Source organism: Botrimarina hoheduenensis, assembly GCF_007859815.1.
In the GTDB taxonomy this organism is placed as follows: domain Bacteria; phylum Planctomycetota; class Planctomycetia; order Pirellulales; family Lacipirellulaceae; genus Botrimarina; species Botrimarina hoheduenensis.
The window spans coordinates 56361-114031 of sequence record NZ_SJPH01000008.1; the positions used below are offsets into that span (position 1 = coordinate 56361).

The 57671-nt window shown below is 63.8% G+C and carries 51 protein-coding genes (2 of these 51 cut by a window edge); 26 read left to right on the forward strand and 25 right to left on the reverse strand.

Annotated elements, in window-relative coordinates; all coding sequences use genetic code 11:
• Positions 1 to 186, reverse strand: the 5' portion of a protein-coding gene (locus Pla111_RS14425) for a carbon-nitrogen hydrolase family protein (RefSeq protein ID WP_146575153.1). The gene continues 1377 nt to the left of window position 1, outside the view; only the first 186 of its 1563 coding nucleotides appear in the window; the start codon lies at positions 184 to 186; the stop codon falls past the left edge of the window.
• A gap of 326 nt (positions 187 to 512) precedes the next feature.
• Between Pla111_RS14425 and Pla111_RS14430 the strand changes: the two genes are divergently transcribed.
• Entirely contained in the window at positions 513 to 1145 is a 633-nt protein-coding gene (locus Pla111_RS14430) for a hypothetical protein (protein ID WP_146575154.1), read from the forward strand.
• Positions 1146 to 1190: 45 nt separating this feature from the next.
• Here the strand turns inward: Pla111_RS14430 and Pla111_RS14435 are convergent, their stop codons facing one another.
• The 4 genes from Pla111_RS14435 to Pla111_RS14450 all read right to left on the reverse strand — a co-directional run bounded on the left by Pla111_RS14435 (position 1191) and on the right by Pla111_RS14450 (position 6034).
• A complete protein-coding gene (locus Pla111_RS14435; RefSeq protein WP_146575155.1) occupies positions 1191 to 2159 on the reverse strand; it encodes an HTTM domain-containing protein in 969 nt (322 codons plus the stop codon).
• Positions 2156 to 2845, reverse strand: a complete 690-nt coding sequence (locus Pla111_RS14440; RefSeq protein ID WP_146575156.1) for a hypothetical protein — start codon at positions 2843 to 2845, stop codon at positions 2156 to 2158. Before Pla111_RS14440 ends, Pla111_RS14435 begins: the two co-directional genes overlap by 4 nt.
• Positions 2846 to 3212: 367 nt before the next feature.
• A complete protein-coding gene (locus tag Pla111_RS14445) occupies positions 3213 to 4376 on the reverse strand; it encodes a TIGR03000 domain-containing protein (protein WP_197525050.1) in 1164 nt (387 codons plus the stop codon).
• A gap of 404 nt (positions 4377 to 4780) precedes the next feature.
• Entirely contained in the window at positions 4781 to 6034 is a 1254-nt protein-coding gene (locus Pla111_RS14450; RefSeq protein ID WP_197525051.1) for a protein-L-isoaspartate(D-aspartate) O-methyltransferase, read from the reverse strand.
• Between the two features lie 585 nt (positions 6035 to 6619).
• Here Pla111_RS14450 and Pla111_RS14455 point away from each other — a divergent pair.
• Together Pla111_RS14455 and coaD are read left to right on the forward strand one after the other, a co-directional pair.
• Positions 6620 to 7780 carry an aminotransferase class V-fold PLP-dependent enzyme gene (locus Pla111_RS14455; RefSeq protein WP_197525052.1) on the forward strand — a complete coding sequence of 387 codons (1161 nt, stop codon included), beginning with the start codon at positions 6620 to 6622 and terminating at the stop codon, positions 7778 to 7780.
• Positions 7780 to 8274, forward strand: a complete 495-nt coding sequence (coaD, locus tag Pla111_RS14460; RefSeq protein ID WP_146575160.1) for a pantetheine-phosphate adenylyltransferase — start codon at positions 7780 to 7782, stop codon at positions 8272 to 8274. The genes Pla111_RS14455 and coaD overlap by 1 nt, the downstream gene beginning before the upstream one ends.
• Before the next feature lie 29 nt (positions 8275 to 8303).
• On the opposite strand, the gene Pla111_RS14465 is transcribed toward coaD, so the two are convergent.
• The 3 genes from Pla111_RS14465 to cobA all read right to left on the reverse strand — a co-directional run bounded on the left by Pla111_RS14465 (position 8304) and on the right by cobA (position 11656).
• On the reverse strand, positions 8304 to 9566 hold the full coding sequence (locus Pla111_RS14465; protein WP_197525053.1) for a S1 family peptidase: 1263 nt from the start codon (positions 9564 to 9566) through the stop codon (positions 8304 to 8306).
• Positions 9567 to 9595: 29 nt separating this feature from the next.
• Positions 9596 to 9802 carry a hypothetical protein gene (locus Pla111_RS14470; protein WP_146575162.1) on the reverse strand — a complete coding sequence of 69 codons (207 nt, stop codon included), beginning with the start codon at positions 9800 to 9802 and terminating at the stop codon, positions 9596 to 9598.
• Between the two features lie 285 nt (positions 9803 to 10087).
• Positions 10088 to 11656: a uroporphyrinogen-III C-methyltransferase gene (cobA, locus tag Pla111_RS14475; protein ID WP_197525054.1), complete on the reverse strand. Its 1569-nt coding sequence runs from the start codon at positions 11654 to 11656 to the stop codon at positions 10088 to 10090.
• A gap of 272 nt (positions 11657 to 11928) precedes the next feature.
• Here cobA and Pla111_RS14480 point away from each other — a divergent pair, with 272 nt between their 5' ends.
• Positions 11929 to 13479, forward strand: coding sequence for a tetratricopeptide repeat protein (locus Pla111_RS14480; RefSeq protein WP_146575164.1), 1551 nt, complete (start codon positions 11929 to 11931; stop codon positions 13477 to 13479).
• Between the two features lie 92 nt (positions 13480 to 13571).
• Positions 13572 to 13844, forward strand: coding sequence for a 30S ribosomal protein S20 (gene rpsT, locus Pla111_RS14485; protein WP_146575165.1), 273 nt, complete (start codon positions 13572 to 13574; stop codon positions 13842 to 13844).
• Positions 13845 to 13988: 144 nt separating this feature from the next.
• Here rpsT and Pla111_RS14490 read toward each other — a convergent pair whose 3' ends face one another.
• The 4 genes from Pla111_RS14490 to Pla111_RS14505 all read right to left on the reverse strand — a co-directional run bounded on the left by Pla111_RS14490 (position 13989) and on the right by Pla111_RS14505 (position 18085).
• A complete protein-coding gene (locus Pla111_RS14490) occupies positions 13989 to 14942 on the reverse strand; it encodes a dihydroorotate dehydrogenase electron transfer subunit (protein ID WP_231931068.1) in 954 nt (317 codons plus the stop codon).
• Positions 14939 to 16429, reverse strand: coding sequence for a pseudouridine synthase (locus Pla111_RS14495; RefSeq protein ID WP_146575166.1), 1491 nt, complete (start codon positions 16427 to 16429; stop codon positions 14939 to 14941). The genes Pla111_RS14490 and Pla111_RS14495 overlap by 4 nt, the downstream gene beginning before the upstream one ends.
• A gap of 143 nt (positions 16430 to 16572) precedes the next feature.
• Positions 16573 to 16842 carry a membrane or secreted protein gene (locus tag Pla111_RS14500; RefSeq protein WP_146575167.1) on the reverse strand — a complete coding sequence of 90 codons (270 nt, stop codon included), beginning with the start codon at positions 16840 to 16842 and terminating at the stop codon, positions 16573 to 16575.
• A gap of 256 nt (positions 16843 to 17098) precedes the next feature.
• Complete coding sequence (locus tag Pla111_RS14505; protein WP_146575168.1) at positions 17099 to 18085, reverse strand: type I phosphomannose isomerase catalytic subunit; 987 nt, start codon at positions 18083 to 18085, stop codon at positions 17099 to 17101.
• A gap of 308 nt (positions 18086 to 18393) precedes the next feature.
• Here Pla111_RS14505 and tatC point away from each other — a divergent pair, with 308 nt between their 5' ends.
• Positions 18394 to 19395, forward strand: coding sequence for a twin-arginine translocase subunit TatC (gene tatC, locus Pla111_RS14510; RefSeq protein ID WP_146575169.1), 1002 nt, complete (start codon positions 18394 to 18396; stop codon positions 19393 to 19395).
• Between the two features lie 32 nt (positions 19396 to 19427).
• Here tatC and Pla111_RS14515 read toward each other — a convergent pair whose 3' ends face one another.
• A complete protein-coding gene (locus tag Pla111_RS14515; protein ID WP_146575170.1) occupies positions 19428 to 20372 on the reverse strand; it encodes an alpha/beta fold hydrolase in 945 nt (314 codons plus the stop codon).
• A gap of 117 nt (positions 20373 to 20489) precedes the next feature.
• On the opposite strand from Pla111_RS14515, the gene Pla111_RS14520 reads away from it, so the two are divergent.
• Positions 20490 to 22481, forward strand: a complete 1992-nt coding sequence (locus Pla111_RS14520) for a vWA domain-containing protein (RefSeq protein WP_146575171.1) — start codon at positions 20490 to 20492, stop codon at positions 22479 to 22481.
• A 30-nt stretch (positions 22482 to 22511) separates the two neighbouring features.
• On the opposite strand, the gene Pla111_RS14525 is transcribed toward Pla111_RS14520, so the two are convergent.
• The 3 genes from Pla111_RS14525 to rny form a co-directional block, all read right to left on the reverse strand.
• On the reverse strand, positions 22512 to 23186 hold the full coding sequence (locus Pla111_RS14525; RefSeq protein WP_146575172.1) for a hypothetical protein: 675 nt from the start codon (positions 23184 to 23186) through the stop codon (positions 22512 to 22514).
• A 211-nt stretch (positions 23187 to 23397) separates the two neighbouring features.
• Positions 23398 to 24213, reverse strand: coding sequence for a TIGR00282 family metallophosphoesterase (locus Pla111_RS14530; protein ID WP_146575173.1), 816 nt, complete (start codon positions 24211 to 24213; stop codon positions 23398 to 23400).
• A 127-nt stretch (positions 24214 to 24340) separates the two neighbouring features.
• A complete protein-coding gene (gene rny, locus Pla111_RS14535) occupies positions 24341 to 25888 on the reverse strand; it encodes a ribonuclease Y (protein ID WP_146575174.1) in 1548 nt (515 codons plus the stop codon).
• A 344-nt stretch (positions 25889 to 26232) separates the two neighbouring features.
• Between rny and tilS the strand changes: the two genes are divergently transcribed.
• The 11 genes from tilS to Pla111_RS14590 all read left to right on the forward strand — a co-directional run bounded on the left by tilS (position 26233) and on the right by Pla111_RS14590 (position 39660).
• Positions 26233 to 27339: a tRNA lysidine(34) synthetase TilS gene (gene tilS / locus Pla111_RS14540; RefSeq protein ID WP_197525055.1), complete on the forward strand. Its 1107-nt coding sequence runs from the start codon at positions 26233 to 26235 to the stop codon at positions 27337 to 27339.
• Positions 27340 to 27416: 77 nt separating this feature from the next.
• The gene (locus Pla111_RS14545) at positions 27417 to 30686 is read left to right on the forward strand and encodes an AsmA-like C-terminal region-containing protein (protein ID WP_146575176.1); all 3270 of its coding nucleotides are present in this window, start codon (positions 27417 to 27419) and stop codon (positions 30684 to 30686) included.
• 43 nt (positions 30687 to 30729) lie between these two features.
• A complete protein-coding gene (locus tag Pla111_RS14550) occupies positions 30730 to 31086 on the forward strand; it encodes a hypothetical protein (protein ID WP_146575177.1) in 357 nt (118 codons plus the stop codon).
• A gap of 69 nt (positions 31087 to 31155) precedes the next feature.
• Entirely contained in the window at positions 31156 to 32031 is an 876-nt protein-coding gene (gene dapF, locus Pla111_RS14555; protein ID WP_146575178.1) for a diaminopimelate epimerase, read from the forward strand.
• Between the two features lie 220 nt (positions 32032 to 32251).
• On the forward strand, positions 32252 to 33529 hold the full coding sequence (gene xseA / locus Pla111_RS14560; RefSeq protein ID WP_146575179.1) for an exodeoxyribonuclease VII large subunit: 1278 nt from the start codon (positions 32252 to 32254) through the stop codon (positions 33527 to 33529).
• Between the two features lie 3 nt (positions 33530 to 33532).
• Positions 33533 to 33910 (forward strand): exodeoxyribonuclease VII small subunit, encoded by a 378-nt coding sequence (xseB, locus tag Pla111_RS14565; RefSeq protein WP_146575180.1) that lies wholly within the window; start codon positions 33533 to 33535, stop codon positions 33908 to 33910.
• A 152-nt stretch (positions 33911 to 34062) separates the two neighbouring features.
• Positions 34063 to 35049, forward strand: coding sequence for a polyprenyl synthetase family protein (locus tag Pla111_RS14570; RefSeq protein ID WP_231931069.1), 987 nt, complete (start codon positions 34063 to 34065; stop codon positions 35047 to 35049).
• Between the two features lie 36 nt (positions 35050 to 35085).
• A complete protein-coding gene (gene dxs, locus Pla111_RS14575; RefSeq protein ID WP_146575181.1) occupies positions 35086 to 36996 on the forward strand; it encodes a 1-deoxy-D-xylulose-5-phosphate synthase in 1911 nt (636 codons plus the stop codon).
• Positions 36997 to 37084: 88 nt separating this feature from the next.
• The gene (locus Pla111_RS14580; protein ID WP_197525056.1) at positions 37085 to 37924 is read left to right on the forward strand and encodes an NAD(+)/NADH kinase; all 840 of its coding nucleotides are present in this window, start codon (positions 37085 to 37087) and stop codon (positions 37922 to 37924) included.
• Between the two features lie 42 nt (positions 37925 to 37966).
• Entirely contained in the window at positions 37967 to 38836 is an 870-nt protein-coding gene (locus tag Pla111_RS14585; protein WP_146575183.1) for a hypothetical protein, read from the forward strand.
• Positions 38837 to 39009: 173 nt separating this feature from the next.
• Entirely contained in the window at positions 39010 to 39660 is a 651-nt protein-coding gene (locus tag Pla111_RS14590; RefSeq protein WP_146575184.1) for a glycine zipper domain-containing protein, read from the forward strand.
• Positions 39661 to 39711: 51 nt separating this feature from the next.
• On the opposite strand, the gene pyk is transcribed toward Pla111_RS14590, so the two are convergent.
• Positions 39712 to 41289, reverse strand: coding sequence for a pyruvate kinase (pyk, locus tag Pla111_RS14595; protein ID WP_231931070.1), 1578 nt, complete (start codon positions 41287 to 41289; stop codon positions 39712 to 39714).
• 258 nt (positions 41290 to 41547) lie between these two features.
• On the opposite strand from pyk, the gene Pla111_RS14600 reads away from it, so the two are divergent.
• The gene (locus tag Pla111_RS14600; protein WP_146575185.1) at positions 41548 to 42417 is read left to right on the forward strand and encodes an SDR family NAD(P)-dependent oxidoreductase; all 870 of its coding nucleotides are present in this window, start codon (positions 41548 to 41550) and stop codon (positions 42415 to 42417) included.
• A gap of 54 nt (positions 42418 to 42471) precedes the next feature.
• Here the strand turns inward: Pla111_RS14600 and Pla111_RS14605 are convergent, their stop codons facing one another.
• Positions 42472 to 42933 carry a hypothetical protein gene (locus tag Pla111_RS14605; RefSeq protein ID WP_146575186.1) on the reverse strand — a complete coding sequence of 154 codons (462 nt, stop codon included), beginning with the start codon at positions 42931 to 42933 and terminating at the stop codon, positions 42472 to 42474.
• A gap of 199 nt (positions 42934 to 43132) precedes the next feature.
• Here Pla111_RS14605 and Pla111_RS14610 point away from each other — a divergent pair, with 199 nt between their 5' ends.
• The 5 genes from Pla111_RS14610 to Pla111_RS14630 all read left to right on the forward strand — a co-directional run bounded on the left by Pla111_RS14610 (position 43133) and on the right by Pla111_RS14630 (position 49814).
• Complete coding sequence (locus Pla111_RS14610) at positions 43133 to 44050, forward strand: tetratricopeptide repeat protein (RefSeq protein WP_146575187.1); 918 nt, start codon at positions 43133 to 43135, stop codon at positions 44048 to 44050.
• Positions 44051 to 44258: 208 nt separating this feature from the next.
• Positions 44259 to 45350 carry a 3-isopropylmalate dehydrogenase gene (locus Pla111_RS14615; protein ID WP_146575188.1) on the forward strand — a complete coding sequence of 364 codons (1092 nt, stop codon included), beginning with the start codon at positions 44259 to 44261 and terminating at the stop codon, positions 45348 to 45350.
• A 138-nt stretch (positions 45351 to 45488) separates the two neighbouring features.
• A complete protein-coding gene (locus Pla111_RS14620; RefSeq protein ID WP_146575189.1) occupies positions 45489 to 47378 on the forward strand; it encodes an ABC transporter permease subunit in 1890 nt (629 codons plus the stop codon).
• An 82-nt stretch (positions 47379 to 47460) separates the two neighbouring features.
• Positions 47461 to 48852, forward strand: a complete 1392-nt coding sequence (locus Pla111_RS14625) for a CNNM domain-containing protein (protein ID WP_197525057.1) — start codon at positions 47461 to 47463, stop codon at positions 48850 to 48852.
• Positions 48849 to 49814 carry a CNNM domain-containing protein gene (locus Pla111_RS14630; protein WP_197525058.1) on the forward strand — a complete coding sequence of 322 codons (966 nt, stop codon included), beginning with the start codon at positions 48849 to 48851 and terminating at the stop codon, positions 49812 to 49814. The genes Pla111_RS14625 and Pla111_RS14630 overlap by 4 nt, the downstream gene beginning before the upstream one ends.
• Positions 49815 to 49868: 54 nt before the next feature.
• Here Pla111_RS14630 and Pla111_RS14635 read toward each other — a convergent pair whose 3' ends face one another.
• From Pla111_RS14635 to Pla111_RS14660, 6 genes are all read right to left on the reverse strand, one after another.
• Positions 49869 to 50132: a hypothetical protein gene (locus Pla111_RS14635; RefSeq protein WP_146575192.1), complete on the reverse strand. Its 264-nt coding sequence runs from the start codon at positions 50130 to 50132 to the stop codon at positions 49869 to 49871.
• A 159-nt stretch (positions 50133 to 50291) separates the two neighbouring features.
• On the reverse strand, positions 50292 to 50672 hold the full coding sequence (locus tag Pla111_RS14640; RefSeq protein ID WP_231931071.1) for a Rieske (2Fe-2S) protein: 381 nt from the start codon (positions 50670 to 50672) through the stop codon (positions 50292 to 50294).
• Positions 50669 to 51637 (reverse strand): DUF6263 family protein, encoded by a 969-nt coding sequence (locus Pla111_RS14645; protein WP_146575193.1) that lies wholly within the window; start codon positions 51635 to 51637, stop codon positions 50669 to 50671. The genes Pla111_RS14640 and Pla111_RS14645 overlap by 4 nt, the downstream gene beginning before the upstream one ends.
• Before the next feature lie 135 nt (positions 51638 to 51772).
• Positions 51773 to 52462: a metal-dependent hydrolase gene (locus Pla111_RS14650; protein WP_146575194.1), complete on the reverse strand. Its 690-nt coding sequence runs from the start codon at positions 52460 to 52462 to the stop codon at positions 51773 to 51775.
• Between the two features lie 49 nt (positions 52463 to 52511).
• A complete protein-coding gene (locus Pla111_RS14655) occupies positions 52512 to 53891 on the reverse strand; it encodes a glucose-6-phosphate isomerase (RefSeq protein ID WP_146575195.1) in 1380 nt (459 codons plus the stop codon).
• Between the two features lie 72 nt (positions 53892 to 53963).
• A complete protein-coding gene (locus Pla111_RS14660) occupies positions 53964 to 54467 on the reverse strand; it encodes a shikimate kinase (protein WP_146575196.1) in 504 nt (167 codons plus the stop codon).
• 151 nt (positions 54468 to 54618) lie between these two features.
• Between Pla111_RS14660 and Pla111_RS14665 the strand changes: the two genes are divergently transcribed.
• The gene (locus Pla111_RS14665) at positions 54619 to 55827 is read left to right on the forward strand and encodes a 2,3-bisphosphoglycerate-independent phosphoglycerate mutase (protein WP_146575197.1); all 1209 of its coding nucleotides are present in this window, start codon (positions 54619 to 54621) and stop codon (positions 55825 to 55827) included.
• 157 nt (positions 55828 to 55984) lie between these two features.
• Positions 55985 to 57466 (forward strand): hypothetical protein, encoded by a 1482-nt coding sequence (locus tag Pla111_RS14670; protein WP_146575198.1) that lies wholly within the window; start codon positions 55985 to 55987, stop codon positions 57464 to 57466.
• Between the two features lie 18 nt (positions 57467 to 57484).
• Here the strand turns inward: Pla111_RS14670 and Pla111_RS14675 are convergent, their stop codons facing one another.
• Positions 57485 to 57671: the end of a nitroreductase family protein gene (locus Pla111_RS14675; protein ID WP_146575199.1), read on the reverse strand. 425 nt of this gene lie beyond the right edge of the window; the window shows 187 of its 612 coding nt (coding positions 426-612); its start codon lies beyond the right edge, outside the window; its stop codon occupies positions 57485 to 57487.

Consider the following 57671-nt stretch of genomic DNA (forward strand, 5'->3'; position numbering starts at 1 on the left):
GATTTCGATTCCCAGTTGCCCCTCAGGGAAGTGCTTAAGCTGGCTCTCGATCTGCTCGAGGCTCCATTGCTCCATTCCCGGGAAGCACAAACTCTGCATCTCGTTGATTGCGGGAAAATCCTCCAGCGTGAGCTGCCTGAGGACGATGTTTTGCTCAAATTCGCTGAGATCTATCGGTTGGGTCATAAAAATCGCGGGTAGCAAGATGTCGCAGCGAACGCTTAACAGGCATGAATGGCGTTAACGACATGCTGTTGCGATGCCAATAACAAACCCGACCTGTTCACGGCAGTCTGTCAGCTGCCCTAAAAACTCTCAATAGGCAGATCACTGAGTCGCTGCCCTTCAGCGGCCATCCGCAGGATCTAGCTAAAGAGCGGCTGACGCATAGTTTTTTCTTTGCATATGCCGGCCAGCTCACTTACGCTGCTACCCAACTGACCTTTTCATGGTAGTTTCCGCAGGAACCTGCCGAGGGCATTGACCAACCGGATCTAACTGGGGGAGCTGTCATGCAAGGACATCGTTACCGCCTTTGGCTGGTGAGCACCTTACTGGTGTTGGCCACATCATCGGGCTCGGCTGAGCGTATCACCGTTATCGATACGGGGGCGGCCAACGCGGGAGGTGCCAGCACCACCAACGCCCAAGGGTTCACGCTTAGCGAATCTCAATCCGACGTCGAGATTTCGATCGGACTCCGGGCGTTCGGGGCCACAATTGGTGCGGAAGTCTATCTGTCGACACAGGTCGGGCCGGGCACCAACAGCTCGCACGTTGTTGCGCAGTTTCAACTGCCTCCCACACCAACCGGTGTCCTGATCCCGCTGGCCGATGTCTTGGTGTTTCAGGGATTGATGCTCGAACCCGGGCAGTATTTTGTTTCGCTTGGTCTCAACTCGGGCTACACCTGGGGCCTTTCACCAGCCCCCGGCAGTGTGCCTACGGGCATCGTGACGGGGCGTGCTGCCGCTTTTGGATCGGCTGCGAGCCCGGCGTTTGCGCCAGCTAGTAGCTACACCTTCTATCAAGACTTTACCCATCGGCTGCTCGTTACCTCCTCGGGAGTACCCGAGCCGAGCGGGCTGATGCTAGCAGCACTGCTAACGGTTGGTCTGAGAAGCTCGCGTTGCAAGCGGTCTTGAGCCGCTCCGTTGCCCGATGGCTTCCGTCTCGTTTTGGGCGTGCGCTTAGGTGGAACCGCCCCCGCCGAGCAGGCCCGCCACTCGGTTAGCAACCGGATCCAACAGGCCTCGCACCAACTCGGGCGAGAGGAACGCCGCGTTTGCCACGAGCATCGCGAGCGCGAACTCGGGCATGCCCATCCCCAGGCCGATAAAGCCGTGCATGCCAACCGCGGTCAGCAGCACCCAGGGGCGGGCCAGACGTGGCCAGACGATCACGCAGTAGAACAGCTCCCAGAAGACCGTCGCGTGGGTCAGCAGATCGACGAGCCACAGATGATTGGCCAGCCACGTGAAGTCGAGCGAGCGGTACTCGGTGTTGGCGACCGCAAACCACGTGGCGGTGCCGTCCCACCAACGGACTCCCTGCAGCTTGCCAAGCCCGGAGAACAAATAAACAACGCACAGGTGGAGCTGCAGCAAACGCAACGCGATGTTCGCCGAAACGCTTGCCGGCGGATCGGCGTTCTCGCCACGCCGCCGCCGCAGCAGCCGATCCAGCGAGTACCGTGCTCCGCACGGACCGAGCAGGGTGTACATGGCGAGCAGGCAGTTGATCTTGTCCAGCCCGAAGAAGGCCCCCGGCGTGACGTGGGTGGCGTACATCACCGCCAGCACAAACGCCAGCACCGCCACCACACGGCTCGCCCAGCCGATCATCAGCAGGAAGAAGACGATCAGGCTGAACGCGTGAAACAGGCCGAGCAGCCACCCCCCCCCCAGCCACGGGAAAATGTCGATCGTCATCCGACCCACGTGGGTCGCGGCGGCGATCTCAGGAGCGACCCACCCTTCGGGCCCGAAGAAAGCGCCCAGGTCGAGCGTCCAAATCAAGTGGGTCCAAAGCAGCAGCGCACCGGTCACAACCCGGATCGCGCTGAGCACCGCCGGATCGACCGGCGTGAACCAGAAGCTGTCCCAAGCGGCGATTAAATCGGTGAGGTAGCCGCGGAACGCGGCAAACAGATTCTTCACGGCGACCCTCCCTGCGGCAGGCCGCCACCGAATGGAAGGCTTTCTCCCCCGCCCTGCCCTCTCACGGGGCCGACAAGGGGCGTGGACAGGTCGCGAGCCCGCTCGATGACGGAATCGACTGGCAGAAAGGTCTCGGCGGCGTTGGGGTCAACGCCGCGCAGCACCTCTTGGGGGTCGAGCAGCGCGTGCCGTACGCAGTTCACCCGCGCTTCGGCGCCGTCGTGCTTCCGCAGCAGGTGGCGCGCGTAGGAACGCAGGGAAAGTCGCACGGCTTCTTCGATCGATTGCCCGGGTGCCAAGTCGGCCTGGTCTGCGAGCATCATGTGCCGATGGTAGTACAGGCGTGGCCATTGTTCGGACTTGTTGGGGAACTCCCCCGTCGCGAGCTCCGCACCGTTCTCGTCGTAAACCGCGTACCGCATCAATTGATTGATTGGCGGCTCGGGGCCGAAGAAGTGGTACCCGTGATTCAGATAAAGCGGATCGGTGTACCACCTGATCCACGGGCCTTGCGCCAGCCGTTCGGCAAGCTCCGAGCTGGGCCGAACAGAAAACGGCGAGATAAAAACACACAGCAGGTGCCAGCTCACCGCGACCCCGATCGCCACCCGTAGGGTGGTGCTCGGTCCGTTCGCTGAGCCGTCGTCGGCGGTGTTCTTTTCGGAATTTTTGCGGCTCTTTGCCACAGCGCGCTCGGCGATTCGTGGATCTGTCGGACCCGGTGATTAGCCATCCAATGAGGTAGGCCTTCATGTACAGCATGCCCCCAGCGCCGCCAACGGCTATCACAACGAGCGTGCTGCTAGCAGCAGGAGTCGCCTGCAGAAAACCGCGTGGCCGCCTGTTTTCTGGCAGCTTGGCCCCGGGATCTTGGCCCGTTGCTTTTCCTGGTGGCTAGCAAGGGGGAAGCAGCGCACGGGGAAAGGGCATGCCGGTCGCCCCCCCAGGTATGAATCGCGTCTGTCCGACTTCCCCCAAAGCCACAGCCCCCGCACGAGCCAAGCTGATGCGGGGGCTGGGGTGTTTAGCGGATTGTCGGCCGCGAAGCCGGTGTCAGTTGGCCGAGGCAACGAGCTGAGGCTCGTCGAAGTCGAACACCAAGTGCTGGCTCTCGCCACCACGGAGGGTGATGACACGCTGCTGAGTCTCGGCGTCGGCACCTTCGCCGACGGTGACCATCACAACGTAATCGTCCCACGCCTCACCAGCGGCCAGACGGCTGGTTTTGTAAGTCCGCTCGGCACCGACCTGGGCGGTTTCCGAGCCGGCCAGCGTCACCTGTGCGTCAGCGGGCAGTGTCAGCGTTAGCTTGGTTTCTGCTCCCGAGGCGATCATCGGCGTCGCGGTCTTGCCACCGAATGCCAACGAGGTTTCGCTACCGGCAGTCAGCGTGGCGGACTTGTTCTCGACCACCTGCTCGCCATCGCGGGTGTACTCGACCCGTACCGCGTAGGTGTAAGACTTACCCGACACCAACCCGTTCGAAACGTAGCTGCGAAGCTCACCCGTGCTGGTCGTCGGGCGATCGTTGACAAAGACCTTGGCGTCGGCGGGAACGCTGACCATCAACTGCCCGCTGGAGACGCTCGCCTCGGCAACGATGACCGAGCTGCTCGTGATCGACGAGTATCCGCCGTGGCTGCCAACGCTACCGGTGCTCTCGTAGTAGCTGCCGTGCGAACCGGTGCTGCCGTTGGAGATGGTAACGCCGCCATAGCTGCCCATCGATCCGTGTGACGAAGAGGAAACGTAGCCGTGCGAACCGGCCGATCCGTAGCCGCCCGTTGATCCGTAGCTGCCGTGTGAGCCACGCGCAGCGCGCTTCTCACGCAGGTGCATCGCCAAGCGACGCAGCGGTCCAACGTGGCCGTGCGAGCCATGGCTGCCAGCCGAAGCGTGCGAGCTTCCGCCGGCGGAGCCGTAAGAGCCCGTGCTGCTGTAGCTCACCGAGTAGCGAACCCCGCCGTAGCTGCCGTGCGAAGCACTGCCGATTGAAGCTCCTCCGACCGAGCCATAGCTGCCACCTGAGCCATAGCTGCCGCCCGAGCCGTAAGAGCCGGCCGAACCGACCGATACCCCGCCATAGCTGCCGCGCGATCCCCGGCTGCCGAAGCCGCCGTGGCTCGCCCAGAAGGCGTCGCTGATCTCGGCCGTGCCGAGGATCGCGATGCCTGCCAACAACGCCGCGAAGCGGCTCCAATCCTTAACTGATGTCATCCTGATGAATCTCCTCGGTGGGGTCGGGTACGAACGCCGCAGGGCTCGGCGGCGGGCAAAAGCTGGCTCGGCAATCAACGAGATCCCTCGGGTGAGAGCCTCGATAGGGAGGGGCATGGCGGGCGTTTGGGCCCGGCGCACCTTCCCTGATTGCTATCAACGTTAGAATAACGCGACCCCATGTCAAATCAAGGAGTTTGGGTTGCGGTCGCGGGAAAGGATGATTCTGTGGAATAGGAGGTCTGGAAGTCTTCTTCCGGACAGGGGCGGATAGGCTCTCGCCCGCTAAGGTGGCGGGCTGGCCGGTTGGGGTTTTGGGCGTTCGGGCCGCAAAGGGATTGCCCTTGACTCTCCAGCGACGGGTCCGGCAGAGGCCCGTGACAGGTCCGGCAGAGACCTCACGATCAGTCTTTGGCAGCCGCCACGCCGACGTTGTCGATCCACATGCGGCCGGTCGCCCCCAAGAGTCCCAGCCGAACGATTGCCTCGCGGGCCTTGATCGGCACGGGCAGGGCGCGTTCAAAGGTTTCCCACTCGAAAGTTCCCCGTAGCGGGCCAATGACCTCGCTGGCCAGCGTCGCGCGGCGATGATCGTAAAAGGTGATGACCAGATAAGGCCACTCGGCATTGGAGCGTCCGCGCCGGATCCCCTCGCCGCGGGCGTCGAAACGCACCGCTAGCCGTGCCACCTCGCGCCCATCCACGGCGAACCCCTGCAGGGCTTGGCTGCCCAGCCCCGGCTCTTCGTTCGCGAAACGCAGGCAGCGGTTGCCCGGTCCGCCGCGTCCCCCTTCCGTGACGAGCCCTGCCTGCCGCACATAGTGCCATGCTGCCGGACGATTCTCGGTGGCGTCCGCAGCGGCTTGCGTGAAGTCGCCGTTCACTATCTGGGGCTTCGCCGGATCGGGTTGTCGTTCGCGGCGGTCTTCGGCCGTACCCGTCATTGGCACGAAGAGTGTCGCACGCAGCGTCTGGCGTTCGAGCGTGTTGTTGCGCTTCGTTAGTCGAACCAGGTTTTGCTGATAGCGTTCGCCTACCGGCACGATCATCTGGCCTCCCTCCACGAGCTGCTCAACCAGCGGCTTGGGCGGCTCCTCGGGCGAACAGGTAACAATGATCTTGTCGAACGGCGCTGCTTCGGCCCAGCCGGCGTAACCATCTCCAATCCGGCAGTGAACGTTCTTGTAGTCGAGTCGTTCGAGTGTGCGCGCCGCTCGTTTTCCAAGCTCCGGAACAATCTCGATCGAGTAAACGTCTTTCACCAGCGGAGCGAGCACGGCCGCCTGATAGCCGGAGCCCGTGCCGATCTCCAGAACACGATCCGTGGGTTGCGGATCAATCTGCTCGGTCATGTAGGCCACGACGAACGGTGGCGAAATGGTCTGCTGCTCGCCGATTGGCAACGCCATGTCTTGATAAGCGAGCCGCCTTTGTGAGAGCGGCACGAACTCGTGACGCGGCGTAGCCCGCATTGCTTCGAGGACGCGCTCGTTGGTGATCCCCGCCGATTGCACCTCTTGGAACACCATCTGCTCGCGCAGCTGGTCCCACTTGGACGAGGCCGATTGTGCCGTTGCGAGCCCCGTCAGGTGCGCGCCGGCGAAGACTACCGCTACGATAGGCAGGCACCGGAGCAGTGAAGTGTTGGCAGCTGTCATGCGCGTGCTGTTGGCGAAACAGTTACAAATTGTAATGACTTTTGGCCCTATAATATCGCTGCAGGCGGTGGGGGGGGTCGTTAGGAAGCGCCGAATTGATAGGCTAAAAAAACTTAGCATCCCCCGGCTGTGGGGAAGATTCGCCGGCCATAGGGTGAAGAAACAAGCCGGTTAACAAGCCGGTTAATTGGAGCCAACGCAAGCCATTTACCGCAAATGCCGCTCCAGATAATTCTACCCAAATAAGCCCCCATCGACTGTCGCGCAGATAGTCAGCCATAACTAGTGCTTTACACAAGCTGCTGCTTGCGGTTGTGGCTGCCGAAAATGAGCGGGGATTATGTCGGATAGGCTTCCTTGAGAGTGTCTATTTGAAATTGATTGGTGAGGCGTTTTTTTCGTAAGCCGCGGATCTCTGACCGGTGTTACAAGGCACTCGGATTGCTACCGAAGGGCTGTTGCTGGTGAAGGGGTCATTATCGTGAGCGAGCCCCAAGCCTACGCCGATCGTTGCCTTCATTTACTTCACCAGCTGGTACGCTTTTTATAATGCTTTCTATCGGAGCACGCCACGATGGGGGCCTAGTGCAGTCAGATCTGCGCGCGGCGATGCCGATCACCGAAGCCTGGGCCTATTTTGACCACGCGGCCGTGGCACCCCTTTGTCAGCCTGCCGCTGAAGCGATCCAGCTGTATGCCACCCAGGCGAGCCACGCTGGCGACACCGTTTGGTTGACCTGGAAGAACGGCGTTGAACACACCCGCCGCCGGGCGGCAAAGCTGTTGGGTGCCAAAGCGGATGAGATCACGCTCACGACCAACACGACTCACGGCATCAATCTGGTAGCGGAAGGGCTCGATTGGTTGCCGGGCGATAACGTGGTGGTGCTCTGCGACGAGTTTCCCTCGAACCTCTACCCGTGGATGCATCTGAAAAGCCGGGGCGTCGAGACCCGGCTGGTCTCGACCGATGCGGGCCGTGTTGATCCCGACAAGCTCCGTGAGGCCTGCGACCGCCGGACCCGACTCGTTACATTTAGCTGGATCGCGTACGGGGCTGGAGAACGGCGTGATATCGACTCGTTTATCGAGGTGGCGCAGGAGTGCGGTGCCAACGGCGGCCGCGGAGCGTGGGTCCTGCTAGACGCGATCCAGGGGCTGGGCGTCTTTCCCCTCGACGTTTCGCAAACGCCGATCGACTTCCTGTCGGCGGATGGGCATAAGTGGCTGCTCGGCCCCGAGGGGGCGGGCATTGCCTACCTGCGTGAAGAACGGCTTGAAGAAATCCGGCCAACAGGAGTCGGCTGGAACAGCGTCGTCGGCTGCCAAGAATTCGGCAAGATCGAACTCGAATTCAAGCCCAGTGCCGCGCGGTTCGAGGGGGGATCAATCAACATGGCGGGGCAGCTGGCCCTTGGAGCAAGTCTGGGGCTGCTGCTCGGACACGATCGCGACGAGGTGGCCGCCGCGGTTCTCGAAATCACCGATTACCTATGTCAACAATTGCGACGGCACGGGGCGTCGATCCACTCGCACCGCTCCTGCTACAACAACGGGCACGACCCGCGGTCGGGGATCGTCTCGGTGTCTTTGCCAGGCCATGATCCCGGGGAGATCCGCACCCGCTGTGCGGCGGAGCGAATCGCGATTAGCGTTAGAGAGGGCCGATTACGTTTGAGTCCCCATGCCTATACGACGAAGGATGAGGTGGACCACCTCGTCAGCACCCTTCCCCCCGCACCGTAATGACCCGCCGCGCTGTCTACACCGGTTCGTTCGATCCGATCACGCTTGGTCACCTCAACGTCATCCAGCGGGCGAGTCTAGTTGCTGACGAGCTGGTGGTCGGGGTTGGCCTGAACGCTCATAAGACGCCGCTCTTCTCGTCCGAAGAACGTGTTGAGCTTGTCCAAAAAGTGGTCGATCACGCCGGCTTCCGCCACGTAACAGTGAAGCCCTTTTCAGGTCTTGCCGTCCGTTTCGTCAAGGAATGCGGCGCGCGGCTGATCGTGCGGGGGGTTCGTTCGGTGACCGACATGGAGTCGGAGTTCACCATGATCCTCGCCAATCGTAAGCTCGATCCCGATATCGAGACGGTTTTCTTTATGGCGGGCGACGAGTACTCGCACGTTTCGAGCACCCTGATCAAGCAGATCACGGTCCTGGCGAGCGACGACGAGCTGGCGAGGTTCGTGCCCCGCGAGATTATCCCCGCGTTGCGCAGCAAGCTCGAGACCTGAGAGATCACGATCGGTCTCGGGACCGCTTTTCACGCGAACGCCCGACCGATGAGCACAACCACTGCCGCGGCTCCAACGATCACGCCCAGCGTTGTTCGCTCGGTGTCCCAGTCGAGAGCGCCCTCAAGAGAAGTTTGGGCGAGCGAGCTGCCGGCCAAGTCCCTAGAGTCACCGGCGGGAGCGATCGCCGATCGATTGGCGTTCCTCTCAAGTTGGGGAGTAGCGCTGAGCACGGCCATTGCTCGGTAGTCCGAGCTCGAGCGCTGGTTGGCAATCGGTGTCGATGCGGGGGGAAAAGGCATCGCCGCCCCAGGGGGCGACTGTTTGGCGGCTACTTCCCAAGCGTCGTAGGGAACGCTCCGCCAGTCGTGGCGGTCTGGGCGCGAGGTGGCGTATTGGCCCGGTTGGGCGATCGGGTTGGGCCACGCCGAGTTCGGGCGAATACCGTCTCCGAGCGTTGTCGCTGGGGCCCGGGGGCCGCTCTGTTCTGCCTGCTGAAACGGATCAATGGCGGAGCCGCTGGGCTTGGTGGCCACCGCGGGGGCTTGGCGGCCCCCCCCCGCCGCGAGGCCTGCTGAGGCGAACGTGGCAACCGAGGGCGTCGCGCTTTGTGACGGGTTATTGGTTGGAGAGAAAGTTGAGGGCGTGCCTAAGGCGACCGCCGTGGTCGGCGCGGGCGCCTCCAATCCGATATCGGGGGCGAGCGAAGCCAAGAAGCCCCGGACCCGGCCGCCGTAGCTTCCGAGGGTTACCCCGCGTGCGGCTCCAAACAGCACCCCGGCAACTTCCCCCCCTTGGTTCAGGATGGGACCGCCGGAGTCTCCCTGGCGGGCTTCCACGCTCAGCTCAACCAATTCCATTGGCTTGCCGACTTCAGGGGCGTAGTAGTCGGTGCACCGCCCGGTGGCTTCGCGGTAGTCTCCCTGGCCGTATCCGCAGATGGTAAGGACCTCGCCCGGTTGCGGAGGCGTTGCGGCCAGCGGGGCCGGTTCCGTGGGCGGCCGCCAAATGACCAGCGCCGCCAGGTCCCAGGTTTCATCGAGCTTGACCGTCCGCGCCTCGCTCCGGTAGCCGTTCGGAAAGATCACGGTTACCGGCCCCGTGGCGTCGCGGACCACGTGCCAATTGGTCACGACCAGTCCGTATTCCTGGCGGGCGTCGATCAGCGTTCCACTGCCGTAGGCCTGTCCGCCCTTCTCGGCGACCTCGATCCGGCACACCGCCGCGCGCGGCGGCGCGGCTTCGCAGGCCATGCCGACAAACACGGCGGCAACCGCGTAGGATCGCACCATCCCGAATCGCAAGGAGAGACGCCAGGGGTTCATAGCTCAGGTCCGCCCCCGGAGCTGAGGCCACGCTGTTCGGCGAGCTGTCGTTGCTGGTGGGTCTGGAGAATGTAGGCGAGCAACTGCTCGCGGCGCGAAAGCGGATCGAAACGATCCAGCCGTGGCACAACGCGATCAACACGCCAATGAGGTAACGACTCTGAGGCCCGATCATCGGTCGAGCGCGGCGGGACGGCAGGCATAGCGACGGCTCCGTCGCGTTCCCTAAACCAGGAACGCGCTTAAACGGTGAGGGCCGTCCTGTGGGTCGTCCGTGAACCCCAGGCGAGGTCTTAAGCGCCGGTGTTTGGTTGGCTCGGAAGCGAAGGGGACATCGGCAAGCGGGTCGCCGACTCGTTCGGCGTAGCGTCCGAGCGCACGGACGCCACTCATAAGTTTCGGCGCGCCATGGCTTGGGATCCACGTCCGTACAACCGCCGCCTACAACCGTGCGATGTGCCTTATGCCCCGCACGGGTTGGGGTCACCCTAACCCGTACCACCGCCAGTGGCGGCGAGGATCGCGTCCACCACTCCGTCGGCCGTGTAGACCTCGGCGATCGCTTCGGCATGCTGACCCGCGGCTGCGAGCGCCTCAGCCGTCAGGGGGCTGATGGCCGCAAAGCGTGCCGGTTTGCCGACCCCCCTGCCCTGCTCGATCGCCTCGCCCAAGAGCCGGGCCGCTGCCCGCGCGATGGCCGAACTCGTGGCGGTTATCCAGTCGACTCGTCCCGCCGCTAGTTCGGTCAGCACCTCGTCATCGGCGCTCACGATATCGGAGCTGTGGTAAGCGACCACCTGTTCCACAATGGCCCCGGCCTTGGCGAGCTCCTCGGCGAGCACTTCTCGGCCGCGGCTGGCACGCACCAGTAAAACCTGCTTGCCACTTACCTGCGGAGCCAGTTCCGCGGCGAGCGCCTCGGCTCGGTACTCAGATGGTGCGAGGTCGGCACGCAACCGCCACTCGGCCAAGCTCGCCGCGGTGGCCGGACCAATGGCCGCGATACGCGCTGCGCCGAATCCACGGGCATCGATCCCTCGGTGCCTCATCCGGCTTAGGAACGCTTCGACACCGTTCCGGCTGCTGAACACGACAAAATCGGCTTTTCCCAGCCGATCGATCGCTACGTCCACCGCGGCCCAGCTATCCGGCGGGCCGATCGTGATGGTCGGTTGCAGCAGCACCCGCGCACCGGCGTCACGCAACCGATCGGCCATCGCTTCAGACTGATCGGCGGGCCGAGTCACGACGACGGTCTGCCCGAAGAGCGGACGATGCGTGAACCAGGCCGACACAGCCGTCTCGCGAGCGACTTCTCCGATGATGGCGATCAGTGGCGGACGCAGCCCCTCTTGATCCGCGATGCCCGCGATCTCGCCCAGCGTGGTGAGTCGGGTCGTTTGATCGGGGAGCGAGCACCGACGGATGATCGCTACCGGCGTTTGCGCCGGTTTGCCGGCTTCTAACAGACGTCCGCTCCACCCCGCGGCATTGGCCGCGGCCATATACAAGACCAGCGTCCCGGGGGTTGCCGCGAGAGCCCCAAAGTCGAGGGTCTGATCCTCGGGTTTGCGAGGCTGCTCCTGGCCGGTGATGAAGGTCACGCAAGAAGCCTTGTCGCGATCGGTCAGCGTGACGCCGCTGTAAGCTCCCGCCGCCGTGGCGGTGGTGACCCCCGGCACAACCTCGAACGCGAGGCCTGCCTGACGGCACGCTTCGACCTCTTCGGCCAGCCGACCGAAGATCGACGGATCGCCCCCCTTGAGCCGCACCACGGTCTTCCCGCTGAGCGCCTCAGAGACCATCCGCTCGTTGATCTGGGTCTGGGTCCAGGTCTTTCCCCGATGGCTGCTGCCGAAGCAGACGCGCTCCGCGTGAAGGGGGGCGTGACGCAGCAGCTGTTCGCTCGCCAGATAGTCGTGCAACACCACGTCGGCAGCAGCGAGCCGTCGCCGTCCGCGCAGCGTGAGCAATTCCGGATCGCCCGGACCAGCACCAACCAGATAGACCTTGCCCGGACGATTCAAAGCCGCTGACTCAGCAGTACGAAGGCTCAATAAGTTCGGTCTGACCAAACGAAACACGGGGGGAAGTCCCCCCTACTCAATGCGCGTCTGACACCCCCCCCGCGTGCGGGGCACGGCCGCGCGACCCCCTCAATCGGCGTTTCTGTTACAAGAGGTAAACCTGCTTGAAGCGTCGGCGGCTTGATCGCCGCGGATTCGTGGGCGACCTCTGTTGCAACACGTACACTAGTCTATCGGCGAGAGCGGTCCGCAGGCGAGCGGCTGACTCGCTCGGTTTCGCTACCCCTCCGTCAGTCGTAGATATGGCCCTTCCTCCTGAAACCGCGCCGACGCCATCCCCGTCTCAGCCCGGCGTTCCGAAGGCTTCGGGGGGGCCCACGCGGATCGGCGGGCCCGCCATCTCAACGGCCCTCCGCCAGCGGCTGCAGCAGGTCTTCCAGCGGGGCGTAAAATGTCTCGAAAAGGGAGATTACAACTACGCCCACGATCTGTTTGCCGAATGCGTGGGCGAGGACCCCGCCACGCTGGTCTATGCGCAGCACCTGCGTGCCAATCTGGCGCAGATCCACGAACGCAGCGGCAAGAAATCGTCTGGAAGAACCTTTCCACGGCTGGGCAGCGGTCGCGGGGCTGTTGCGAAGGCAGCGGATAAGGGGGGGTGGCAGGCCGCCTTTGTCGTCGGCTGCAAGGCGCTCCGCAAAACCCCCGACGACACGATCGTGCTGAGCGAATTGGCCGAGGTGTGCGGCGGATTGGGTGCCATCGAGACGCACTTGTACTACTTGCGGTGGGCACTGGACGTCGCGCCGACCGATGCCGCGATCAATCGCCAAGCCGCTGCGGTCCTCGAATCGATCGCCCAGTTCGATCAAGCGATCGGCTGCTGGACGCGCGTGCTGCAGAAGCAGCCCCAAGACGCCGAGGCCCGCAACGCCATCGCGCGGCTGAGCGTTGAGAAAACCATCGACGACGGGGGCTACAATCCGGCGCTGTTGCACGGTGCTGCCGACGTGACCCTGCCCAACCCTAAACGGGTTGCCTCCGTAGCGCTGAGCGACGCGAGCGGTCAGCGGCACGATCCCCAAGCGGCACCGGCGCCGGTGGATCCGCTTCAAGGGGCAACCCCGGCCGCACGCGAAGCGGCCTACCGACAAGCAATCGACCATGAGCCTGCGGAGCCGGGCCATTACGGCCGGCTGGCCGACCTGTATGTGGCACAGGGCCGCCTGCAAGACGCGGAGACGCTGTACCGTAAGGGCTTGGAAGTCGCCGGTGGAGCCGACCTCCGACTCATCGAGAAGCTCGAAGAGACGCGTCTCGTACGGATGCGCGAGCGCGCCGCGATCGCCGCTAGTCGGGCCGCGAAGCAAGCCGGTGACCAAGCCGCCCAAAAACTGGCCTCCCAGGCCCTGGCAGAAGCCAATCAAGCCGAGGTCGAGGTCTACGCGGCCCGTGCCGACCGGGAACCCAAAAATGCCCGTATGCAGTACGAGCTGGGGCTCCGTCTGAAGCGTGTGGGCAAATACCGGGAGGCGATTCAGCCCCTGCAGGCCTCGCGAGACGAGCCCGCCAAGCGAGCCGAGGCCAATCTGCTATTGGGCGAGTGCTTTCAGCAGATCGGCCAGCACCAGCTTGCCCTGCGGAGTTACGAAGCCGCAATTGCCGCTACTCCGGCGGGCGATTGGTCGGATCTGAAGAAGCTGTGCTTCTACCGGGCCGGGGTTTTAGCCCTGGGAATGGGCCAACTCGAAGTGGCTGAGCAGCGTCTGACCGAGCTGGCGAGTGTGGATTTTGCCTACCGGGATGTCGGGGAACGGCTAGACAAGATCGCTCGGGTCCGCAAAACTACGTGACTCGACCCTGTGGGTCGGGCCGGGCAGGATTCCCCGGCGTGGCAGCAGCCACGACTCGCGAGGCCCCGTACGTCCCCTTCACGCCCTTCACGATGCCTAATTCCGCTAGCGCTAAAAAAAGTCTCCGTCAGAGCGAAGACCTTCGTCTGCGTAACCGGAGCGTTCGCTCCGCCATCCGCACACAAATCAAGAAGGTCCGCGTTGCCCTGAAGGAAGGCGATGTCGCGAAGAGCGAAGAGGCGTTCCGTCTGGCCGTCAAGAAGCTCGACAAGGCTGCCGCCAACCATATCTTCCACGCCAACAAGACGGCCCGTCTGAAGAGCCGCCTTGCTAAGGCGATCAAGACCGCTAAGGGCATCGCCTAAAGCGCTTGGTCGGGAGTGTTTGGTCGGGAGTCAAACCTCTTTCGAGCGCGGCCTCTGTAGCGGTTTCGGGCGGTAGCTCGGTGCCTATGAACGCATGGCGACTTAGCGAATCGGTCGCTAACCGGGACGCACCGTAGCGAGCTGTCACCAAGCGATCTTTTCCGCGTCGAAGATGGGCCCTTCGACACAGGTTCGCTTGTAGTCCCACTCGCCATCTTCTTGGCGAACCGGTGCGACACAGCTAAAGCACACGCCGATCCCGCACGCCATGGGGGTTTCGAGCGATACCAGGCAGCGCACTCCAGCGGCTGCACAGGCCTTGGCGACCGCCTGCATCATGGGCTCGGGCCCGCAGCACGCCACGAGTGTTTGTGCTTGGCTGGTGACGCCATCCAGTAGCTCGCCGAGCACCTCGGTCACCAAACCATGATGGCCGATCGAGCCATCGTCGCTCGCGATCCGCAGCTCGAACCCCGCGTCGCGAAAGTCGGCTTCTCCGGCCAACAACGCCTTGCTGCGCACCCCGTAACACAGCGTCACGCGCTCCGCGGAAATCACGGGGCGACGCGAATCATTGCCGTACCGTTGTCGGCCCAACGCCTCGCGCCCCAATGCCAGGAAGGGGGTTTGGCCGATGCCCCCCGCCACCATGATCAGATGCTCAAACCGTGCCTCACCCGCGGCAGAGGGCTGGGCATCGCGGGCGGTGAAGCCGTTGCCGAGCGGGCCCCAGATCTCAACCCGGTCGCCTGCCTGGCGTGTGGCAAGCGCCGTCGTTAGCTTGCCGTGTACCAAATAGACGAGGTCGAGTGTTGCTTCCTGCTGCTGTCCCGCGGCGGTGCTGTCGTACAGGGCGAAGGCGCGTCCGAGCAGCGGGTCGTCGCAGCCTTGTAGACGAAGCATCACGAACTGTCCCGGCGTGATCCGCCGTGCGATCTCCGCGCCGGCAACTCGCAAACGAAACGTGTCTTGAGCGATTGGCTCGTTGGACAAGATATCGGCCGCTACGAAGCCCGCGTTGTCGGCATAGTGCGCTGCGTGCAGCTTGGTGCGATCCAACGCGGCAGCGCAGTCCGTAGCGGTTGAGGAGCGGCTCACGATCGTTTACCCCGCGAAGAGGGGCCACGCGGCTTAGGCCGACGGGTAGTCTTGGTCGAAGCCGGCTTCTTTCGCGGCGGCTTTGCCGGTTCGGAGACGGGTTCATCCGAACCCAGCACCGTGCGGCCCGAGCGGGTATCGACCGAGGCAGATTGAGCCGGCTTAGCGTCGGGGCGCTGTGTGGAGCGTGACGTGGAGCGTGACTTCGAAGCGGCAGCCGGCTTGCCGACCGTTCGGCTTCCCTTGGCAGCACGAGATCCCTTTACCGGCCGACCGCCCGTTGCGGGCCGCCGCTTTGCTTGCTTGCCGAAGGAAGCGTCGCGTTTGCCCTGGCGGGCGGGCCGCGCTGCGCCGGGAGCGGACTCCTCCGACGGCGCGTCGGCGACGACCGCAGGGGCGGCGATGGCACGCCGCAGGGCCGTGATCTCCTCGGGGGTCAGCGGCCGATACGAGCCGGGCTCCATCTCGCCCAAGCGTACGGGTCCGACCGCGATCCGCGTCAATTTCTGCACCTTGTGACCAACCCGGGCGAGCAAGCGGCGGATCTCGCGGTTGCGGCCCTCGTCGAGCACGACTTCGAGAATGGCCCCCTGTTTACGGCGCCGCTTGAGCTTGGCATCGACAAAGTGAGCGTGCCCATCGGACAGATAAACGCCTTGGCGGAGTTGCCCCAGGGTTTCGGCTGAGGGAACCCCCGCAACCTGCACGTGGTAAGTCTTCTGAACGCCGTGTCGGGGATGTGTTAAGCCATTGGCCAGTTCACCGTCGTTGGTGACCAGGATCAGGCCTTCGCTCGACATATCAAGTCGACCCACGGCAAACACCCGCCCGACGTCGGGCGGTAAGAGGTCGGTCACGCGCGGTCGACCGCTCGGATCGCTTGACGTGGAGACGATTCCGTCGGGCTTGTTGACGGCAAAATAGACACGCCGGGGCCGCGGTAAGGCTTCGCCATCGAAAAAGATCTTGGACTTGAACGGATCGACTCGTACGCCCTGGTCGGTGACCACTTTGCCGTCAACTTCGACGCGTCCTTCGAGGATCAAGGACTCGCACTCGCGGCGGCTGGCAATGCCGGCGGCGGCAAGCACCTTGTGCAGTCGCTCGCCCCGCTCGCGTGGCGGGAGGGTCACATTCGTTGATTCCGCCACCGGTGTTGGCTTGCGGCGGGGTCGAGAAGCCACGGTGCCGGCACGCCGCTTGACGACCGGGATCGGCTTGCTGCCATGACCGGTGTTGGCACTGCTGCGTGGCTTTCCCGCACCTTTGGCCGTTTTTCTTTTGCCGGCGGTCGCGTTTTTGGCCCCGACACTCCCTTTCCCGCCCGGCCGCCCCTTGGCGGCGCTGGGCTTGCCAGCGCTGCCTTTACCGTTGCTGGGCTTGCCGGTCTTTGACCCGCTTGCCGCGCCGCGGCTCGAACCGCGGGCCCCCGACCCCGGTTGGGGCGTTCCAGAGGGGGGGCGCCGATTTGCGCGTTTCTTGGCCATCGAAGTTCTATGCCGTGAAGGACTGCCTTCGCCCCGACAATTTTATGCCAGTGCGTACAAACCCTTCAGCGTAGCTGCTGGAGCTTCGTGGAGATACCACCAAGCCGTCTTCGATACGCCGACCTCCGACCCTGAGCGGGCCGTTAACGCGGCGGAGCGACCATCTGCGGCGGAGAGAACAAGCGGCTTCGCTTGACCTCGGGGACCGCCGTTTGGTACTCGCGCGGACGGCCGCCGACGATCTCCGGGGCGACGTCGTTGAGCGGGTAGGGATCGTGGTAGATCGCCTCGTAACGCTGCGTTGCCGTGTTGCCCGGATTTGACCACGAGGGCTTCTTCACCGTGCCGTTACAGCCGGCCAGCCCGACAGAGGCGGCGATCGCGAGCGTTAAACGCTTGGCTGAGAACGGCATAAAAGACTCGACGCGGAGGAAACTCTCGGGGCGGGGTTGTTGTCCCTCGCCTGAAACGGAAGCACAGGGTGGCCGAGCTTAGGCTTCTGGCAGGTTCGCCCCAACGGCGATCTGCCGTTACAGCCAACCTCTCCCCTACGACACTCGGACACCGCAGGCTGCATCGTCGCGGTTGAGGCTGCGGCTGCACGCTCAGTCGCCAGGCATCGACGTTGCCTAGCCCGTTCTGGGCAAGATGGAACGGTTGGGAGGACAGCTACGGCAAACGCATGTCGAGCACGGTCGCCCCGGTGCCAGCATCGAGAGTAAGCCCCGAGCAGCAAGCGGGTGCCAGCAGAGTCTGCCCAAGCCCCAGCGTTTCCACGCCATCGTCCGAACGAACGGTCACCTCCCCTTCGACCACCGTCAAGATCCGGAAACCCCCGGCGTCGGAAAGCACCCCCCCCTGCCCTGCGGAGAGACGCCAGCGGTCAAAAATAAACTTGTCACACTCGACGAGCCGTTCGGAGCCCTCGCCAAGCGGTTGGGGGATTTGCGGCGCTACGGGGCCGCGCTGGTAGTCGATCGTGTCGAGCGAGGCTTCCACATGCAGTGGGCGCGGTTTGCCGTCTTTTTCGAGTCGATTCCAGTCAAACAGTCGAAAGGTTGTGTTGCTGGCTTGCTGGATCTCAGCGATCACGAGCCCTTCGCCCAGCGCGTGTACAGTCCCTGCTGGAATGAACACACAGTCACCCACCGCGGGTTCAAAGGCATGCAGACAGCGCTCGCACTCACCCTCGGCAAGCGCCGCGGCAATTGCCGCCCGATCGACACCGGCTGACAGGCCCGCATAGATCTTGGCACCGGGCTCAGCCGCCAGGACCAGCCAGGCCTCGGTCTTGCCGAGGTCGGGGGGGTCTAGTTTTGCGCCTTGAGCATCGTTGGGGTGGACCTGCACGGAGAGCGTTTTTTGGGCGTCCAGGTACTTGAGCAACAGCGGAAAGCGATCCGGTGCTTCGCCGCCGCTCAACCCAGCTCCGTACATTTCCGCGGGGTACCGGCGGGCGAGTTCGCCGAGCGTTTGCCCGGCCAAGGGGCCGTTTAAAACCCGGCTCTGGCCGTCACGGTGATCGACCACCTCCCAGCTTTCGGCGTAGGTGTCGCCCTGCCCCAGCGGTTTCCCCAGCAACGAGGCGAGGCGTCTGCCCCCCCACAGGTACTGCTGAAACAGCGGCTCCAGACGCAGCGGGTAGAGCGTAGGCATAAGGCGAAGCGCGAGTCTGACGAAAAAAGGGGCCGCAGCCGAGGGCCAGCCGTTGCGGGGGTTTTAACGGCTGAGGTCGTACGGCCCCAGGGCGGATTGCACCGGCACCGTGTCCGCGTACTTGACAGCTTCGGCACATCCGGAACCGATCACTCCCCGCCCGGTTCGGACGGATACCGACCGGGCGGCATCGAGTTGTGGCCAGCGGGGACGACCATTATTGTGCCATGATCCTCCCGGTGTGGCAGCCGCCCACCCGCCACATCGTTCCGCGTGTTGACAGAGAGTCATTTTAGCTCCCCCTGCCTGTGCCCACTTCCGACGACAAAGACGCTTTTGCCGACACCCGGATGTCGTTCGGCGAGCACCTGGATGAGCTTCGCAGCGCGCTGTTTAAGGCGGTGCTTTCGATAGCTATTGGATTTGGCGTGGGCCTGATCGTCGGCTATCCGGTCGCCCAACTCATCCAGACGCCCCTGGTAGAAGGGATGAAAGAGTTGCGGATGAAGCAGCGGCTGCGACAACGGGCTGAACTGGGCATCGAGAGCAGCGGTGTCGCGGACCAAATGATCGATGAAGGGTGGGCTCCCGAGGCGCAGCGGGTCGAGACCCAAGAGTTAGCCAAGCTGCTCGAGTCGCTTGGGGTTTCGTTCCAGAAGCAGCAGCTGGCGGCGGTGCCCGCAGTGGTTCCGCTTACGCTGTGGCGCGATCTGGATAACGATTCGAGCGTCCGCCCTATCGGCACCGGTGTCCCCGACGCCTTTACCGTTTACATCAAGACCTCGCTGGTGGTCGGGATCATCCTCTCCAGCCCCTTTGTGTTTTACTTTTTGTGGTCGTTCGTCGCGGCGGGGCTGTACCCCCACGAGCGGCGCTACGTGCACCTCTTCTTGCCGATCAGCATCGGGCTGTTCCTGGCGGGGGCCGCACTCGCGTTCTTTGTGGTGTTCCGTTTTGTGCTGGCGTTTTTGTTCGACTTCTTCGATTGGATGCAGATCGACCCCACCCCGCGGATCAGCGAGTGGCTCGGGTTTGTGCTGCTGCTGCCGATCGGTTTTGGCCTGAGTTTCCAGCTTCCCTTGGTGATGCTCTTCCTAGAACGGATCAGCGTTTTCACGGTCGCGCAGTACTTCAGTTACTGGCGTTACGCGGTGCTCGTGATCGCGGTGATCTCGATGATGCTCACGCCGGCCGAGCCCTACAGCATGATCTTGATGGCGATCCCGCTCGTGTTTCTTTACTTCGGCGGAGCGCTCATGTGCCAGCTCATGCCGAGGCCCAAAGGTGCTTTTGAACGAGCGATTCCGTAGCTGCAGGGCCCGCCTCCAGGGGCATCCGCCGATCATTCGAGCCGGCGCTGTACCCACGCGGCGTCGGCCTGGGCGACATGCTGGTCAAGAAACCGGCTGACCAGCAAGGTCGCCCTTTCCCCGCCCGCTTTGAGCAGCGCTGCGCCCGACTGTTTGGTTTCGCTGCTGGCCGATACGAGTGAGCTCAGCGGATCGTCCGAGGCGGCACCCGCGGCACCACGGGGGCGTTCCAGCTCGTTAAGGATGCGAGTGACGGTCTGCTGCTGAGCACGATCCTGCGATCCGTACATCATCAGCAACGCGACCTCAGACCGAACCCCCGGCTGACGCAGCGCGTCCAGCACGCCGAGGCCCGAGTGTCGCCACGGGGGCGAGATGAGCACAACGGCTTTGACGTCGCGGCCCTGCTTGCTCGAAGCGAGGTCGGGCACCGACCAATCGATCGCCGCAGCATTGAGCGCCACAACCGCTCCCATGCCGACGCCCACATAGGCCAGGCGATTGAGATTGACGCGGCCCTTGTCATTTTGCGTCACGAGCCACGCCCTGACCGCCTCCATATCGATCTTCACCATCTTGGCGATCTCCACGCGGCCGTTGGTGCGTCGGGTCGTGCCGGAGACTTCTTTGGCGCGGCTGTCTCCCTGCCCTCTCAGGTCGACCGCCAGGACAGCGCTCGGCACGCCGCCATCGGGGGGCGACTGCAGCGCGAGCGCGAGCGGTTCGAGGCTGCTGCGGGATTGCTTTTCGTCCGGCAACAGCACCACGACAGGAGACTCGCGGCCACGGATCCCCGGGTAGAAAGTCGCCTGTAGCGTTATCGCATCGGAAGTGGTTACCTCGACTGGCTGCGACGGCGGAATATCCCCGGAAGCGATCGCCCCCCCGATAACGAATCCGAAGAAGGCGCCCGTGCTCAACGCGACCCCAAGGCGAGCAGGAAAGCGGCGGATACGGCGGCGGGCATTGGTGGTCACGGCGGGGGCTCCGACGGGCGTTTCTTGAAGAGATCTCCGGCCCGAGACGCCTCGGGTGGTGTTATTAGTATAAAAGGAGAGCGACCCCTCACGGAGAGAAAGCGTACGGAGACTTTGATGTCAGACATACCGCCCCCGCTGCCGACCCCGCTGCCGCCCGAGACGGCGGTGCCCCAGACAACTCCGCCGGTGTCGCGGCTGAGGATCGGCGAGCGTCTTGCCTGGCTGGCGAGTCTTGCCACCCACGCCACAGCGCTTTTGGTGCTGGCGACCACCACTTGGCTGGTGGCACCGCCCGTAACTCCGCTTTTGCTCTCGAGTGTCGAAGAGCCGGAGCCCCTCAAAGAAGAGGCGTTTCGGGTCTCGGAAGAGCTGACGCTCGACCTGGGGGCTCTCTCCGACGGGGGGCAGGGAGACGCTGCTGCGGCCGCCCCGGTCGAAGCCGCTACCAGCCAAGTTGCTCTCAATCTCACGCCGATGATTGATTTTGGGCAGGTGCCGTCCCTCGAGGACACGACTCCGGTCTTGATGAGCCCCGATCCCAACACGCAGAACCTTATCCAAGGCGTCGGGGCGGTTGGGGCCACCGGCAGCCGCGGTGCTGTCGATCGGCTCACGGGTGAGATTCTCAACTCACTTGATCAGAGTCCGACGGTGGTGGTCTGGTTGTTTGATCGCTCGGCGAGCCTCCGTTCGCAGCGCGATGAGATGGTAGCGCGGTTCGATCAGGTCTACGAAGAACTCGGCGTGATCGGCGCGCGACATGCCGAGACACTGGCCGACGACGGAGAGCCCGCATTGCTCACCACGATCGCGGCGTTCGGCGAGACTAACAGCTTTCTTACGCCGCAACCGACCGCCGACTTGGCCCAGATTAAAGCTGCCGTTAGCGCTATCGAAGAGGATCAGAGCGGAGCCGAGCGGGTTTTTGCCGCGGTCGAGGCCTGCGCCGAGCGGCACAAACGCTATCGGCTGAAGGAGCCGCGTCGCAACGTGGTCGTCATCGTTGTCACCGACGAGTCGGGAGATGATTTCGATCGGCTCGATACCGCGGTACAGAAGTGTCGCAAGTTGCGCATGCCGGTTTACGCGATTGGCGCGCCGGCACCCTTCGGCCGCGATCAGTCCTATGTGCGCTATGTCGATCCCGATCCGCAGTACGATCAATCGGTGCAGTGGCTACCCGTGCGGCAGGGACCCGAATCGCTTCGTGCGGAGCGGCTGAAGCTTGGCATTATCGGCGGGCGAGACTTCTCGGGGCCGATGCTTGATTCGGGATTCGGGCCGTTTGGGCTGACGCGTCTGTGCGCCGAGACGGGCGGCTTTTTCATCGCGGTCCATCCGCTCCGCGTGGATAGCGGGCGGGCCCGCCGCGGACCGACGGGCGATTTGGTCGCGCGTCTCGATTACTTCTTTGATGAACGGCTCATGCGGCGCTATCGGCCCGATTACGTGCCGCTCGCGGAGTACGACCGTCGGGTCCGCGAAAATCGCGCTCGCGCAGCGCTGGTTCAGTCCGCGGCGATGTCGTGGGCTGCTCCGCTCGGTGATGTGCGCCGCGAGTTTCCAGCGGTCGATGAGGCCGAGTTCGTGTCGGCGCTCGCTGAGGCCCAGCAGGCCGCTGCGATCGTCGAACCTCAGCTCCAAACGCTTGTCACGGCGTTGCGACGTGGCGAGCGTGATCGCGATCGCGAGCGATCCCCCCGGTGGCAGGCAGGGTACGACCTGGCGATGGGGGCGGCGTTGGCCGCTGCCGTGCGTGCCGAGGCTTACAACGCCGCGCTCGCTACGGCGCGTGGCGGGTTGATGCCGACCCGGTCGCCAAGCGACACCTGGATTATTGACCCCTCGAAAGGCGAGCTGTCTGACAGCCGACTCGCAGCGGCCGCGGCCGATGCGCGGCGCTACCTCACCCGAGTTGTTGAGGAGCACCCCGGCACGCCATGGGCGCTGCTCGCGGAGCGTGAACAGCAGCAACCGTTGGGATGGGCCTGGCGCGATGACTATCGCGATGTGGTAAACCAACGCGAGCGTGCCCAGCAGCGCGCTCAGCGTCCCAACAACCGCCCTCCGCCACCCGCGAAGCCGCGGCGTTCTCCCAAGCTCTGATTGCCCCCAGCTGCTGCTTGGGAGCTTCTTCTATTTGTTCGCGAGAGCGTCGATCGCGAAATTGGCATGCGGATCGTGCTTGTGGAAGTTGCGCGAGATTTCGTTGGCAACCACCGCTACGAAGTCGCGTTGGAACTGCTGAGCCGACTTGTCCTGGACCGCGATCCCGCTGTGGATCGGAAAGAGTACTTCGCCCATGGGCTTGTCCCACACGCGGCGGCCTTTGTCTTTTACATCAACAACCGTCAGGGTCACGTCGGTGTTTCCCTGGTACATCGTCTGTCCGTTAAAGAGCTCGAAGTGGCTCAACTCGATGAGCAAAACGAGGTCGGCGTTGACCGCACGGCCCAGCTCCTCAAACTCACCCGGATCGTTCTCGTCGATCCATTCATCGACCTTACGCTGCGAGACCACATCGATCCCAGGAACGTTGTCTTGCAGCAACCCCGAGACACGATCCGCCAGCTGTCGGGCGGCACCCGCTTGCCGAAATTCGTGCGATGCAGGCGGTCGGCAGAGCACCACAACCCGCTTCTCTTCCAGGGCGTCGCATTCGGGCGGAACCAGATTGCCGCCCTGCATGACGTAGATGCCGGTTGCCAGCAGCAGGTGCAGGCAGCCCGTCGAGGGCACCAAAGCCACTGCCGCCAGCGCGAACGAAAACCAGAGCGAGGCGTGGCGCCGCGGCGAGTGTGAGCGGGTCATCTTCGCATCCTTGCCAAGAGGGCTTCTATCGGTCGGTCGGGCTCGCCGCCGGAGACTTTGCGACGGTACCGCACGGTACCGCACGGTGCCGCTCGGCGGAGCCACGGCACCAAGCGGCGGAACCGTAGCGAGATCTTACCGCCGATGCAACGGAAGATCGCCGGCAGCCCGGCGTTGCTAGCGGCTTTGGCAAGCGTCAATCGGAGGGGTCTTATTGGCCCTTTGAGCTGGCTAGGCGGGCCGCCTCTAGCTCGGTGACCATCAGCCGTTCAATGCTCACTGCTAGCCCCGTTTGGGGATCGGTCTCGATCACCGCCCCGTTGATGCGGACGTCGCCATCGGCCACGTCGAACGGGTGGGGCATGCCGGTCAGCGTGGCTGCCAACACGCGATCGATCCGCCGACCGATGATGCTTTCGTGTGGGCCGGTCATGCCGACATCGCACTGAAAAGCCGTGCCGCTGGGCAGCACCCGCTCGTCGGCCGTAGGCACATGCGTGTGAGTGCCGACCACCGCGGAGACACGTCCGTCGAGGTAGCGTCCCATTACTTGCATCTCGCTGGTCGCTTCCGCGTGGAAGTCGACCAGCCGCACGAGGATCTCCGACGGGGCCTCGGCCAGGACCCGATCGATCGCGCGCCAGGGCGAATCGATCGGCCTCATAAAGAGCTGACCCAGGGCGCAAGTAACCATGGCAAGCTCGCCGTTGCGGGCGACGACGCTCACCCATCGACGGCCGGTTGCCTCGTCAGGGTGGTTTGCTGGCACCGCGATATTGGATTCGCTCTCAAGCAGCGGCAACACCTCGCGACGCCGGTAGACGTGATCGCCCAGCGTAATCGCATCGACGCCCGCAGCCATTAGCTCGGCGTGGATCTTGGGCGTGTAGCCCGATCCGGCCGCCGCGTTCTCAGCATTGGCGACGATCAGATCGAGCCGCTGGGCGCTGACCAGAGCTGGCAGCGCATGGCACAGGATCTCGCGCCCCGGTTTGCCGACAATGTCACCGATAAACAGGAGTCGCAACGGCTTGCGGAGGTCAGGCCCAAGGAATGCGGCAGGTACCGATCAGCAGGCGAATCCGCATTCCGATTTCCGCCCGATCTTCCTTTCTTGAATCCCTGCATCCCGCGGTGGTTTCACAAGGTGTTTATTACTTGGCGGTCTCGGTGAAACGTGATTCGCGGATCATGGTCACCCGGATCTCGCCCGGATAAGTGAGCTGCTCTTCGAAAGCTTTCGCAATGTCGCGACACGTCTTCGCAGCCGACTCGTCGGTCGTCTGATTGGTTTTGGCGATCACCCGCACCTCGCGACCTGCCTGGATCGCAAAGGCTTGCTGTACGCCGTCAAAGGCCGAAGCAATCGTCTCTAGCTCTTGCATCCGCTTGATGTAGCGGTCCAGTGTCTCGCGGCGCGCTCCCGGACGCGACGCGCTGCAGGCGTCGGCAGCGGCGCACAGCACGGTATAGGGCATGTCGGGGCGAATATCGTCATGGTGGCCCAACGCCGCATGGACGACCACCTCATTCTCACCGTAACGCTTGAGCAGATCGGCACCGATCTTGGGATGGCCGCCTTCGGCCTCGTGGTCGGCCGCTTTGCCGATGTCGTGCAGCAGCCCGGCCCGGCGTGCCAGATCGCCATCTAGGCCGAGCTCTTCGGCCAGCATGCCCGTGACGAACGCGACTTCGACCGAGTGCCTGAGCACGTTTTGGCTGTAACTGGTGCGATAACGGAGCCGGCCGAGCAGCTGGATGACTTTCTTGTTGAGGCCCCGCACATCGACCTCTTGCGCGGCCTCTTCGCCGTGCCGAACAATGAGGGCTTCGACTTCCTTCTCGGTCTCGGCAACCAGCTCTTCGATACGGCTCGGGTGGATCCGACCATCGGCGATCAGCTTTGCGAGCGAGAGCCGCGCTACTTCGCGCCGAACCGGATCGAACGAGCTGACGATCACCACGCCGGGGGTGTCGTCGATGATGACATCAACCCCGGTCGATTTCTCGAAGCTGCGGATGTTGCGTCCTTCGCGGCCGATGATTCGGCCCTTCATCTCGTCGCTCGGGATATCGACGGTGCTGGTCGTGGCGTCGGCGGTGTGGGCCGCCGCGAAACGCTGCACCGCAGAGATAACCAGTTCGCGCGACCGCTCCTCGCACTTCTGCGTGACGACCTTCTCATGCGCAATGATCCGGGCACCAAGCTCCGCGGTGAGATCCGATTCGAGCCGACGCAGCAGCTCTTCGCGAGCCGCGTCGGGCCCTAAGGAGCTGAGTTTGTGCAGCGTCTGGCGTTCGACATCGAGCAGGTCTTCGAGTTCCTTCTGGCGTCGCTCCGTATCGGAGAGCTTCTCTTCCAGGCGCCGCTGGTTGTTCTCAACCATGCGCTCTTGCTTGGTGAGCTGCTCATCGCGTGCGGTTTGGGCGTCGTCGCGTTTGTCGAGTTGTCGCTCACGCTCGTGGAGCTTTTCGCGCGAAGCGCCCAGTTGCTCCTCGATGCGGCTCTTTTCGGCGAGGGCGACTTCTTTGGCCTCGATCTCGGCATCTTTACGACGATTCTCGGCCTCGTACTGGGCCCGTTCGATGATTTGAGCGGCTTCTTTCTCGGCGTCCCACTTGCGTAGGTAGCCCAGCAACTTCATCACTCCCATGCCCAACGCCGCAGCGATGGCAAGGAGAATGGCGGTCAAGGGTTCCATGAAACGATTGGGCTTTCGTTAATCCCCGTTGTTTCTCGACGATCCGTTTGCCTCTCTCGGGGGGGGGCGCTCCGTTGGTGGCGGGCGATCGCAAAAGTGACGAACAAGTGCGACGGCTGAAATCTGCGCCGGTTGGGTGGCGACGGCTCCCGGGGGGGGCGGTGGGCATGATTCGGTCGAGAAGCGGGCTGATAGCTCACGAGCACCCCCCACGTTTGGGGGGAATTCGCAGCTTCGCAGCGGCTTATGGGGTAATTTGAGCGGAAGTATTAGCGATCCGGCGCGTCTCTAAGCTACCGAGGACGAACCTCGGCTGCGCCTCGCTACGGTGTACCGAAACCGTTGTGGCAAGGCAAGATAGAGCACAACGGAAGACCGTCCCCCAACGCCTTGCCGAGGCGTGGGACCCCGCTACGTGGCGTGATCTCAATCTCTTGGTCGGCGTTTCAGGCGGTGCTGATAGCGTGGCGCTGCTGCAGGCGTTGCTTGCGGCGCGCGAGGCTGGCTCGTCGGGGGACGCGACAGCCCCGGGGCGGATTGCCGCTGCCAAAGGAGAGATCCATGTCGCGCATTTCGACCATTGCCAGCGGGGGGAGGAATCAACTGCCGATGCCGCCTGGGTCCGCGCGCTTTGCGCTCGCCTGGGGGTGAAATACCACCAGGGCCAGTGGTGCTCCGCTGAACACGCCCCCTCACCCCCCCCGCGTGCCTCGGAAGCGGTGCTACGCGGCAGCCGGCGGCGTTTTCTCGTGGAAACGGCCAACCAGATCGGTGCCCGCTGTATCGTGCTCGCGCATCACGCCGATGATCAGGCCGAGACGGTCCTGTTTCGTGCATTGAGGGGTGCCGGGCTGCACGGCCTATCAGGTATTCGTCCGTTCGTGAGCGTTCATCGGGGCCTAACGATCGTGCGACCGCTGCTCGCGATCCCTCGCGCAGACTTGCTGGCCTACCTAGCGAACCTGGGCAGCGAGTACCGGATCGATAGCACCAACGCCACGACCGAGGCGACGCGCAACTGGATCCGTCAGGTCCTGCTTCCCGCGGCTGAGGAGCGGTTTCCGGCCGCCGCTGAGGCGCTTGGCCGACTGGCGGAACAAGCGGCCGAACACCATGCTCTGATCGTCGAGCAAGCCGCGCAGCTCTGCGATGTGGCTTTGCTAACGCAAGCAAAGTCGACGGAAGCGCCCGCCACGCTACTCGTGCTGCGAGCCGGGGTGCTGCGTGCCGCACCGGAACCAATAGCGCGTGAGGCGCTCCGCATCTTGTGGCGCCGCGCTGGCTGGCCCGAGCAAGCGATGACGGCAACACACTGGCGGGCTCTCGGGGAATGGGCGACTCAGGCGAAACGGGAGGTTTTTCTTCCGGTGCTCCCCAGCGGCATCGTTGGGGAGATCGCCGGCGAGCATCTGCGGCTGATCCGCGCTGAGGAGACCGACCGCTGCGATTGACCCTCGGCCCTAGGTCTCCCTACGCTCGCTCGATTGTCCTTCCCCCCCTGCGGAGCTAGCAGCCGATCTTTACTCGTTTGGTCAACGCCTGTTGGCTGCTCTTCAAGGCGGGAATCGCGCTGCTGGTTGTGGCTGCGCTGGCGGTGGCGGCGCATTTTTACTTTCGCGTCGATGACGAGACACGCCGCATTGCCGAGGCACGACTGAGCGATCTGTGTCATCCGTTCCAGGTGGCGATTGGCTCAGCGCACTACGCCCCGGGGGGCGGTGTCACGCTCCGCGACTTGTCGCTCATGCGGGCGATGCCCAACGGAGAGGTTATTTGTTCGCTGAGAATGGCCGAAACACGCATTGAGGGGCGTCTGGATGTGGCGTCGCTTGTGCGCGGAAAGGCCCAGATCCGCAAGCTCGTTCTCAAGCAGCCGCAGCTAATGCTCAAGCGCGACCTAGAGGGTCGCTGGGGGATCGAAGGCCTGCGTTTGCCGAACGCCGCTGGTCAACCGTCGCCAACAGTGATTATTCAGGACGCATCGGTCGTTGTGAGCGACGCACGCCTGGCGATCGATCCGCTTACGATCGAACACCTTAACGCGACCATCACGCCATCCCCCGAGATCGGCCCGGGCTGGTACGGGATCGAGGCGAACTCAACGGGGGGGATCGCCAAGCGTTTGTCCCTGAAAGGGGCGGTGCGCCCCGCCGATGGTGCCCTGCGCTGTCAGGCCGAGATTCAGCATCTACAGATGGACGAACGGGCGTCTAAGGCGCTCGCGACCCTGACACCAGCGCCGCGCGGATCGTCTTTTGCCGGTGTTGCCAGCGGATCGGTCACCGTGGCTCGTGAGCCGGGCCAGTCTTTGCGGTGGGCTAGTGAGGGAAAGCTTGTGGGCGGTCGCTTCACAAGCCCGCTGATCGATAAACCGCTGGAGAATATCGAACTGAGTTTTCAGGCCGATACGGCCGGCTTGCGGATCAGTGAGAGCGCTGCCACCTGGGGCAAAGCAAAACTCCAATTCGCAGCGCACCGTGTGAGCTGGACCCGCAACGCCCCGGGCTCGTTCCGAGCGCGGGTTGTCGGGTTGTCGGTCGATCCGCAGCCGCCCGCCGGTTTGCCCGATATCGCGATGCGTTTATGGGAACGTTTCCGCCCGCAGGGTATCGCGCATATTGAGGCGGAGGGGTTTTTTGATGGCAGCCAGATTGCCCCGCGTGTGACGATGACTTTTGAGAATGCCGCATTCGAGGACGCCGAGAAATTTCCTTATCGCTTGACCGGGGGCCGCGGCTCGGTGCTGGTCAACGGGGGGGTCGGAGCCGCGCAGCCGGCGGTTGTCCCCCACGCCGGACACCTCATCGCGATCGATACGACCGCGGTGGTTGAGGGGGCACCGGTCCGCCTGAAGATGGACTTTAAGGGCGTCGGCCGACCCGAAGAGGGAATCCGTCCGCCGATGCCGCCCGGAACGATCGAGATCTCGGGCAACGCCATCCCGATCACACCGCAGCTGGTGGCCGCGATCCCCGACGAGAGCGCGCGCGAAGTGGTGCGGTCGCTGCGTCCCCAAGGCCGGATCGACGTCCGCTGGCGGGCCAATCGCGAAGACCGCCTCGACGCCGAGGTTCAGACCAGCGTTGATGTTCGTCTTGCCGGCTGTGCGGTCAATTACGAGCGATTCCCTTATGAGCTCTCGAATGTAACCGGTTGGCTGCGTGCCGATGGAAAGCGCTGGACGTTTACCGAACTCGCCAGCCACGACGCGGAGGGGCGACTCATCGTCTCGGGCGAGGGGGGCGTCGAGCCGGGCCCCGAAGATAGTCGACTAACAATCCGACTGCGCGGCGAACGTGTGCCGCTCGATGAGCGGCTGCGCGTCGCGCTGCCGCACGACGCACGACAGGCGTGGGAGTTCTTGCTACCGCGTGGGCAGTTTAACTTCGATGCCTTGGTGACGCACAACTCACGCGAGGAGAATCCCCGCGTGCAGCTCTCGATGACGCCGTTCGAGCGGAGCGTGGCGGTTGAGCCGGCCTTCTCGGGCACCGGATACCGATACCGATTTGAGCAGCTCGATGGTCGTTTCGACTGGCGCGACAGTCGGTTGACGATGGTCGGCGTCCGCGCGGTGCACGGCCGGACGGCGTACGGCGTTGATGGCAATTGGGATCTTGAGCCGAGCGGCGCTTGGAGACTCGCGTTGCGACGGCTGCGGGCCGATCGGATGGCGTTTAACCACGACTTTTTGCTCGCGGCCCCCGCGGGGCTGCGTGCGGTGGTCGCCCAGCTGGAGCCGCGAGGCGGCGTTGATTTGTGGGACAGCTCACTCGATGTCTACAGCCCCGCACGCGGAGCGGCGGCGCAAGCGCAGTGGCGGCTGGCCCTGGCCTGCCACCAGGTGTCGCTCAACGTTGGCGTGCCGCTGGAAGCGATCTCGGGCCTGGTCCGGCTGAGCGGTTCGAGTGACGGCGCTAGCGCCTCGACGCTTGGCGAGCTCGAACTCGACTCGCTGGTGTGGAACGATCTGCAACTGTCCGGGATTCGCGGACCGCTGCATTGCGACGCGGTTGAGTGTGTGGTTGGTGAGGGCGTTGCACTCAAGCCGGGCGGTGGCGAGTCACGCCGCGTGAGCGCGAAGGCCTACGGCGGAGACGTGACACTCAACAGCCTGATTCAGTACGGCGGACGACCGCGCTACGGTCTGCAGGTAGATCTGGCGGGGATTGAGGTCTCGCGGCTGTCGTCGGAGTGGCTAGCACGGACCGAGTCCATCAGCGGCAAGCTCGACGGACGTCTGGAATTTCAGGGCGTGGGATCTTCGATCTACGGGGTCGAGGGCCGCGGCCAGTTGAACGTCCGCGACGCTAATCTGTACGAGCTGCCGTTGCTGGTGAGGCTGCTCAAGGTGCTCCGTAATCGCGCACCCGACGAAACCGCGTTTGATCGCTGCGAGGCGCAGTTCACCCAGCAGGGTAAGCAGATCGATTTTCAGAAGCTCAATCTGCTCGGCGACGCGGTCAGTTTTTACGGCAACGGCCGAGCCAATCTGGATCGCCAGCTGGACCTTCAGTTCCACAGCATTGTTGGTCGCAACGACCTAACCGCCCCGGCGCTGCGTTCGTTGCTCGGCCAGGCAAGCCAGCAGCTTTTGCAACTGCACGTTGCCGGAACGCTCGACGCGCCCGAGATCCGCCGCGAAGCGCTGCCGATCGTCGGCAACATGATCGAGCAGATCCAGGCGGGGTTGGCGCGGCCCACTCCGATCGGTTCCGAGACGGGCTCACCAACGATCACTTCACCCGCGCTGTCAAACACCCCACGGTCGGCACAGCGATCCTCCCCAACTCGATAACGGACGCCTTTTTTCTGATATTCTTGCGCAGCGAGGTGTGACGATGAGCATCGGACCCTTAGGCGGCATTCTTGGCAGCGCGGCCGGTACGCCGCTGTCTCAGACGAAAGGTGCGGCGGCGGAAAGGGCGGGCCGCGACGCGGCGGCGCAGGAACGCGGTGTCGAGCTGGATCTCAAGGCCGAGAAGGCAGCGGGGATCGGTCAGACCGAGGGCGATCAGCAATCATCGGACCGCGATGCCGATGGCCGGCGGTTGTGGGAGCACCCTCCGCAAGGCAAACACAAGGAACAGCCGTCGCCCGACCAAGAAGAGTCCGAGAACGCTGCATCGGCCGAGGGGGACCGAATCTCTTCCGGAGACGACGAAGAACCCGGCAGCACGCTAGACTTGGTGGGATAGGGCACCGCGATCGCGGTGGCCGCGGTGCATAGTCCCTGTACGCTCCCCCCTTTCGTCAGTAGTTGTCGCATGCGGTTCACCAAGATGCACGGCACCGCGAACGACTATGTGGTAGTCGATTGTCTCGCAGCGTCTACGCCCGCTGATCTCGAGCCTTTAATCCGCGCGGTCTGCGATCGTCGGCGCGGCGTGGGGGCCGACGGCTTTGTGCTGATCTTGCCGGACGAAACTGCCGACGCAGAGATGCGGATGTACAACCCCGATGGTTCGTTCGCTGCGATGTGCGGCAACGCCGTACGGTGCGTCGCCAAGCATCTCCGCGATACCCGCCGAGTTGACAGCCGAGAGTTTGTGATCCGTTCGGCAAATCGTCGGGTGCCGATTCGCGTCCTGCAAGAATCTGCCGAACAAAGCCGCATCGAGGCGAACCTTGGTTCCCCCCGCTTCGCTCCCAACGAGATCCCCACCACGTTACCGGCCGGGGCCGACGGATTGGTCCGCCAGGTTTCGCTCGCGCTGCCGCCGGGTACGGCTTCGATCGAAGCCGTGAAGGTCACCTGCCTGTCGATGGGCAACCCGCACTGCGTGGTTTTTACGGATACGCTCCCTGATCGCTCGGTGGATCATGCCGAGGTGCTAAGAATCGGTCCTGCGATCGAAACGGCATCCGTCTTTCCGGAAAGAACCAATGTCGAGTTCATTGAGGTCGTAGCCCGTGGTCATCTGCGTCAGCGCACTTGGGAACGCGGGGCGGGCGAGACGCTTGCCTGCGGAAGCGGCGCTTGCGCTGCCGCCGTGGCGGCGGTGATGACCGATCGAGCCGACCGTCTCGTGACGATCGAGTTGCGTGGCGGAACGCTCGAGGTTCACTATCGTGAGGACGAGGGACAGGTGCTCATGACGGGCGATGCCGTAACCGTGTTCGAGGGCTCTTGGCCAGAGTGATCTTCGAGAAGATTTGGTGAGGTTAGGCCTGCCGCTGTGGTGCGCATCCGATCAATCGATCGGCACCTTACGCAAAGAATATTTTGTCGAGCGATCCGATAAGTGATCAAGGCACGCGGGGCCCGGTGTCGCGGGCACGAGCGGCTCGGTTGAGGCCCCCGCAGGGGGGCAGCCCTCGGCTACCGCTCGGGGACAACCGCGGTCACAATGGACAGGCAGGATGCCCACCGAACCCTTTCCCGTTGACAAAACCACGCCCGCCGAGCCGCAAGCGCTCTCGGTCGGGCAGCTAACTGCGCAGATCAAAGGAACGCTCGAAGAGACGTTTCCCTCGGTATGGGTCACGGGCGAGGTCTCGAACTTTTCGCGACCGCAGTCGGGGCACTGTTACCTGACACTCAAGGATGACGTCGCCCAGATTCGGGCGGTGATCTGGCGCGGGTCGGCCAGCCGCATGGCGTTCGAACTCCGTGACGGGGTCGAGCTAATTTGTCACGGTCACCTCGATCTTTACGGACCGCGCGGCACCTACCAGCTGGTGATCGATCGGGCGATGCCCCGCGGCGTGGGGGCCCTTGAGCAGGCGCTGCGGGAGCTGAAAGCTCGGCTCGCGAAGGAGGGCCTGTTTGACGCGGCAAAGAAACGCCCCCTGCCACGGTTTCCGCGTCGTGTCGGGTTTGTGACGAGCCCGACCGGTGCAGCGGTCCGCGACTTCCTGCAGGTGCTCGGGCGGCGTAGCAGCGGCGTCGAGGTGCTCGTGATTCCCACTCGCGTGCAGGGCGAGGGCGCTGCTGAGGAGATCGCGGCGGCCATCCGCGCCGCCAATCGGGTTCGACCCGCTCTGGATACGTTGGTTGTCGGTCGCGGGGGCGGAAGCCTCGAAGACCTGTGGGCTTTTAACGAAGAGCCGGTTGTCCGGGCGATCGCCAATTCGCGAATTCCGACGATTTCAGCCGTGGGGCACGAAATCGATGTGACGCTTGCTGATCTAGCGGCTGACTTGCGTGCGCTAACGCCTAGCGAGGCGGCCGAAAGAATCGCGCCGTCCTCAGCCGAGCTCTCGAGCCGCATCGGTTCATTACGCGATCGTTTGCATCGCTCGGTGTGGCGACGCACTCAGGCCTCTCGACAACGGTTGACGGGCTTAGCGGCGCGTCGGCCCCTCGCCCGGCCGTTCGTGCTGTTGGAAGATCGTCAGCGGCTGCTCGACGAGCTCGAGCGGATGGCCGGTGAGCGAATCAGCCGCAAGCTGGGCGATCGCCAGGCGTTGCTGGCGAGAATAGCCGGGCAGTTAGATTCGCTGAGCCCGCTTGGAGTGCTCGCTCGCGGGTATAGCCTAACCACTCATGGTGAAAGCTCGGGCCACGGTGAGAGCCCGAGCAAAATCGGCAGCGTGGTGCGGTCGGCCGACCGATTGGCACCCGGCGACCTGATCCACACGCGGCTCGCCGTTGGGCGGGTCGCCAGCATCGTCAAAAGTATTCACTCGGATCCGTGACCGATGGCAAAGAAAAAAGCAAAACCCAAAACCGGGGGACCGGCCACAACCAGCGATGAGTCGTTCGAAGAGTCGCTGGCCGAACTGGAAGCGATCGTCGCGGACCTGGAGGGAGGCGAGCTCGGGCTGGACGAGGCTCTGGCACGCTACGAAGAGGGGGTCACACGCCTGCGGAATTGCCACGCGCAACTTGATACCGCCGAGCGACGGATCGAGTTGCTCAGCGGCTTCGACGCGGACGGCAACCCGGTCACCACCCCCTATGACGCCGAAGCGACGTCCGATGCGGACAACCGGTCCGCCAAGCGAACTTCGGTTTCTGAGCGGGCAAAGGGGCGGAAAGCAGGTGGTGGCGTGGACGATTCGACGCCGCTCTTCTAAGATAAGACGCAGACGTTGAAAACGATAACGCTCGATCCGAAAAGGGTTTACGTCGTCGTGCCCGTTACATCGCGAGGCGTTTGGTGGTTAGCTTCCTAGCGATACAGGCTCTCCGTTGACCGTGGTGCCCCCTCGGCAGCGTCTACCTCTCCTTGAAAAAGTACGCTACTCCCACGCTCGGTTTCGCCTTGGACATCCTGACGACCCCTTCGCAAGACACGAGCTTGGCCAATAGCGCTAGCCAGGGCGACCCTCTCGGGGATGAGCCCGCATTTACGCATGCCCTCACCGAAGAGCTGCTGGTTTGCTTGGCCGACGATGCCGACCGTCCCGCACGGCTCATGGAGGCGATGCGTTACGCCGTGATGGGCCCCGGCAAACGGCTCCGGCCGCGGTTGGTGGCCTACGCCGCCCAGGCATGTGGGGCGAAGATCCAGGATGCCTTGCCGGCTGCTGCTGCGGTTGAGTTCATTCATGCGTACTCGCTGATACACGATGACTTGCCCGCGATGGATGACGACGATCTGCGGCGTGGTCGTCCGACCGTGCATCGTCAATTCGACGAGGCGCTTGCGATTCTCGCGGGCGACGCCTTGCAAGCGCTGGCGTTCGAGACTCTGGCAACCCGGCTCGCTGACCCCCGCGTCGCGGCGCGGGCGTGTGCCGAGTTGGCTGCCGCGGCGGGGCCCGGCGGTCTGGTCGGCGGGCAGGTCGATGACCTGGCGGGGGCCGAAGCGGCACCGCCGGAAACCGAGGCTCGGCTTCTTCATCTACGCCGGATTCACGCTCGCAAGACCAGCGCGTTGATTACCGTCTCGCTGCGGCTGGGCGCGATCATCGCCCACGCTGACAAGCCAACGATCGATCGGTTGACCCGCTACGGACAAGCGATCGGCATGGCGTTTCAGGTGACCGACGACCTGCTCGACGCCCAGGGCGATCAAGCGGCTGTGGGCAAGCGTGTCGGCAAAGACCTCGATCGCGGCAAGCTAACCTATCCGAGCCTTCTCGGAGTCGAAGCCAGCCAGACCCACGCGGCCCAGCTGATCGCAACCGCGCTGGATTCGCTCGACACACTGGCCGGATGTGCGGAACCCCTGCGGTCGCTCGCCCGTCAGATCCTTGGACGCGACCGATAGACTTAGCTAGCAGCCCCGCCTGCCGCAGGCTTGATTATGCAAAATCCACCGCTACTGCCCACGATCAACTCACCGAAGGATTTGGTGGGGCTCCGCGCGGCAGACCTCGAACGGCTCGCTGGAGAAATCCGCGAGACGCTGTGCGGTCTTGTTGAGGCACGCAGCGCTCACTTTGCTTCCAATTTGGGTGTTGTTGAGCTCTGCCTAGCACTGCATACCGCTTTCGATTTTTCGCGGGATCGGCTCATCTGGGATACCGGTCACCAGATCTATCCCCACAAGCTCATCACGGGCCGCTACGACGAGTTCCCCACGATCCGCACCAAGGGCGGACTAATGGGCTACCCGAATCCGGCCGAGAGCGATTACGACCTGTTCGTTACGGGGCATGCGGGCTCGAGTGTTTCGACTGCGCTGGGACTGGCCAGCGGAGATCAGTTGCTCCGCGACCACGAGAATCGCTGGAGCGTTGCCGTGATCGGCGACGGTGCGTTCCCCTCCGGCGTGGTTTACGAAGCGCTCAACAACGCCAAACGCAACGGCAAACGCCTGTTGGTCGTGCTCAACGACAACCGGATGTCAATCTGTCACCGCGTGGGGGGCGTTGCGGACTATCTCGACCGGCTGCGGATGAACCCGATCTACTCGGGCCTCAAGGAAGAAGTCGCTCGGGTGCTTTCGAAGGTCCCTCTGCTGGGGGACCCGGTCGAGCGATTGCTGGCCCAGATGAAAGAGGCCGCGAAGGCCGGCTTCCATGGCGGCATGCTCTTTGAAGACCTCGGCATGCGCTACGTCGGTCCGATCGACGGCCACAACATTGCCTTGCTGCGCAAGTACCTGCGGATGGCCCAGCGTGGTGACGGTCCGGTACTGTTGCACGTAGTCACTGAGAAAGGGCACGGTTTCCGTCCGGCTGCGGAAGACCCGGTCACGTTCCACGCGCCACCCGTCTTTCAGCGGGATTGCGACCGGGTCGTGGCGATGGCAAAGTCGGCAGGTCGAACTTTCACCCATGTGGCGAGCGATTCGATTCGCGATGCCATGGCCGCCAATAACCGTGTAACAGTTCTCACGGCCGCGATGTGCCAGGGGAACAAGCTCGAGAAGGTTCGCGACGAATTCCCCGATCGGTTTTTCGACACCGGTATCTGCGAGGCACACGCCGTCGCCTTTGCCGCGGGGCAAGCGAAGGTTGGCATGCGGCCAATCGTTGACATCTACAGCACCTTCTTGCAACGCTCGTTCGACCACATCTTCCAGGAAGTCGCCCTGCAGAATCTTCCCGTCACGTTCATGCTGGATCGGGGCGGGCTCTCGGGGCCCGATGGACCAACCCACCACGGGGTGTTTGACCTGGCCTATCTGCGGGTCTTCCCGAACATGGTTGTCATGGCACCGGGAGACGCTTCGGAAGTTGCCCCGATGCTCGCGATCGCGCTCGAGCACCCGCAGCCGTGCGCAATCCGTTACCCCAAGGCCGCGGCCGACGTGGTTGCGGGGCAACGCTCTCCCGTGCGGTTCGGCAAGGCCGAGGTGCTACGCGAGGGCCCCGACGGCGCAATCCTGGCCGGCGGCGCGCTGCTCGGTGAATGCCTCAAGGCCGCCGAACAACTCCACCTCGAAGAGGGCCTGTCGCTAACAGTGGTGAATGCCCGGTTCATCAAGCCGCTCGATACGCAAACGCTGCTACCGATCATCGAGCAGAGTCCGTTTGTGGTTACCGTTGAAGAAGCGGCCGTAGCCGGTGGATTCGGTAGCGCGGTGCTGGAAGCGTGTAGCGACGCCGGTGTCTCACCGGGGCAATTCCGCCGACTGGGCGTTGGCGACCACTACGTTGAGCACGGCGAGCGCGAAGAACTACTCGCCGATCTGGGGATCGACGCGGCGGGCATTGCACGGGTTTGCCGTGAGCTGTCTCATGCCCCCGCCGCCAACCTTGCCGGCTGATCTCTCAAGCAGCAGCAACGAGAGGGGCGGCGGCCTCTCTGTGGCTGACTGCCAAGGGGGACTAAGCTAAGCGCCTATGCCTACAACCGTGCCCCGCGTAATCCTGATGTACGATGGCGATCGCCCCGCCCTGCGCGAGCGAGCCGAGGCGCTACGGCCGACGATCGAGCAGGTGCTGCCGATCGCCGCAATCGAGAGCAACCTCGAGCCTCCTTTCGAGCCCCGCGATGCCGAGATCGCGATCGCGCTGGGGGGAGATGGCACGGTGCTGCGTTCCGCTCGGTTGATGGGCCATGATCAATTGCCGCTGGTGGGCGTCAATTTGGGGAAGTTGGGGTTTCTGGCGGGCATCAATCCCGAAGATCTCGGGACCGCGCTCCCCGAGATTGCTGCCCGGCGGTTCCGGCTTGTGGATCACCTGATGATCGCGTGCTCGCACGTTCGATCGGGAAAGGTGCTCTCGACCCGCTTGGGTCTCAACGAAGCCGCGATCCTGGCGGGCGAGCCGTTCACCATGATCGAGGTCGATCTGCGTGTGGATGGCGATCTGGCAGCAACTTACTCCAGCGACGGCATGTTGATCTCGACGCCTGTCGGCTCGACAGCGCACAATCTGGCTACCGGTGGGCCGATCCTGCGCAAGGACCTGCACGCCCTGGTCGTTTCGGCGATCAATCCGCACACCCTCACGGTGCGGCCCGTCGTTGATTCGGCGGACCGCGTTTACGAATTGAATGTTCCCCAGCCTAATCCGGGAACCCGGCTGATGGTCGATGGCCAGGTTGTCGGGGCCCTGGAACCGGGCGACACGGTTCGGGTCGAGAAGTCGCCGGCTGTGTTCCAGACTGTCGAGGTCGCCGGCCAAACTTACTATCGCACACTGCGTGGCAAACTCGGCTGGGGACGTCGCCCCCGTGACCGACGCTAGCTTGCGCACCATTCCATCTGCACTTAACCACGGATGACAAGGATGTCACAGAGGGTTCACCTAGGGTTCGCCTCAGTCTTTTTGCTAGGCGCGAGCGTCGGCTCGTTCGCTTTTGCTGCCGAGGACGCCGGCAAGCATTTGTTGCGATACAAGTTCGCCACCGGTGACGTGCTGCGGTGGGAAGTGGACGTCCGCTCGAGCGTCCGCAGCACGATCGAGGGAACCACCCAAGAGACCGAGACCAAGACCGTTTCCACCAAGGCTTGGAAGGTGATCGATGTGCTCCCCTCGGGAGAAATCGAGTTTATCAATCTGGTGGAACGGGTTCGGATGGCGAACGATCTGCCCGATCGGGCCCCCGTTAAGTTTGACAGCGCCAGCGGCGAGACTCCGCCCGGATTCGAAGACGTTGCGCGGGCTGTTGGCACCCCGCTTTCGGCGATTACGATCAACCCCCGCGGCGAAATCACAAAACGCGAGGTGAAGCACCATCAGCCGGCGGCCGACCCGCACGAGCAGATCGTGCTGCTGCTCCCCGAGGGACCGATCGGGATTGGCGAAACCTGGTCCCAGCCGCAAGAGATCAGGGTGAACATCCAAGACGGCGGCACGCGCTCGATCGAGGCCCGCCGAAAGCATCGCCTCAAAGAAGTGGAGAACGGAGTGGCGGTCATTGAGTCAGAGTTTCAAGTGCTCACGCCCACCACTCCCGAGATCGATGGCCAACTCGCCCATCGGCATGTGAAAGGGCTGATCCGTTTCGACATCCAGCGCGGAAGGGTGGTTTCGCAACGGCTCGATGGGGATGAACGGGTGCTGGGCTTCGCGGGCCCTTCCAGCAGCATGCATTTTCTTTCCCGACTGGAAGAAAAGCTGCTAGCAGCGCCGGCGTCGGTGGCCAATCGGCCATAGCACCGGTCTAGGCATGTTTTCGCTCGGCGGAGCCCTGATCGGGGTGCGATGTGGAGGTGAACCGATGGCGAATTGGTCTTCGCACCGGGCCCCACGAGTCGATACATACCCCTGGTGGACGTTTAACGCTCCGCTTCCCGCGGAATGCTCCCTCCAAACCCTTAAGGTGTGCCATGCTGGCGCCCAAATTGTCTCGGCTGTTGCTGGTTGTCCTGGGGATCTTCGTCGCTGCCCCAAGCGTCGATGCCCAGTATTACTACGCCCCGTCGCGAGATTATTACCGTAACGATACGGCTGAGGGGACCGTGGTGGGCGGCGGACTGGGAGCGATCACGGGTGCCTTGATCGGCGGTTCCGAGGGGAAAAGCCCCGAGGGTGCGCTGATCGGTGGTGCCGTGGGAGCGATTGCCGGCAACCTGTTCGGCCGCTCGAAAGACGCGGCCGATCGCCAGCAGGCAAATGCCGGCTACGCGGCAACCAACGCCGCGAACTATCAAGCCGCCCAGCAGGCCGTTACGAACTATGACCTCGCGCAGATGACCCAAGCGGGACTCAGCGAAGCGGTCGTAGTCGGGGCGATTCAGCAGCGTGGGGCACGGCTCGACCTGAGTCCCCAGGGGCTCATCCAGCTCAAGCAGGCGGGCGTGAGCGATGCCGTGCTAATGGCAGCTCAGCGTGCGACAGCTACCGGGCCGCAAGGTGGTTATCTGCCCCCTGCGCCGGCATCGGTGCTGGTCGAACGCCCCAGTGTTTATTTCCTGGAGCCGGCTCCGCGGGTTTACTTCCGCGCGGGCTACGGCCATCACCATCGGCACTGCTGGTAGCCACGCCCTACCGGTGTCGCTGAGTCGATCGCCTGCTTCGCCGTCCGCGGTTCATTCGGCCTCGACTTCATGCACGATCACAATGTCGTGCACCCCCGCCTTCATTGGGCTGCTTTCCTCGCCGCCGGTCGTTAGGTGCGACCCGCCGACGATGACGATCCGGTCTCCCGCGCGAGCAAAGCCCTGACGCCGGGCCCAGGAATCCATGTAGCGGATCAGGCCGGGGGTATCGGAAGCCGGTGCCCCCTTGAGCGGCGTGACGCCCCAATACAGGCACATCTTGCGCAGCGTGCGGTCGCTCGTGCTGACACCGATCGTTGGCACATGGCTCCGCAGCTGTGAGAGACCCAGGGCGGTTCGGCCCGAGAAACTGGCCACCACCACGAGCTTGGCCCGCAGCGTGTGAGCCATCGTCCCGGCACCACTCACAACGGCGCTGGTGATCTCGTGCAGCTTTTTGCCGATCGGCACGGCGTCGGGGGCGCGGGGCGGCCGGTCCGCGACGCTGGCCTCGGTCGCCAGGGCGATACGGTTCATCATCCGCACCGTTTCCAGCGGGTAGTTACCGATGGCGGTCTCGCCCGAGAGCATGCAGGCGTCGCCGCCGTCGAGGATCGCGTTCGCCACGTCGGTCGCTTCAGCCCGCTTCGGCCGCAGCGAATCGTGCATGCTGTCGAGCATCTGCGTGGCGATGATGACCGGCTTGTGATGGCGATGACACGTGCGGATGATCCGCTTCTGCTCGACCGGCATCTCCGCGACGTCGATCTCGACGCCCAGGTCGCCACGGGCGACCATCACGCCGTCAGCCGCGGCGACGATTTCGTCGAGCCGATCAAGGGCCTCGCGTTTCTCGATCTTGGCGATCACCATCGCCTCGGAGGAGTTCGACCGCAGGATGTCGCGGAGCGCATGCACCTCATCCGGTTTGCGGACAAAGCTCAGGCTGACGAAATCGACGTCCGCCTGGGCTGCCCACTCGGCGTGCTCGTGATCGCGCCGGCTGATGGCCGGTGCGCTCAGCTTAACTCCCGGCAAGTTGATGCCTTGGCGGCTGCGGATGTTGCCCCGTTGGACAACCCGTGCCCGCGCCCGGTCGGTCAGCTTTTCGACGATTCGCATGCTTACCGTGCCGTCGGCCAGCATGACCATGTCGCCCACCGAGAGCTCACGCACCAGCGGCTTGTAGGTGCAGGTTAGCTCGTTGGCTGCCGCGGGCTGATTGCCCTCGACGAAGAAGAACTCGTGATCGGTTTCGCAGAAGACGCAATCGTTTTCGACATCACCCAAGCGGAACTTGGGGCCCCCCAAGTCGACCAGAATCGCAATCGGCTGTTCCATTTCGGAACTGATGCGGCGGATCGACTCGACATGCTGTTGCTGCTCTTCGATCGAGCCGTGAGCCATGTTCAGTCGGAACACGTCGACCCCGGCGATCGCGAGTTCGCGGATCATCTCGGGCGAGGAACAGGCAGGGCCAATCGTCGCCACGATCTTGGTCCGCGCGCGGCCATGAATCTCTGCGGAGGTCAGCATAGTTAGCCTTGGGGCGTCAGCGGTCGGGTCAGAGGGACCGGATTCGAGGAGCCTGTTGGCGGCTTCGATCGGTTCCAGCAGCAAAGTAGACATCGTCGTGGGTCGGACGGAGTCGAGAAAGGGTGGGGGGCAGCCGGATGGCTTGGCTCGCGACCGTAAGGCCGCTGCATGCCCTAGCTTGGCACGTGATTGCGGCTCGGTGCTAAGTCGCTGAGCGGGGAGGATCCCTTGTTGGTAACCGTACGCCTGCCATGCCGGTTGTACCGAGCAAAGCGGTTGCTACGACGCCCTGCCAGGGGGACGCGCGGGGCGGAGGTGGCTAGCCGTTGCCGGGCTGGCTAAGCTGCGTGGGTGACTCTCTCTTCTGAATCACCTGCCAAGCACGCCCTTATTACCGGTGGTTCTGCCGGATTCGGGCTCGCTCTTGCCCAGGCCTATGCCGAGCGGGGGTACCAACTGACGATCGTCGGTCGTGTTGCGGACCGCTTAGAAGCCGCTGCACAAACGCTTCAGTGCGGCGGGGCCGCCGGTGTGGCAACGCTTTCCGCGGATCTGGGGATGCCGGGCGAAGGCATTCGCGTGGTCCAGGCCGCGATCGCTGCAAGCGGTCGGCTCGATGCGGTTTGCCACGCGGCGGGACGCTCCAGCCGAGGTTGGGCCACCGAAACCCCTCGCGAAGAATTTGAAGCATTGCTGCGGATCAATTTTTTGGCGGCGGTGGAGCTGGCAGCGGCTTCGGCCGAGGCCCTCTGCGTTTCGCGGGGGAGTTTGATCCTGATCGGATCGCTTGCGACACGCGTCGCGCCGGCGGGCCTCGGAGCTTATCCTGCCAGCAAGCATCCGCTTGCCGCGCTCGCCCAGCAGTATCGGCTCGAACGAGGCCCGCGGGGGCATCACACGCTGTTGGTCTGTCCGGGACCCCTGTCGCGTGCTGATGCGGGCGAACGCTATAACGCCGAATCGGCGGGGCTGCCCGAAAGGTTGCGCAAGCCGGCGGGCGGCGCACGGGTCTCAGTGATCGACCCTCACGTTCTCGCGAGGCAGGTGTTGCGGGCGTGCGAGCGTCGCCAAGCCGAACTGATCGTGCCCGCCAAGGCGCGTTGGCTTTTTGTGCTGAGCCAACTCTCCCCACGCTGGGGAGACTGGCTGCTCAACAAAAAGATGGGGGGCTCCTCCCCCTCGGGCGACACCGGCGAGTCCCAGCCAGGTAGCGACCAGTAACGGAGTTGAAGGGTTGCCGTGGCTAGCTGCAGGGCTGTTGACCCGCTGCTGGGTTCAGTCCTCGGCAGGGGAACCTTCCACCGTGCGCGGCGGGCCAACGAGCAGGCTTTGCGTGATCGCCCGAAAGATCGGCCCGGCGGCTTCAAACTCGCGGTCTTCTGCTTGCATGAAGAGCACCAGTGTCGAAGCGCCCCAATGCCCCACGCGCACGCGGGCCGTATTGGTCAGGTCCAGGCAGATAAAGTTGATGTCGCGGCCGACAAGCGGGGTGCCCTCGATGGCTTCGTCCGCGGGCTCCGACTCGAGGTCGGGGTATTCGACCCGCAGTGCCGCCAGGGCTTGCTCTGCTAGCGGGGTTGGGTCGTGCAGGCCAGGGTACAGCGCGAGCGTCCAGAAGGCCGTGGCTGGACTGCTGATGGTGAGCTGGAGTTGCGCGTCCTGGTCCGATTCTTCCTCCAGGTGCCAGTTCGCCGGGTAAGCGATCTGTAGGCCGTGACGATCGTAAACCGAATACACAGAAGGGTTCCCCCAGGGACGAGCCGGACAGCTAGCACGCGGCGACTTTGCTTCCCCCCACCCTACCCTGGCGAAGCGCACGAAAACACCACCTGGCTGCCGTTGCCGGTGAGGCGTGACAACGGCTACGGTTCGCGGCCCCGGGCGCGAGCCTGGGGAGGCCTTAGGGGGCTTTGTGTCATTGGGCAATTAGCAGCGAATGTCTTGGATCCGTTGTCACCGACGCTCTTCTCTATGCCTGCTGGCGTTGCTAATGGCGGTGATAGTGGTCGGCAGCAGCGGCTGCGCAGCAATCCGCCAGCGGGGCGCTACCCAGGAACAAGCGGCGCTCGGGCGGCAGATGTGCCGCGAAGGCGTAGATGCACTGGAGTGTGGTGAACTCGCCAACGCTCAAAAATTGCTCCGCACCGCGGCGGCCGCAGACCCGGACTACGGCGACGCCCGCCGGCACCTTGCCGAAGCGCTCTGGCGAAGCGGTGACCATCGCGAAGCGCTAACGCACGCCGAGTTGGCATGCCAGTGTGATCCGCTCGATGCACACGGCGCGGTCCGTGCTGGCCAAATGCGGCTGGATCAGGGAGATGCGTCGCGCGCCATCGAGTGGGCGACGCAGGCGATTGCCGTCGAACAGCGGCTCGCATCGGCGTGGGCGCTCCGTGGACGGGCCTTATGGAATCGGGGAGAAACTGACCTGGCGGTTGCGGATCTGCAGCAGGCTCTGCGCTATGCCCCGGATGACGAGGCGTTGCTCAGGGATCTGGCCCAGCTGTATCACACCAGTGGCGACGAACGCCGTACGCTCACCACGCTGCACCAGTTGCTCGACGCTTACGCTCCGGGCGAAGAGCCCGTCGAAGTGCTTGCGATGACGGGCTCGGCGTACCTGAGCATGGGCCGGCCCCAGGATGCTGCCGATACTTTGCGTGAGGCGGCGGCCCGGGGCGAAGCCCCCGCAACCCTGCTATGTCAATTAGCCGAAGCCGAGGCGGCGTGTGGGCGGCTTCCTGAGGCGATCGCCGGAGCCCAGCGGGCGTTGGCGGCCGATGCGGGACACGGCCCCGCTCATGCGTTGCTCGCCCGGCTGGCCGCCGGAGGGGCCGAGACCTCAATCCGTTAGCCGGTGGGCCCGCTCTTTTGAAGCGTAGTCCCTCCTAGCGAGCCCCAAGCCCCAACGCCACTCGCGACCGCCCCGTGCGTTGGTTACGCTGTTTTGCGAAGCGGATCGATTCGGCCACTTCTCGCCATAAGTGTTTGGGGGGAGCGTAGCCTGATCCGCTGTTCGCGCACGGTAGCCTTCATTCCCTCTCAGCTGAGTTAGTGACACGATGCCCCAGCCGTTGAAGATTGCCGTCATTGCCGGAGATGGCATCGGACCCGAAGTGGTCGGCGCGTCGCTTGAGGTGCTCAAGAAGGTGGCACCCGCGTGTGGCCTGACGTACGAGACCACCGACTTCCCGTTTTCGGCGGCCCATTTCCTCGCTACCGGGCACGTGCTGAGCGACGCCGATATTGCGACACTGCGGGGCTTCGACGCCATCCTGTTGGGGGCTGTGGGGGGCCTGCCGAACGATCCCCGGCTCGCCGGGGGCGTGATCGAGAAGGGGATCTTGCTCAAGCTCCGCTTCGAGCTCGATCAGTACATCAATCTGCGCCCCGTGTCGCTTTACCCCGGAATCGAAACGCCGCTCAAGAACAAGACGGCGGCCGACATCGACTTCGTCTGTGTCCGCGAGAACACCGAGGACCTGTACTGCGGCGTCGGCGGGTTTGTCCGCAAGGGAACGTCGCAGGAGATCGCGAGCCAGACCATGATCGCGACACGCTTTGGCGTTGAGCGTTGCATTCGCTACGCGTTCGACTTAGCCAAGACGAGAGCCCGCAAGCACCTTACGCTGGTCCACAAAACCAACGTGCTGACCTTCGCGGGCGACACCTGGCACCGCGCGTTCCAGGAGATCGCCGTCGAATACGATGACGTCACAACGGCGTATCACCATGTGGATGCGTGCTGCATGTTCATGGTTACCAAGCCCGAGGTGTACGACGTGATTGTAGTGCCGAACATGTTTGGCGACATCATCACCGACCTGGGGGCCGCGATCGCCGGCGGGATGGGCATCGCCAGCAGCGGCAACTTGAACCCCGACGGCGTGGCACCGGGCATGTTCGAACCGGTGCACGGCTCGGCACCCGACATTGCCGGCAAGAACCAAGCGAACCCGATCGCGACGATCGATTCGCTGGGCCTCTTGCTCCGCGAAACCGGTCGGATCCATGCGAATGCCGCCGCCGTGAAAGCGGGCGAACGAATCGGCCAGGCGGTACGAGCGGCAACGCCCCGCTTTGCTGGCAAGAGTCTCGATCGGAGCGGCCTGGGCACGGACGAGATCGGCCAAATTGTTGCCGACGCGCTGTGAGGCTTAGCCGCACCGTTTTTAAGCCGGTGATCAATTCCGCTTGCCAGAAAGCTCTCCCCAAAAGGTTCCTGGGGGGGAAGCCGGGGTGGGTGGGGACGCGGCCGAATGGCAGGGTCGTTACACTGGTAATCTCTCGGTTTGTCTGCCCCGTCTGCCCCGTCTGCCCCCCTGCCCTTCAGCGCGTTGTTCATCGGTCCCCTTTTTACCCGTGAAGCGCTCACGGCACCGCGACGCGTGCAGCACTTCGCAGTGCGGGTGCTGGCGGTTGCCGCGCTGCTGGGACTGACCCTCACGGCTTGGCAGGTGATTGTGGGCTCGGGATCGCTTGAAGGTCCGGGAGAGCTCTCCCGTTTCGGCGCGGTAGCGTTTCGACTCGTAACGCCATTGGCGTTAACCGTTGCGGTGCTCTTTTCCGCTCTGCTGTCGGCTGCCGCGGTGTCGCAAGAAAAAAGCCGCGGCACGTTGATCCTGCTGCTGCTGACGGACTTGCGCAATCATGAGCTTGTCTTGGGCCGGTTGCTGGCCAGCCTGCTCAGTGTGCTGGTCGCGATGATCGCGGTGACGCCTTATTATCTCATGCTCACCCTGTTCGGCGGGATCGATCTGCGGCAGGTGCTCGGTGCCGTGGCCGTTACGGCGGCCGGTTCCTTTGCGGCGGGAAGCCTTGGCTCGACCCTCGCGCTATGGCGTGAGAAAACCTTCCAAGCGCTCGCTTTAACCGCCGCGGTGTTGTTTTTGTGGATCGCGATGGGAGAGGCGATCGCGGCGGGCGTCTTTGGTCGTGAGCTGGTGGGCAGTTCGGCCGCGCAAGTAGCGGCTATCGTCAGCCCGTGGCAGGCCCTGCAAGCGGCGCTGACCCCACGCTTTGGCGAAGCCCCCCCGATCGCCGGTGCCATCGCGACGGTCACCCCCGATTGGGCAGCCGGAGCCGCTTTCTCAGTGGGACTGGGGCTATTGCTCAATGTCCTGGCGATCGCGTTGGTACGGGTCTGGAATCCCTCGCGAGAAGCACGCCCCATGGGGGGGCCGCAAACCGCAACGCAATCCACCGAGGCCGAAGCCCCTTCCAGTCCGTCCGCCGATGCCGATGCCGTTGTCCGCCGTGCGCGCGGCCAGTCGGCAGAGGTCCACCGTGTTGCGGGGCAGCGGCGCGAGGTTTGGGATAATCCGGTCTTGTGGCGTGAGGTTCGCACATGGGCCTACGGCAAGAAAGTGCTTGCCGTTAAAGCGGCCTACTTTGTGATTTTCTGTTTGGCCGCGGCCGCTGTTGCGCGGACGGCCGACGCCGAGTCCACCCTCAGCGCTGTCGAGGGGGTCCATCCGCTGACCATGGCGATAGCTCCGGTCGCGGTCCTCAGCCTGGTGCTGGTGAATGCGTTGGCGGTGACTTCCCTCACGGGGGAGCGTGACGCCAAGTCGCTGGACCTGTTGCTGGCCAGCGAGTTGACGGCCCCCGAGCTGATCTTGGGCAAGCTTGGGGGAGCGTTGTGGAACACGCGCGAGATGATTTTGCTGCCCCTGGGACTGTGCGGGTACCTCGTTTACGCGGGGGCCACGACCGGCTGGGAGAGCCTGCTGCTGGCGATCGGCTTTACGGTGCTGACCGGCTTTGCGGGGGTGCTGGGTCTGCACTGCGGGATCATCTACGCCAGCAGCCGCAAGGCGATTGCGGTCAGTGTCGGAACGCTACTGTTTTTGTTCCTCGGCGTTTCGACCTGCATGCGGGTCATGCTCGCTCTGAGCGGATCGTTCGAGTACCAGCTGCCACCGTTCTTAGGTGCCGTCTTTGGTGGTGGCGTGGCGTTGTACGCCGCGCTCGCTTGGCGCAACCCTTCGACGGCGATGGGGATCGCTTGTTTATTGGCCCCGCTCGCGACGTTCTATGCGATCGTGAGCTTCCTCGATGCCAAGCCGAGTCTGGCGGCCATCGCGACGGTCTTGACGTTTGGGTTTGGTACCGCGGCGATGTTGGTGCCTGCCTTATCAGAGCTGGATGTTGCCTCCGGATCGGGGTCACGCGACGGATGATTGTTCAGACCCCGCACAGTCTACTTGTAGATGCCCCGATGTCGCCCTTCCCTCCGCAACCGCAGGAACGGTAGCCCCGCCCGTGCCTCTTTCGGAGCAGATCATTGAACTCGCGACGATGGCCCTGCTAATGGCTGCGTCGGCGATCTTTTCGTGTGGCGAGGCCGCACTCTTCTCGCTGACTCGCCAGCAGCGAGCCCGCTTGCGGGAGGGGGGCAAGGCAGAGCAATTCGCGGCAGACTTGCTGAAGCAGCCGAACCGGTTGCTGACGGTGGTATTGTTCTGGAATCTGCTCGTGAACATGGCGTTTTTCGCCCTGTCGTCCGTCGTTTCGTTGCGGCTGAGCAAAGCCGCGGAAGCCGGACTGGTGCCGAGCTGGAGCACGCAGGCCTTCGCGATGGGGTCGCTGCTCTCGTTAATCGTGGCGAGTGAGCTGCTGCCCAAAAGTATTGGTGTGCTGCATCCTCTGCGCCTTGCCCCGCTGCTGGCTCCTTTGCTGCGGGTGGCGGTGCGGGTGCTCGATCCGGTATTTCCGCTGCTGCAAGCAGCTAACGACGCATGCGCCCGTGTTTTCTTTCCACGGCTGCAACCGGAACCCTACTTAGAGCTGAACGATCTGGAGAAAGCAGTCGATCTGGGCTCGCATGAGACCTACGACAACGAGCCGCTGCTGATCCAAGAGCGGCAGGTGGTTCAGCGCGTCGTGGAGCTTGCGGATTCAACCGCCCAGGACCTCATGCGACCCCGGCGTCGGTGCCTGGTGCTTCATCCGCCCGTGTCGTTGAGCGATCTCGTAGGCCAGGCAGATGGTGTGGGCGAATACGTGCTGGTCACCGAGCCTGACTCGGACGAGATCGGGGCCGCCCTGCCGTTAAGCCGCCTAGGGCTGCTACCGCCCGATCGTCTGCACGCCCGCGCCGAGGCCGTGGTTTACACGCCCTGGTGTGCTTCCGCTGCGGCGACGCTAACACTTTTGAGAACCGAAGGGCGGCGTGTGGCAGCGGTGCTGAACGAGCTGGGAGAAACCATCGGCATCGTCACGATCGAACAGCTCTTGGATCACGTTCTCCGCGACACGAGCCGCGTTGATCCCAATGACATCCACAGCCATATCCTGCGTCCGGTAGATCAGGGGGCGTGGATGGTCTCGGGCTCGACACCGCTGCGGCGGCTAGCCTATGCACTGCGTCGCCTGCCCATCGATGAGCAAAACAGCGATACCTCGATCCTACAGGCTGCGAGCGAAGCGATCCGTACCGCGCGGAGCAGCACCGTGGGCGGTCTGCTGGTGGAGCTCTTGCATCGGTCGCCGCTCCGCGGAGACGACGTTCGCTTTGCGGGTTTGCGATGGCGTGTCGTAACGGGGCCGCTCTTGGCGGACGACGGTGCCAGCGACGAGCCGCTTACGATCCGTCTGTCGGTGGCCCCGCCAGAGGGTTCTACCTCATCAGAGTCGGGGGGGGCCGGGAGATGATCCTCGCGATCTTGCTCTTTACGGTAGGGCTTGCCCTGAGCGCGTTCTTTAGCGGCTCAGAGACCGGCTTCTATCGCGTACCACGGCTGCGGCTGGTAATCGATGGCGTCGGCGGTGACCGCATCGCCAAGGGCCTGCTGTGGGCGTCGAACCATCCCGAGGCGTTCGTCGCGACCGCGTTGGTGGGAAACAACGTCGCCAACAACCTGACGGCGTTCGCGACGGTTTTGGCCGCGCAGGCGATCGCTCCCTCGGGGGGGGTCACGACGGAGCTGTTCTCGACCCTGATCGCCACCCCGGTGGTGTTTCTTCTAGGGGAGCTGCTGCCCAAGCGAGCCTTCCTCGAAGCGCCTTACCGCTTGCTGCGTCGCTGTGCGCCAGCCCTGATGCTGGCCGCTTCGTTGTTGGCACCGGTGAGCGTCGTGCTATGGGCCCTGAGCCGTGTCCTGAGCCGATTTACCGGCGTGGCGAGTACACCGCTCCGGATGGTGCTGCGTCGTAACGAGTTGCAGAGCGTTTTCGATGAGGGCCATGCCGTGGGGCTGCTTTCCCCTGCGCAGCGTGACTTGGCGCTCGCGACGTTCGATCTGGCGGGACGCCCCATCAAAGACTTTATGACGCCGCTCGGACGGCACCCCCGACTCGTGGCGGGCAGCGATCGCGAGGCCGTGCTAGCGCTGGCTCGGCGTCACCGTGTGGATGCGTTGCCGCTGGAACGCTCGCCCGGGGCCCGCTTGGGCTATCGCACGGTGCGGGCGTCGCGTTGCTTGCTGGCGTCTTCTGACAAACCTTTGCCGACCGAAGCCCTGCCTGAATTTGCCGAAGCAACTCCGTTCTTACGCGTGATCACGCACCTAGAATCCAACTCGCAGCCCCTGGCGGCGGTTGTCGCCAACGGCGGTCGGGTCATCGGCTTTGTCAGCGTCGATCGCTTACAACAAGCGATGTGGGACCACGCCTGAGGCGCGATCTGCTGAGGCAAGCTCGTGACGGGGCGGTCTTGCGATGCGCCGCTCTTAGCGGCTGTAGCCCAGCGACTTCACTACCGCGAGCATCTCTTCATAATCGATGAAACGGCGGCGGTGCTGCGCTTTGTAATGATCGATCGCCCGCGCCAAGTCGGCAGCCTCTTCCGAGAGGCCCGCATGGCTGTTGGTAAACTGTCGGCGTTCACGCAGCGGGGCACCCGACTTTTCTTCACGCCGGTCAACAAATCCCGCAGGAAAGACGCTTGTTAGCGCGGCATACTCTGCGGAAGCCTCAGCGATTGCGTTGGTCATCTTGAGAAACCCCACTTAGCCAGCAGCCGGATGAATCAGACAGACCGATTCCCTTTCAGAGCGGAAATATCGGCCTCCGGGGCAAAGCTAGCACGAGTAAGAACCCGCCGCCGTGGTTCGTTCCTCAGGCGGACGTATTCAGCGAGGGGGTTATAACGATTAAGCGGGCCCTGGCGACTCGTCGGAAGGAGGGATCGGCTGACGCGAGACCTGGACCTCGTCGCCGGCGATCCGCACGGCGAACCGATCGACGCCGATCCGCGGGTTGTCGCACCACGTACCGTCGGTCATCCGGAAACGCCACCCGTGCCACGGGCACGCGACCGCCCCCTCTTCATCCAGACAGCCAGCGCCCAAGGAAGCCCCCTGATGGGGGCAGAAGTCATCGATCGCGAGGTGCTGACCCTGATGCAAGAAGAGCGCAACCAAACGATTGCCCACCTCGACCGTCCGGCCTTCTCCCTCGGCCAGGTCGCCTAGTTTTGCGACCGTGATGAACTCGTCTTCACCCGCGGGCACCGAAGGCTGCGGCTCACTCACGGGGCAACCTCAGCGGGTTCTTGGCTGGGTGACACCTCGGCGTTTGAGTCTGTCTGCGGTGAGAGCTCGGGCTGTTCGCCCGGAGCGAGCGCTCGCATGGTGGTGGTCTGCTGGATCTCGTTACGCATCTCTTGGCCGTTAACGGACACGATGACGTCGGTCGTTTGTTCGATCCGTGAGCTGACAATTCGACCCGTCTCGGGGTCAAACAGGATCTCGCCGCCCGACTCACGGGTTTCAAACGTAACGGGCATCGGCTGCGATTCAGGGTCGGCGATGGTCATCGACATCTGGGGGGTGAAAGCGGCCAAGCGACGCCCCTCGACATCTTTCATGCCGTTGTAGGTGTAGGTGATGTTGATACGCATGGCACCCATTTGTGGCGAGGCGACATCGGTCGAGTCGGTCCACGACTCGCCGACTTCGATCGGCTCTTCAGGAAACTTGAGCATGCCCTGTTTGCTCATCTGAGTCACCATGTCGGCTGAGACCGCTCCGCCGGGCATGTTCTCGAACGCCGCGGTGAGTTCCTCGGGCATCGCGACCGATGCGACTTCGCCCCGCTCGGTGACCACCAGTTTCAATTTGGCCGCAACGAGAGCGTCGAAGATCGGTGCCACCATCGCGGCCATGCCAACCGGAGCGGTTTCGCTGGCCGAGTCGTAATCAAACCCCTGGCCCATGGGCCCTTTCATGTTCATCACGATCCGTTCGGTCGATTGCACGAGCTCGGCACCTTCGCTGGCAGGTGCTTCAGAGACCCGCCACGACATCAGCATGTTCTGATCGGTCGTCGAGTTGATCTGTCCCATCGGCCCGCCATTGAGCGACATGTTCATCGTCTGCGACATCAGATAGCGGGTTTCATCTCCGGGGGCCCACTTCCAACGCAGGGTGTCACCGGCGCGGGCCGAAGCGATACACAAGACTAAGGCGAAGAAAAGCAGCGCGGAAGCCGTACGCATGAGAGTAGTTCCTAGCAGGTGAGTGCGGGCCGCCGGCACCGCAAAGAGCGGGCCATAGGGCTTACGTGACCCAGGTCACAAAGGTTGGGGATGGTTCGATACGTACGGGGCGATCTTGATCAATGCCAGTAAATCTTACAGCGCGAGCGATTCGCCGGGCGCGAGCACGACCGGCTCGGATCGGGTTTCATGCCGCACGAGGTCAGCCCAGGCCCCGGCGTCTTGCTCAATGGGCGGGAACGTCCCGTAATGGCAGGGCATGACCTTGGCCGGTTCGAGGAGCTTGATGGCCTCGATCGAATCGGCGGGGCCCATGGTGAAGAGATCGCCGATCGGCAAGACGGCCAGGTCGAGCCCGCCGGCACCGATCAGCCGCATATCGCCGAAGACGCTCGTGTCGCACGCGAAGTACAGCCGCTTGTCGTTGATCGTCAGCAAGAGACCCATCGCGACGCCCCCATAGGTTCCGTCCGGAAGGCTGCTGGAGTGGTGCGCGGGGGTCATCTGAAGACGTCCCCAGGGAAGGTCGACTCCTCCGCCCGGGTTCATGCCGATCACCTTCTTCGCCCCGATCCCCTGCCCTGTCAGCCATAACGAGATCTCGTACGCGGTAACCACCGTTGCACCGGTCCGTTGGGCGATCGCGACCGTATCGCCCAGATGATCTCCGTGGCCATGCGAGAGCAGCACAAAGTCAGCCTCCACCGCGTCCGCAGTGACGGGGGAAGTCGGCGAGTCATCCAGGAACGGATCGATAAGCAGCCGACCGCTGCCCGTATCGATCGCCCACGCGTTATGGCCCAGCCAGGTGATCTTGATAGCCATGCGAGCGCCGCCTGCCGATGAAGTGAGATTCACAAGTTGCGTTAGGAAACTACGACCGCAGGATCGCGTTCATGTTCTTCTTGTAAGCTTCTACCCCGGGCTGTCCGTAGGGGTTGATACCGATCAGGCGGCCTTCGACCACGGTTGCCAGCATCAGCATCTGTAGCAATTGGCCGATCGTGTGCTCGTCCAGCGTGGGCAAGACGATATCGGCGGTCGGGCGGTCATCGTCGCGATAGGCTTGGTTCGTGCCGGCGATCGCGGCCGAGAGAATCTGGGGCAGCGTTTTATCGGCCAACTCGTTGAGCTGATCCTGGTTGTTGTCGCTCATGCCGATCGCCAGCGGCTTGCTGTGCTGCGAGCCGACGATCACGTTCGTGATGAGCTTGTCGCGTACCCCCTCTTGGTGCTGCTGTCCCCGGCTGTGCAGGTCGCGGGTGTTGACGACCGTGAGCGGGAAGGCACCGCGTTCTTCTTTGCCCAGGCTCTCTGCCAAGAGTTGGTCGTACCACAGACCGGTCGCTTCCAACCGCTTGCCCCAAGTGCTGAGGATGCGGGTCGAGCACTCTTCGGTTTCTTCCAGCAAGTGGCCGACGCCGACGTACTGGAGCACCACGTTGTCGCTTGGCGGGGCACTGGCAAAATGGTCGTTCATCGCCTTTGCGCCTTCGAGGAGCTTGACGATGTCGAGTCCCATCAGGGCAGCAGGCAACAGCCCCACGGCGCTAAGCACACTGAATCGTCCGCCAACGCCGTCGGGCACTTCGTAGATCGCTTTGCAACCGAGGGCTGTCGACAGCTCGAAGAGCTTGCCGCTTGTGCCGGTCACGGGGACGAATCGCTCGGCCAGTCGATCGCCGGCCGCTTCGCGCAGCTCACGCAGAAAGATCCGCGTGGCGGCCGCGGTTTCGAGCGTACCGCCGCTCTTGCTGATGACGACGGTTCCCCAGGGCTCATCGCGCTGCCGGAGCAGCTCGACGAGCCCGCTCACGGCGTCGTTATCGACGTTGTTGCCTTCAAAATAGATTCGCGGACGCCCCCCGCGTGTGGCGGGGGCTACCTCGTTGTAGTACGGGTGGCAGCACGCTTCGAGCAGCGCCCGTGCGCCCATATATGAGCCCCCGATGCCGAGCACCACCACGCTGCGACACTCAGCGGCGAGTCGGTCGGCGGTTGTTTGGATGCGGCCGAGTTCGCTTTTGGCACCCTGCGCCGAGTGCTCAGCGAGCAGACGATCGGGGAGCTGATGAAAACCCGCGTCGAGCGGGTTTTTACTGGCAGGGACCGCTGCTCCCGCAGCCCATAGCTCGGCATCGGCGAGCACTTCGGCGCGGGCCGCTTCCAGCTGGGGGCCGATCGCGGCAAGCTCCAAGGCGCTGGTGCCACCGTGATCGAAGAAGGCACCGTGGGGTTCGTACTTGATCAGCATCGCGGCAGGGCTCGGCTTGGAGGAAAATAGGCTCTTAACGCCCCCCGATTCTATCGCCCCTGAGCCCGCCGGTCAGCGGTCCACAACCGCGATGATTTGCTGGCAAACCTGCTCCAGGTCGAGCCCCTGGCAGTCGATTGTGTGCTGGGCGTGTTGGGCGTAGAGGGGGCGTCGTTCGGCAAAGAGGTTGGCAAAACTCTGATCGGGACGCATCGCGATGCCGCGGAGAGAGAAGTCCCCCACCCGCCGCACGAGCTCGTCGAGGGGCACGTCTAAGTGGACCACGACGCCGTGAGCGGCAAGTCGGCTCATGCCGGGCTCGCTGTAGATCACGCTGCCCCCCGTGGCGATCACATGGCGCTCGACGGCGAGTTCCAAGAGGGTTTGCTCCTCAATATCTCGCAGGGCTTCGTAGCCAAGGGCATCGACGGTCGCCTGCAGGGGCCGACCCTCACGTGCTTGGATCACCAAGTCGGTATCGACAAACCCGAGCGAAAGCCGTTTGGCCAGCACGACCCCCACGGTGCTCTTGCCCGATCCCGGCATGCCGATCAGCACCAAATTGGTTCTTTTCATCTTACGAGAGGAGGACCTTGGGCGTGGTGGGACTTGTGACGGGGCGAGGGTTATCGACGATAGGCGAATCGGGCGACAGCCCCGACCGGGGGCGACCCCGGGTTGCACGCTCCCTTTCCTACGATCTCTAGCCCCCTGACTCTAGCCTCGCATGAATACCCACGCCCTCCTTCGCCAGCTCGTCCAGAAGAACGGATCGAAGATTGTCATGTACGTGGCGGACGGTTTGGGTGGTTTGCCCCAGCAACCCGGCGGCAAGACCGAACTGGAAACCGCCAAGACCCCGCATCTCGATCGGCTGGCTAGCGAGGGCGTCCTGGGCGGATCGATCCCCGTGGCCCCCGGCATCTCACCGGGAAGCGGACCGGGGCACCTGGGACTGTTTGGCTATGACCCGATCGAGTTTCTGATCGGACGCGGGGCCCTGGAAGCGACCGGCATCGGCTTCAAGCTCGAGGAGGGCGACGTCGCGATTCGGGCCAACTTCTGCACGATCGACGCCCAAGGCCTGATCACAGATCGCCGTGCCGGACGCATCGCGACGGAAGAATCCACACCGATCGTCGAGCGCCTTGCGAAAGAGATCACCCTTGACGGTGTCGAGGTGATCGTGCGCCCGGTTAAGGAACATCGGTTTGTGGTCGTCCTGCGCGGCAGCGGGCTGGTTGGCAACGTTCACGATACCGACCCGCAGGCGACCGGAGTGCCGCCTCTAATGGCGGTCGCAAAAGACGCCGCCAGTCAGAAGACCGCCAAGATTTGTGACGAGTTCGTCGCCCAGGTGCGGAAGCTTCTCGCGGGTGAAAAGAAAGCGAATTGCTGCACGCTAAGAGGAATCACGGGCAAGCCCTCGATCCCGAGCTTTGAAGACGTCTACGGCCTGAAGGCGGCGGCAATCGCCGTTTACCCGATGTACAAGGGGTTGGCCTCGCTCGTGGGCATGGACATCATCGGCGAGGCGCAGACGCTCGACGAACAGATCGACGCGCTGCAGGGGGTTTGGGACGACTACGACTTCTTCTTTATCCACTTCAAGTACACCGACTCCACCGGCGAGGACGGTAACTTCGAGGCCAAGGTAAAGCGCACCGAGGAGTACGACGCCGCGGTGCCCCGCATTATGGCTCTCAAGCCCGATGTGTTCATCGCCACGGGCGACCATAGCACCCCCAGCATGCTGGCAAGCCATAGCTGGCATCCGGTCCCGACTCTGCTGTGGGCCAAGAACTGCCGGTGCGATGCCTCCCGGGCCTTCGGCGAGCGCGAGTGCGTTACGGGCGGATTGGGCCAGTTCGAGGCCAAGCACCTGATGACGCTAGCGCTGGCCAATGCCGGCCGACTCGCAAAGTTCGGAGCTTAAGCTAGCAGTCTCGGCGAGGGGGCTGAGAGTCGATGGCGAATGAGGTTGCTGCACCCCGCAGGGTGCCCTACCCTCCCGCCGCGATCGCGTTGGTCGTTCTGCGTGCCAACGAGGTTCGCTGCGTGCGACTCCCTGCCCCTGCTGAACGAGGACTCTCGTGCCGAAGCGTTTGCTCTGCGCCGGATCGCTGGCATGCTTGTGCGTCGGGCTGTCGGGCTGCAAAACCGTGTGGCCCGGTGGTGGTGCGACCGCAGCGGTTGCCCCGGCAGCCGTTCAACCGGTCGCCGTGGCCTCCAAGCCATCCGATGGGCATGTTGGCCCCTATCCTGAGTTGACCGAGCAGCAGGCGCTGCAGAAGGTGCTGCCGACGCTGCAACGCCTCGCCGCTACCGATCCCGACGCCCATGCTCAGGTTTTGGAGCAGCTGGCCGCGGCAGAGCCTTCGCTCTGGCCGCAGACCGTCGAACGGGCCGAATCAACGCTGAAATTCCGCGAACAACTCGCCGCTAAGTCACAACTGCCCGGTGACGTCCGGGTCGCGAGCAATCAGACACCGATTGGAGCAATCGGGGCTCCCAACCGCCCGGCGGCACGTCCGGCAACCCTGCCCCCTCCCGATGCCCCGAACCCGGCGGTCAGGCCTGCCCCCACGACACCGCCGACGGCTTACCCCGTCACCCAGCCTGATCCGCTCGACGGTGCCGCCGTCATTACGCCTCGCTCGCTGTCGTTGATGGATCGTGCCGTGACACCGGCGTCGAACCAGACTAGCGAGAATCTTGTTGGCAGAGCGCCCCAGGTGATCCAGAACCAGCACGCTCACGCGACTATTGACGAGCTACCTGACACGCAAACCGTGATGCGACTGGCCTCGGCTGCGACGGTCAATCAGTTAGCGCCGTCGCGTGAGGTATCGCGCCACACCGGTGCGGCGGGCGACTGGCGCGCCGAGCTAGACGAAACCATCCGTACCCTGGCGGAGTCGTCCGCCGCTTTGCCCCGGACGACCGAAGAGGCCCACGACCACGTACGGCTCCGTCTGTTGCAACTGGCGGCAGGCGATCGCGATTCGGCCGTGGCGGCTCCCCCCGGACTCTCAACGACCGAGCAATCGTATTGGTCCAAGCAGATCTACGCCCTGGCGATGCTCTTAGACACTGAGCGCATCTCCGATCGGGGCCGTCGCTCGGCGATGGCCGCCACGCATCAAGCCGACGCGCTCGCGGCAATCCGAGAGTTGAGTCCCCTGCAGGTGCGCAACGCCAACTTCTGTAAAGAGATCTACGGTTACGGTGCCTACGAAGCGCATCTTGATCCGCACTTTCAGGCGGGCGATCACGCTGAACTTTATGTGGAGGTCGATAACTATCGTAGTGACTCGACCGAGGACGGCTATCACACCTCGCTCGCCACTAGCTACCGCGTGCTGGATCAGAGTGGCGGGATTGTGGACCGGGGCGAATTTCCCCTGGTCGAGGATCACTGCCTGACGCGTCGCCGCGATTTCCACATCACGTACGGGGTGACCTTACCGACCGCCATTTATGCGGGCGACTACCGTCTCGAGCTGACCATCACCGATCAGCTTGCCAACAAGATCGGCACCGAGACCGTGCCGTTTAGCATTGTCGGCAAGTAACGATTCGGGCGGCCCCTTTCAGCTGGGGAATCGATCGATGAAGACGACTTCATCTTTCGTGAGTTGACCTCCGCGGCTGTGCGCGGGCTTGAGTGCTTTGCCGACCGTGATCATCAGACCGATCACGTGTTCGTCCGGCAGACCGATGATCTCGGCGACTTTCACCGGGTCGAAGCCGATCATGGGGCACGAGTCGTAGCCCATC

Coding starts and splice junctions, on each gene's coding strand:
- Pla111_RS14430 (WP_146575154.1), top strand. CDS start 513: ATGCAAGGACATCGTTACCGCCTTTGGCTGGTGAGCACCTTACTGGTG.
- Pla111_RS14445 (WP_197525050.1), bottom strand. CDS start 4,376: ATGACATCAGTTAAGGATTGGAGCCGCTTCGCGGCGTTGTTGGCAGGC.
- Pla111_RS14450 (WP_197525051.1), bottom strand. CDS start 6,034: ATGACAGCTGCCAACACTTCACTGCTCCGGTGCCTGCCTATCGTAGCG.
- coaD (WP_146575160.1), top strand. CDS start 7,780: ATGACCCGCCGCGCTGTCTACACCGGTTCGTTCGATCCGATCACGCTT.
- Pla111_RS14465 (WP_197525053.1), bottom strand. CDS start 9,566: ATGGTGCGATCCTACGCGGTTGCCGCCGTGTTTGTCGGCATGGCCTGC.
- Pla111_RS14470 (WP_146575162.1), bottom strand. CDS start 9,802: ATGCCTGCCGTCCCGCCGCGCTCGACCGATGATCGGGCCTCAGAGTCG.
- Pla111_RS14480 (WP_146575164.1), top strand. CDS start 11,929: ATGGCCCTTCCTCCTGAAACCGCGCCGACGCCATCCCCGTCTCAGCCC.
- rpsT (WP_146575165.1), top strand. CDS start 13,572: ATGCCTAATTCCGCTAGCGCTAAAAAAAGTCTCCGTCAGAGCGAAGAC.
- Pla111_RS14495 (WP_146575166.1), bottom strand. CDS start 16,429: ATGGCCAAGAAACGCGCAAATCGGCGCCCCCCCTCTGGAACGCCCCAA.
- Pla111_RS14500 (WP_146575167.1), bottom strand. CDS start 16,842: ATGCCGTTCTCAGCCAAGCGTTTAACGCTCGCGATCGCCGCCTCTGTC.
- Pla111_RS14505 (WP_146575168.1), bottom strand. CDS start 18,085: ATGCCTACGCTCTACCCGCTGCGTCTGGAGCCGCTGTTTCAGCAGTAC.
- Pla111_RS14520 (WP_146575171.1), top strand. CDS start 20,490: ATGTCAGACATACCGCCCCCGCTGCCGACCCCGCTGCCGCCCGAGACG.
- Pla111_RS14525 (WP_146575172.1), bottom strand. CDS start 23,186: ATGACCCGCTCACACTCGCCGCGGCGCCACGCCTCGCTCTGGTTTTCG.
- rny (WP_146575174.1), bottom strand. CDS start 25,888: ATGGAACCCTTGACCGCCATTCTCCTTGCCATCGCTGCGGCGTTGGGC.
- Pla111_RS14550 (WP_146575177.1), top strand. CDS start 30,730: ATGAGCATCGGACCCTTAGGCGGCATTCTTGGCAGCGCGGCCGGTACG.
- dapF (WP_146575178.1), top strand. CDS start 31,156: ATGCGGTTCACCAAGATGCACGGCACCGCGAACGACTATGTGGTAGTC.
- xseA (WP_146575179.1), top strand. CDS start 32,252: ATGCCCACCGAACCCTTTCCCGTTGACAAAACCACGCCCGCCGAGCCG.
- xseB (WP_146575180.1), top strand. CDS start 33,533: ATGGCAAAGAAAAAAGCAAAACCCAAAACCGGGGGACCGGCCACAACC.
- dxs (WP_146575181.1), top strand. CDS start 35,086: ATGCAAAATCCACCGCTACTGCCCACGATCAACTCACCGAAGGATTTG.
- Pla111_RS14585 (WP_146575183.1), top strand. CDS start 37,967: ATGTCACAGAGGGTTCACCTAGGGTTCGCCTCAGTCTTTTTGCTAGGC.
- Pla111_RS14590 (WP_146575184.1), top strand. CDS start 39,010: ATGCTGGCGCCCAAATTGTCTCGGCTGTTGCTGGTTGTCCTGGGGATC.
- pyk (WP_231931070.1), bottom strand. CDS start 41,289: ATGTCTACTTTGCTGCTGGAACCGATCGAAGCCGCCAACAGGCTCCTC.
- Pla111_RS14610 (WP_146575187.1), top strand. CDS start 43,133: ATGTCTTGGATCCGTTGTCACCGACGCTCTTCTCTATGCCTGCTGGCG.
- Pla111_RS14615 (WP_146575188.1), top strand. CDS start 44,259: ATGCCCCAGCCGTTGAAGATTGCCGTCATTGCCGGAGATGGCATCGGA.
- Pla111_RS14630 (WP_197525058.1), top strand. CDS start 48,849: ATGATCCTCGCGATCTTGCTCTTTACGGTAGGGCTTGCCCTGAGCGCG.
- Pla111_RS14635 (WP_146575192.1), bottom strand. CDS start 50,132: ATGACCAACGCAATCGCTGAGGCTTCCGCAGAGTATGCCGCGCTAACA.
- Pla111_RS14645 (WP_146575193.1), bottom strand. CDS start 51,637: ATGCGTACGGCTTCCGCGCTGCTTTTCTTCGCCTTAGTCTTGTGTATC.
- Pla111_RS14650 (WP_146575194.1), bottom strand. CDS start 52,462: ATGGCTATCAAGATCACCTGGCTGGGCCATAACGCGTGGGCGATCGAT.
- Pla111_RS14655 (WP_146575195.1), bottom strand. CDS start 53,891: ATGCTGATCAAGTACGAACCCCACGGTGCCTTCTTCGATCACGGTGGC.
- Pla111_RS14660 (WP_146575196.1), bottom strand. CDS start 54,467: ATGAAAAGAACCAATTTGGTGCTGATCGGCATGCCGGGATCGGGCAAG.
- Pla111_RS14665 (WP_146575197.1), top strand. CDS start 54,619: ATGAATACCCACGCCCTCCTTCGCCAGCTCGTCCAGAAGAACGGATCG.